The sequence below is a fragment of the Pseudomonas sp. 8 R 14 genome (assembly GCF_900005955.1).
In the GTDB taxonomy this organism is placed as follows: Bacteria; Pseudomonadota; Gammaproteobacteria; order Pseudomonadales; family Pseudomonadaceae; genus Aquipseudomonas; species Aquipseudomonas marginalis.
Genome location: NZ_CVTH01000087.1, coordinates 1 through 56,542, shown reverse-complemented (window position 1 = coordinate 56,542; position 56,542 = coordinate 1). Strand labels below are relative to the sequence as shown.

The window sequence follows — 56,542 nt, the reverse complement described above, 5'->3', positions numbered from 1 at the left end:
GTTCTCGCCCATTGAATCAAAAGAAATTTTATTTATGACGCTTTTTCGCACAAGGCAGCTTAGTGCCTGACCTTTTAACCCTTTTATAACTTCCAACTGACTTGCACTCGGCAAGCTATATATATTTAATCTAACAGAGGACCTGAGATAGATGACACTGATTAAAAGCCGTCCAGCAGATTTTACTGAATCGATTTTCGACCGCAGACAGCAGCCTGGAGCGTAGATGGTAGACAAAGGTCGCGAAAACCACAGGCCGCAGATAGCGCGATAGAGGCCGGCGAAACCCGCTCGAAAGACTTAAACCATAGAATGAGTGATCGGAATGTACTTTTGCGCAGAATTAAGTCATTTAGGGACCTACCTGGCTCAGCCCTCAGCACTTTAAAGTACGCCAATCATTCAACTATCGGCGTCTGTATGAATCTCTGGTTTCGACTTCTCCTCATGCTGCTTCGCCGACCTTGGCGCAAACCGGCAAAAGCGCTGGATTCGACCGTTATCCGAATGCGCGTCTGGCCACTGGACCTCGACTTCAATCGACATGTCACCAACGGCCGATATTTCACCCTGGCCGATGTCGGACGCATGGATTTCGTTTTGCGCAGTGGCGCCTATCGAGTAGCTATTAGAGCAAAGGCGCTGCCCATCGTCGGAGATACTTGGGGTAAATTTCGTCGCGAGCTTAGACTGTTTGAAGCGTTTGAAATCCACACAAGGATGCTTGGCTGGGACGACAAGTGGAGCTTCATGGAGCATCGATTTGTGAGTAAAGGCAGAGTGATCGGCGTTGTCGTAATGCGAGGTCTATTCCGTTCAGCGAAAGGTATTGTTCCGCCAAGCGAGTTTGTTCGAGAACTGGGACTGCCCAAACGGTCGCCAGAGATGCCGGAATGGCTGACCTCGTGGGCGCAGAGCTGCGATGCCATGAGTCGGCAACTCAGGGATGAAGAAAGCACCAATGATTGACTTGACGTGCAGTCAGCCCATGACCAGTGCGCTATTGGGACCGTTGATTGCTCCGCCGTTGGCGTGTGCGGCGTAACTTCGCCAGCCCGTGTAATTCGTCAATAACGGGCTGTATGTGCTTTTCTCCGAGCAGGTGCTGGTATACCTCGAAGTGGCCCTATCGCCAAGCGCACTTGCTTCTTTATTTCCTCTATGGCCAGGCACGCCTCATGCACGAAGCGTTCGTCGAATACGCCATGCAACTCAAGCTCCATCCCACTTTTGTCATGGTGTATTTGCACATGGCAGTATCGACCACCATATTGGCCGCTGCTGCAAAATAACACCAGATTAAAACCATGACCGAGGAGCTTACGTAATTGATCCTGAAGACTGTCTTGGTGCAAGCCAGATATTTCCAGCTGCCGAGACGCACACGGGCCATTGGCGAATTGTTTACTCAACATAACCATCTCCACTTTTATCGGTTACGCAGTGCCAGCACTACTGCGCACTATCACGAACAAGCTTACGACGTAGCCAGCCTGAAAAATGTCAGAAGTCGGTAAGGTAATGGTAAATACCACGAGCACTCCGAGTTACTTCCCACTCTGTTATTTACCCACCTTAACCATAAATTAACGCTACCAAACAGAGCAACCTATTAAGCTTGGCTGATGCGCCTCTCCTGCCCCCGGCCACTCATGAGGTGATGGCGCACCATCAAGCCTGCCGGCCCAGTCGAAAACGACGCACTACCGATATATCATTCTGGAGTGTTTGACTAATGCCTGACGACAACGCTCATTCGGCAAAACATGCCTCGTACAGTATCGCCCTGGTTAATTATAAAACGCTGCACATGACACGCCTTTGCTTAGGATTGCTACGCGACTACGCTATATACCATCAAGTTCCGGTCTGGGTAGTGGATAACGGTTCCGCCGATGAAAGCACCCACTACCTGCGGACACTTGACTGGATCAACTTGGTAGAGCGGATTCCCCACCCTCGAGAGGCCGGATACATCGCGCATGGTAAAGCCCTTGATCTGATTTTGGGATACGTTGAAACTCCGTACTTATTCCTGCTTCATACGGACACATTTGTATTTGATACCGATGTGTTCAGCATGATGATGAGCCAAAGTACTGCAACGCCGCGTACAGTGGCAGTCGGTTGTACAGAACAGATCAATCGCGGTTTTTTAAGAACTGCCTGGCGGTTCGGTACTCGACTGATGAAGTACCACTACCGAACGCTCATGCGTTACGTGGGGCTACCCTCTAAAAACCCCAAGCCTTTCAGAGAAACCCACTTGAAAAGTTTTTGCACCTTATGGAACTGCGATGTAATTAAACAACATAACTTGCGCTTCATGATGGATAACCGGGTACCGGGATACGCTCTACAAGACAAGATGGTCAAGCTGGGTTATGCGATCAGCTTTCTGTCAGCACGAAGATTGTTCAGTTATCTGGACCATATTCAAGCCGGCACTGTCGCCGCTAACGGCGGCTATGACACGGACCATCGTCGAAGAAAAACGTATCACGATACCCTGCTGCGCTTTCAAAAAGAGGCGTCAAATGACGCGAAAACGACCAGCACGGAAAAATGACGGTTGCTGATAAGACCGGCCCCCGAGATTCGAACTGAGTGGGAGCGCACAGCTGGCTTGAAAATCGAACCTGATAGGGCTTTATCCACGGCCCAGCCCATAGGGCGCTTGTTCGATACTCATCGCTTACTCTGCTGCGCATCAAGAGGGATCTCGAGGATGAAGGTTGCGCCCTGCCCTTCCCCGTCGCTGTGCACGGTCAAGCTGCCACCCATTTCCTGTGCAGCGAGCGCGCAGCTGTGCAGGCCGAAACCGTGACCGTCTTTGCGAGTCGTGAAGCCATGGGAAAAGATACGCGTCAGGTGCTCTGGCGTAATCCCGTTGCCATTGTCGGCCACCGTGATACGCAAGACTGCTCCGTCACCGATAAGGGAGGCGCTGAACGTGATGCACGGGCTGCGATCGACCACGCCGTCCAACGCCTGCCTGGCGTTTTTGATCAGGTTTACCAGAATCAGCAGCACCCGGTGCCGGTCCAGCGACAGCAGGGGCAAGTCGGCAATGTCCTTGACCACCGTCACCTCCTGATTCATCCGTGAGCCGGCACTCATGCGCCAGGCATCATCGATTAATTCCGAGACCGGTATTGTCTCGACGACACTGACGGCAACGGCATAGGACTGCTGGGCAGCGACAATGGTCTTGATGTGGTCAATGCCTTTGGTGAGTTGCTCGAGCTCTTCGATGATGCCCTGCTGCTCTGCCGCCACCGCCTGCGCCAGCTTGAGCAGGTAGTCGGGCAGCATCTTTCCCCTCTGGTCCTGGGTGAGAAAATCGCTCAGCTCATGGATGTGTTCGTTCATCATCTGCGCCACCTTGCCCAGGCCCTGGGCCTTGGAGGTGCGCATCTGGCTGCTGACCAACTCGGCCGAAACGTTCACGCTGTTGAGGACGTTGCCGACATTGTGCAGCACCGTCGTGGCGATCTCGGCCATGCCCGCCTGACGGGATTTCGCATTCAGTTCGGATTGCACCTGGCTCATGCGTAGCGCCGCGCGTACGCGAGCCTTGAGCTCCAATGGCGAGAAAGGTTTGGCGATATAGTCATCGGCGCCACTCTCCAGCCCGGAGATGCAAGCCTCGCTGCCGCCGCGGGCGGTCAACAGGATGACGGGCAGATGGGCAAAACCGGCGCTCGCCTTGATTCTGGCGGTCAGGCCAAAGCCGTCAAGCTCCGGCATCATCACATCCGAGAGAACGACATTGATCGGTTGACGCTGCAGCATGGCCCAGGCCTGCTCTCCATCAGCGGCGGTGACGACGCTGTAGTCGTCGCGCAAAAGCTCGCTGAGGTAGCCAAGCATTTCCGGGCTGTCATCGACCACCAGGACCCTGGACTGCGAGGTGCGTTCCGGGTGCTGCTCGTTGTCTGCATCGCCCATGGACGCCTGGTCGTTGCTACTGCCACGGCGGCCGTCGTCGAACAGCAAGTGGCGCTGCTCGGTTGTGATCATTGCGGTGGATGACGATCCCTCATGCAGATGACCGGCTTCGGTCGGCACCGTGTTTTGCTCGGTTCCTCGAGGAAATCGAACAAGGAAGCACGACCCCTTTCCAGGCTCACTGTTGACGCTGACTTCGCCCCCCATCAGTTCGACCAGATCCTTGACCAGGGCCAGGCCGATGCCTGTACCGCTGTAATGCCGCGTGGCGGAATTGTCGATCTGGGAAAAACGCTGGAACAGCAGGGGTAATTTGTCAGGCGCGATGCCAATGCCCGAGTCTTGCACCGCGAGCTCAAATCGGTCGTCATCAAGCGCAGTGACTGCCAGATGCACCGTACCGCCAGCAGAGGTGAACTTGATGGCATTACTCACCAGGTTGAGCAGAATCTTCTCAAAGTGTCGGGGGTCCAGGAACACGGTGCCGAGGGCAGGATCGATGCTGCAGGTCAACGTGCAGCCTTTGCCCTTGGCCACCATGGCGGCGTCCTCGGCCAGCACACCCACCGCCTTGTTCAAATCAACGGGCGCCGGACACAGCTCAAACTTGCCTGCTTCGGCCTTGGAGAAGTCAAGGATATCGTTCACGCGGTTCATCAGGCGCAGTGCGTTTCGTTGTGCGCGCTCGATTTGCACGCGCCAGTCCGCCGGCGGCGTGATCGCCACCGAGAGCTGCTCCAACGGGGCGAGAATAAGGGTCAAAGGGGTGCGCAGTTCGTGGCTGACCGTGGCGACGAAATCACTCTTTGCCTGGTTGGCCGTCTCGGCCTGGTTGCGCGCCTGAATAAGTGCAACCGCCTGCGCCTCCAGCACCTCGGTCTGTCGGTGAAGCGTGTCGGTCCGCTCGGCGACCATTCTCTCCAGAGAGGCCTGTACCTGCTGTCTTTCGGCTTCGGCCTCGGCCTCCAGCACCCGGATGCGCAAGGCATTCTCCTGGAACACCCGGACGGCGCGAGTCATGATCCCAATCTCATCGCCGCGTCCAGCACTGGCGATTTCGGCGGTCAAGTCACCGGCAGCCAGCCGGCGCATGACCGAAGCCAGGGCGACGATGGGCTGCGCGACAAACCGCGAGGTGCTCCAGGCGATGGCTCCGGCCAGCAGGATGGCGACGGCGCCAGCGACTATTGTCGCCAGCATGCCGCGATCCTTGTGGACCAAGGCGTCTGAACGCGCTTCGCCTGCGAAGCGCGCAACCAACAGGCCAGCGCTGCGTGCCTCGATACGAACCTGGTCGCGCGCGTCGCCCAAGGCGTTGCTCGCCTGATGGAACCCGGCAAATGCCGCCCGGTAGCCAGCAATCTGATCGCTGACCGTCAGGGGCGTAGCGCTGGCCTGCTGCCCCACAGACGAAGGCAGAACCCGGGCGAGACGGGAGAGTTCATCGAGGATGACGCCTACAGAACTGGCGACCTCGGCCGACGGCGCCAGGCGAAACGACAAGGTCTGCGCCTCCAGGGTGGCAACACGTTCGGCGAAACGCTTGGACAACGCGGCGGCGTTTTGCAGCAAACCGATGGCGGCCTGAATGTCACTGGCGTCATGGGCAATGTGCTCGTCCACTTCAGCCAACATGACTTCAAGGCGCTCTGCCACGCCTCCAACAGCCCCCAGATGCCGCAAAGCCTCGCCGCCCCGGAGCCTGGGAGACTCGCCAAGCTGCTCGAGCGCCAGGCTGGCTGCTGCCACCGCCGTCGCCAACTGTTCCAGGGTCTCCACCTGTTGCGGCGCCCCCATTAACTCACGCAATTGCTCGACCACAGGCGGCAGCGCCGCACAGGCGTTGCGCGCCGCAGTGGCGGCCGCACCATCACCCGTCACCAGCACCTGGGCCACATTGGCGGTAATGATACGTTCGCCGTTGCGCAGGATATCCAGGATGCGATGGGCGCTCTGGGCGTTGCTCACCCGCGCCTGGTGGTCGGCGGCGCGGGAGTCCAGGCCCTTCAGCCCAGCGGCGATGCCCTGTTCAACGAGGGCCGTCGCCTCTCGCATCCGAGCGTAATGGGCGGTCATATTCTCGGTTTCGCCATCCATGGTCAGCGTCGCCACCCGCAAGGACGCGATCGCCGCAGCGAGCCTATCCAGGCTGCCCTTGAGCGATTGCGCCTCTGCCGCCGGGATGGCGTTAAGGCCGTTGATAGCCGTCGCGACCAAGCCTTCGGCCTGGGACACGCTGTCCTGGTCGCGGGTGGCAATGAAGTTTTCCACCCGCCCGGTAGCCCCGTTGACCGAGGCCAGAATTTCCGCGGAATGGCTGGCGGAATCCACCGCACGAACCATGCCTCGCAGGCCGTAGAGGTTCACGAGCGATACCGCCAGCATCAGCAACACCAGTGCGGCAACCGCCAGGCCGATCCTGACGGCAATAGGCCTGGCCGTGGCTGATTTGAATGTCAACATGGGGCCTCGCCTCCTAGCCCGCCGCTACTGTTTCGTCACCTCCGGCAAAGGCGCCGGCGGCGCCGTATGGTTGATGGCCGCATCGATCATCGCCGCAACGGAAGCCTGGCCGTAGAACGGATTGGCGGCACCGCCCACCGGCATAGTGGCAAGCCAGGCGTCCAGGTCTTTGGCATCAATACGTACCAGCGGCACTTCGACGAACTTCGGCACCTGCTTGCCCGCCAGTATCTGCTGGGCCACCCAGAACCCCATCTGGGAGACGCTCGGGGAGGCAGAGACAGAGACGGTCTCGTAGCCATTGGCATCGCGTTCCTGTTTCCACAGGGCAAGTTCGTCCTGACGGTTCCCCATCACGATGATCGGTAAAGGGCGACCCGCCGCCTTGAACGCCATGGCCGCACCATATCCGTCGCCACCCTGGGTAGCCACGGCATCAATGGTGGGCAGCGACGGCAGCGCCAGCGTGACTTCCCTGCGGGCGACAGAAGCCGTCCAGTTCCCGTATACGGTCTTGACGAATTTCAGGCCCGGATAGTCGCTGGCGGCCTTGCGAATGCCATCGCTGATGTTTTTATCCGTGGCATCGCCAGCGATGCCGCGGATCTCCAGTAATGTCCCGTTGCCCTTCAGGCGCTCGGCGATGTAGTCCATTTCCACACGGCCCATGGCGGACCAGTTGTAATCCACGGTATAGACACAGGGCTCGGTGACCAGGCTGGCCATGACGACCACCACGATGCCGGCGTTGCAGGCATCGCGGATCACCCCGTTGAGGGCCGTGTCGGAGGCAGCGAGGATCACGATGGCATCGACGCCCTTGACGATCATGTCCTGGATATGAGCCGCCTGTTCCGAAGCCGAGTTATTGGCGCTGACGACGGGAGCCTCACGGATCAAGCCCTCCTTTTGCGCCTGGAGCGCAATTTCCTGCCAGTTGCGCACCATCACCTTGCGAAAATCGCTACCTGCGTAGGAATTGCTGAAGGCAATGCTGTAGCTCGCGGTAGGGCCGCTGGCGATGCCGTCGGCGGCAGCCTGGGCCGGATTGGCGGCAACTATCGCCAGCCCCGCCACGCAGCCGGCGAAGCGCCCCAAGGTCTTGTGGATCGACTGGGTGTTCATGCTGTTCTCCATCGTGCTTGGCATTTACCAACAGTCATCCACCCGTACCGGCTTACAGCCTGGATCGACGGCGTGTTCTGGTTGGAGCCGTTGGCCCCTACATTGGAGATTTTCGAGCAGGTGAGGTTTGAGGCAGGCATTGAACGTTTCCCTGTATGCCGCGTGCGGGTTGTTGCGTGAGCCGTTGAAAACGCCTGAAGCCCGCCCACCGGCTGTCTTGCCGATACAAGGCTGCTGGCCAACGTCAATGATTTTGCCAGGGTCGGTGCCCTTGGCGGCCGAACATTGAAACCCGTAGATGGCTCGCATTGGCAATGAGCATAGTATCAAAGTGCCCGCTTTGCTCGCGGTCTGTGAACGGATGCGGCGTTCCGAGCCATAGTTTTGTGTTTGACTGCCGCCCCACTCAACCCTGCCTGCTGTTCTACGCTTGTTGCTCGACCCACTTATCGGAGACCCGACATGAACCCACACACCACCGCCCTGGTCCTGATCGAATACCAGAACGATTTCACCACCCAAGGCGGCGTGTTCCATGACGCCGTCAAAGACGTCATGCACACGTCCAATATGCTCGCGAACACCGCCACCACGGTTGAACAGGCGCGCGCGCTCGGCGTGAAGATCATCCACCTGCCGATCCAGTTCGCCGAGGGCTACCCGGAGCTGACCACCCGCGACTACGGGATTCTCAAGGGCGTTGCCGATGGCAGCGCCTTTCGCACCGGCAGTTGGGGTGCCGACATCAGCGAGGCGATTACCCGGGAAGACGGCGACATCCTCGTGGAGGGCAAGCGCGGGCTGGACGGTTTCGCCACCACGGGCCTGGACCTGGTGCTGCGCAACAACGGCATCCAGACCCTGGTGGTGGCGGGCTTCCTGACCAATTGCTGTGTCGAAGGCACGGTACGATCAGGTTATGAGAAGGGCTATAACGTGGTGACCCTGATCGATTGCACCGCGACCTTCACCGACGAACAACAACAGGCCGCAGAACGCTTCACGCTGCCGATGTTTTCCAGGACGTTGCAACACACCGAGTTTCTCGACGGGCTGAACGCCCGGTAGCCATCGCCCAGAAGGCGGCTTTACAGCCGCCTTCGGATTCCCAGCCACCTGCGACACCCCGGCCGGGTTCGTTGATCTGAAACACCTCAGTTGTCAGGGTGCTCGCTCGCCACTGAATCGGCAGCGTCCACATCAGACATATCCTCCTCAAGGGGTGCATCGTCGTCCGGCGGCAGCGGGATCTTATCCTCATCACGCTTCGGGTCGTGCCCTGTCTCGTTGTCCGTGCCGCGCGTAACAGCCTGCTGTGAAATGTTGCCCGGGGCATTCTCATTGATTTCCATGCTGGCTCTCCGTTCTTGGGCTCGGGATATCCGTGCTTAAGGTTGAGAAACACCATGCCCCCCAGAGTGCCGGGCAACAGACGAATGGACGCGCCCAAACTGGCACAAGGTGACACTGCCGGTGCGTGTTTCGATCCATTCGACGCCGTGGGTATTTGCTGGATGGCGCTGACGGCGGGGCGATTATCGATGCGATTGAAAGGTGATAGTGCTCGGAGGTGCTTCGTTCATTTGTCCAGATTCATTGGTTCATGCATACGTTCGCCTATTATTGCGCGCAGCCATGCGGCATGAAATTCCATGTCTTCCAGAGAAGTCCCCTCAGCCAATCGATATTCGAACTCCTTGCCCCTCGGCCCTTGATACACGACGCTGAAATGTCCATGGCGGTCATAACTGGCGAGCAGGTAAGGGCTGATACAAATGATATCGCTAAAGGGCACCTGCACTTCGGCGGGTTTACGGCCGCGACGGGTGACGGTGAGAGTAAGCAGTTGCCGGTTTTCGTCAAAGGTGAAGGCCAGCACTCTGGACGCAGAGAACATCCACGCGAAAACCAGCCCCATGAGCACAACAAAACCAAGCATGAACAGGATGAGAGGCGACGTGGTGAGACTCGCCCCATCGCTGGACGATGCGCCTTGCATCGCTTCTAGGCCGAAAAAGATCAGCACCATCACCCCTATGACCAGCAGGAACATAAGCAGCACAACGCAGAAACCCAAAATGGCCGCCCCAGTGCTGCCGAGGGTGGGTAAGTCCGGATTGCCATGCCACATAGGTGGGTGAACGCGCGGTTTTTCAGTGCTTGACCCGGCTGCAGGCGTTGCGATGGGGTGAACTGAAGTTTGATGAGTCATCCAGCAGGCTCCGGGGGTGCTGCGTAGACAGTAGCACTATCGCCAGACAGTCTGGTCCGGTACCCACCGATAAACGTCACATGGCTCGCACTGCCGGCCGGCAGACTGGGGAAAGCCCTCCCGCAAATGCTCAAATCGCTGCCCGCAACTCACGGGGTGACAGGCCATAGTGTGAGCGAAAGCGCACGGCAAAACGTGAGGCCGAGGCGTAGCCGCAGGCGCCGGCAATTTCACCGATCGGGCGAGACGTTGTTTGCAGCCGTTGTAATGCTGTCGCCAGTCGAACGCCCTCCAGAATATTCCTGAAACTATTCCCTTCGTTCGCCAGTTGGCGACGCAAGGTCGACTCCCCCAGGTTCATGTGCTGTGCGATGCTCGCAACCGTCCAGTCTCTCTCCGGGCTGGCCATTACCAGCTGCTGCACCCGCTCGCACAATGGATCGTTGCGCCCCATCAGCAGAGGTCCGGCCTGGCCGCCAAGGCTTAGGCTCAGCAGCACCGCTTCCCCATAATGTGTGCAGAGTGCCTGCGGGGCGTTTGCATGGATGGCGACCAGCAACTGCTCCCATGCCTGGGTGGTGTGCCTGTCCAGGGGAACGCATAGATCGCTCTTCAGTGCACCGCGACCACTCTTGATCTGCTGGCTATATCGGCTGCTGAATTGACGCAATGTCGAGACGGGAAAGGTCACCGCATCGGCGATGTAGTGACCCTGAGGGCCGGGTAAGTTTGAGATACCCAGCTCGCGCCCGGCCGGCATCAGAATCAGATGCCGAGGCCCTGCGCGCATTTCCCGGTCATCCCATTGCAACAGTTTTTCCCCCTGCCGCACTCGACACAAGGTGGTCACGAACACCGGCACCCTGGGCAAGGTAAGGGCATGTCGCGCCCGTATGACACAGGCATCGATAATATTTTCCCGGTGCTGTATGCCGTCACAAGGGCGCATGCTTCTTAACGTCCGTAAGTTGAAGTAATGGTCGCTTTGGCCAGGACGTTGGCGTTGAGCATGTAACCGACCAAGGCTCCGCTGGCCTGGTTGTCGAGCGGTAGCTTATCGACTTTCAAGGCCCACACGGTGAATTGATAGCGATGGGGTTTATCGCCGACAGGAGGGCAAGCGCCACCGAACCCCGGCTGGCCATAATCGGTTCGCCCTTGTACTGCACCCGCAGGCAGGTTCGCCCCCACGCCGCTGGGCAAACTATGGGTGGAGGCTGGCAGGTTGACCACCGTCCAATGCCACCAACCGCTGCCGGTGGGGGCATCGGGATCGTAAACGGTGATCGCGTAGCTTTTAGTCCCTGCGGGGGCGTTTTTCCACGAAAGCTCAGGAGACGTGTTGCCACCTTCGCAACCGAAGCCCTGGAACACTTCGCGACGGGTCAGCGGGCGGTTGTCAGCAATATCCCGGCTGGTCAGTGAGAAATCCGCAGCGTAGCCACTGAGTGTGACGGCCATGGAGAGTGCAGGCAGGATTAATCTGATGTTCATTGCGGCTCCAGCTGAGTCTTGAAGTGAAGCTCGAGTCTAGGTTGAACAAAACCGGGAGACTGTGCCGAAATGCTCGATAACAGTGCCGAAATGCTCGATTGTCCGGACGAACGATGGTTCTCGACGTGCCCGACAGCCTTCAGATGCTCAAGAGCTCGCTGACGGGGAGTCGATGAGTGGTCTTCATCTCTCGCAGGGAGAGGTTCGAGCGAATACTTGAAACCCCAGGGAGCTTCCTCAGCACTGTTTCGACAAAGCGGCTATAGCTGTCCAGGTCCCGTGCAACCACCTCAAGTAGAAAGTCCGCCTCCCCCGTTGTGTTATGGCAACTCAATACCTGCGGGGCCGCCTGGATAATCTTTTCAAACGTTGCCGTGGCTTCTTCGCTGTGATCCGTGCAGGAGATCTGGACAAACGCCTTCAGGCCCAGCCCGAGTTTCTTTCGATTGAGAATGGCTTGGTATCCCTCGATCACCCCGCATTCTTCCAGCCGTCTTTGCTTGCGCCAACAGGACGCTTCGCTGAGGGACAGCTGCTCGGCCAGCTTGACATTCGACAGCTTGCCGTCCCGCTGCAAACGCTCCGATATTGCAATGTCCGCTTTATCGAGCTGCTCAACCATGAAATAACCCCTCAAATTCAGGCTTAAAAATGAAGGTTAATTTCAATTCTTGCGCTCGGTCAATTGCAACTTGAAAGGTAATTTCAAGGCGCTCATTCATAATGGCAATGCCTGAATCGCCCCTCCAAGCCGAGGTAATTTGAATGAAAGCAGTCGTCTACGAAGCCTTTTCCAAACCGCCGCGCCTGATGAACGTGGCCGATCCATCCCCGGAACGTCATGGCGTGGTGATCCAGGTGCTTGGCACCGGGGTGTGCCGCAGCGACTGGCATGGCTGGAAAGGTCATGACCCCGACATTGAACTGCCCCATGTACCGGGTCATGAGCTGGCGGGCATCGTGGCCGAGGTGGGCCACGACGTCACGCGGTGGAAGGTCGGCGACCGGGTGACCGTGCCGTTCGTGGGTGGCTGTGGTGCCTGTGCGCAGTGCAACAGCGGCAATCAGCAGGTGTGCCACACGCAATTCCAGCCGGGCTTCACTCATTGGGGGTCTTTTGCCGAGTACGTCGGCATCCACCAGGCCGATCTGAACCTGGTCGCGCTGCCTGAGAGCATGGACTTCGCTACCGCCGCAAGCCTGGGTTGTCGCTTCGCCACCTCGTTCCGTGCAGTCGTCGACCAAGGCAACGTCAGCGCCGGTCAGTGGGTCGCGGTTCACGGCTGCGGAGGTGTAGGCCTGTCTGCGGTGATGATCGCCCAGGCCATTGGCGCGAACGTGATCGCCATCGATATTTCCCAGGAAAAACTCGATCTGGCGCGCGCCCTCGGCGCTGTCGCCACCATTAATGCCCAGTACGTCGCAGACGTCACCGAAGCCGTGCTGGAAATCACCCAGGGCGGTGCCCACGTCTCGCTGGACGCCTTGGGCCACCCAACCACCTGTTTCAACTCCATCAACAACCTGCGCCGTCGCGGCAAGCACGTCCAGGTCGGGCTGATGCTCGCTGATCACGCCACGCCGGCCATCCCCATGAGCAAGGTTATCGCCCATGAACTTGAGATCTACGGTAGCCACGGCATGCAGGCGCATCGCTATGGCGCCATGATCGAGATGATCACCTCAGGCAAGCTGGCGCCTGAAAAACTCGTGGGTAAAACCATCAGCCTGGAACAGTCCATCGACGCGTTGACGAACATGGACCGCTTCGAGACGGCAGGGGTAACCGTCATAACCGAGTTTTGACCCATGACGCCACCCTGAGCCGCACTGAACAATAGTTTAGAAATCTCTGAACTATCTATTTGCACTTCCCTATTCTTTCCGCCAAGCGCCCCTCCCTACTATTGGCGGCAACAAAGGAGCCTTTCCACAGAGATGGGGCCCGAAGATTGCCTTTTCTGATTGTCACTGCCGTTTTTTGTGCGTTTCGGTCCACGCCGAAACGCCGCTGTGTCAATCATGCGAAGGCACCTTTGGAGCAGATCGATGAAATTGGAAGTATTCCGAACGTTGTGGGGCTACACCGCAAGCAAGGCACAAGCGCTCGAAGAGTTGCTTGAGGCCGGGTTCGATGGCATGGAAGCCCGCCTGCCCATGACCGCCAGCGAACGCGCCGAGTTCGCAGCCTTTCTACGCGCCAACCATGTCAGCTATATCAGTACCGTCTTCAGCGCCTACGATGTTCTGCCGCAACAATCGGCGAGCGTCGACGAACACCTTCTGGACCTCGATAAAAAACTCGCTTGGGCGGCTGAGTTGTCGCCGCGCTTCATCAACCTGCTGGCTGGCAACGACCGCTGGCCACTGGCACAGCAAGTCGACTTCTTTGGCCGCGCGATGGACGTCGCGCGCAAGCACGGCCAGGTGTGCGCCTTTGAAACCCATCGTGCGCGCTCGTTGTTCAACCCCTGGGTCACCCTCGAGCTGATCCGTCAACTGCCGGACCTGCGCTTCACCAGCGACATCAGTCATTGGGTCGTCACCTGCGAGCGTCTGCTCAACGATCCGGAAGATGACCTCAGCGCTTTCGTCGAGCGCGTTCACCACATTCAAGCCCGGGTCGGTTATGACCAAGGGCCCCAGGTTCCCCACCCCGCCGCTCCCGAGTACACCCAAGCGCTGGCCTTCCATCAGCAGCATTGGGAGGCCATCTGGCGATCCCAGGAAAGTCGCGGCTATCAGGTCAGCACGCTGACACCGGAGTTCGGTGCCGACGGCTACCTGCATCACCTGCCCTTCACCAATGTGCCGGTGGCCGACCTGTGGTCGCTGAATGTGTGGATGGCAAATACCGAGCGCGAGCATTTCCGGCGTTTCAGCGGCGCCTCAACCCGATAAGGAGCGTTACTTCATGCCTGACCAAACGCCAAAGGCCGCCAACTTCAATCGCATTCCGCTGGTGGACATCGCCGGGCTGTACAGCGACGACATCACACAGCGCCAGGCAGTGGCCGAAGAACTCGGTAACGCCGCCCGCGCAGTGGGTTTTCTGTACATCAAGAACCACGGCATCGAGTCGTCGTTGATCGACGGCGTGCGTCACGCGGCGAAGGACCTGTTTGCGCAATCCCTTGCGTACAAGATGCAGCATTACATCGGCACCTCCCGCAGCCACAAGGGGTTTGTGCCTGAAGGCGAAGAGGTCTATGCCAAAGGCAAGCCGGACCACAAGGAGGCGTTCGATATCGGTTTTGAAGTGGGCGAAGACGATCCGCTGGTCAGGGCCGGGACCCCCTTGATCGGGGCCAATGAATGGCCGGACCTGCCGGGTTTCCGTCCCGCCGTCGAAGCGTACTACGCTGCGGTGTTTGCGCTGGGGCGTCGCCTGTTCAAGGGCTTCGCGCTCGCATTAGGCCTGGAAGAGGACTATTTCGAGGCACTGGTTACCCGCCCACCGTCGAAACTGCGCCTGATTCACTACCCCTTTGACCTGGCCGCCCAAGACGCACCCGGCATTGGTGCGCATACCGACTACGAGTGCTTCACCATTTTGCTTGCAGACAAGCCAGGTCTCGAGGTGATGAACGATCAAGGGCAATGGATTGATGCGCCACCCGTGGACGGTGCCTTTGTGGTCAACATCGGCGACATGCTGGAGGTCATGACCGCGGGTACGTTCGTCGCTACGGCTCACCGAGTGCGAACCGTCAGCGAAGAGCGCTACGCCTTCCCACTCTTCTACGCGTGCGACTTTCATACGCAGATCAAGCCACTGCCACAGTTTCTTGAAGGCGCTTTTCTTGAAGGCGCTAGGGATTACCAGGAAATCACCATCGGTGAGCACATGTTCGGCCAAGCGTTGCAGACCTATCAGTACCTGCGCCGCAAAGTCGAACAGGGCGAACTCACGCTGTACGAGAAAGCGCGCAAGCCATCGAGTTTCGGTCACTTGAAGAGCCAGGCGCAGGACGCGTCCTGATGCAACCCTCAGCCTGGTCACACCGCCCTGTTTAACCACCCGCCCAACCCTACTTTACCGACGTGGAGTCATCGATGATGCGCAATCCAATCAATCATGCTGTCCGCTTGACCCTGCTGGCCGTCGCACTCCTTGGTGCGGCCGGCGCCCATGCAGCAACGACGGTGACGCCCGGCGTACTCAAGATCGGCATGGAAATCACCTATCCGCCCTTTGAGTCATACGACGAACATAAAAACGTCGTCGGTTCCGACCCCGAGCTGGCACACCTGCTCGCCAAACACCTGGACCTCAAGGCCGACTTCGTCGACACCAAGTTTTCCAACCTGATCCTCAGCCTGAACGCCGGCCACTACGACGCGATCATCTCCGGCATGTACATCACGCCCCAGCGGCAGACGCAAGCGCAAACCATCCCCTACGCCAAGACCGGCGCAGCGATCATGGTGCTGAAGGACAACCCGCTGAAACCGAAAGTACCGGAAGACCTCTGCGGCCTGAAAGTCGGCCTGGAAAAAGGCACCACGTGGGTGACGCAGTTCAACACGCTCTCGACCGACTACTGCACCCCGAATAACAAGGGCGCGATTATGGTCAGCGAGTTCCCGTCCGCACCGGAGGTAACCCAGGCGCTGCTCTCCGGCAATGTGCAGGCTCAGGTTGAGATCGACGGCGCCGCCGGCATGATCGCAGAACGCACCAAGGGCCGCGTCGTGGTGAGCACCGAGCACTCGATCTATCAGCAGACGCTGGGTATTTACGTCAAGAAAGGCAACGACGCGCTCTATCAGGCACTGCTCAAGGCCTTTGAGGCGAGCAAGGTTTCCGGTGAATACACCGCCCTGTTGAAGAAATACAACCTCGAAGAACCGACTAACTGACCCGGTGCAGCCCTGTGGGAGCGCTGCCGCTCCCACAGTCGGCGGCTTTCGCTTGACTGCCCGGCCCAGGTAAAGCCTGTGTCGACGCCAGCAGTTGGAGAGACACATGCAATTTGAATGGCCTTACTTTTTTTCTCTGTTTTCGCTCTCGGACTTCTGGAAAGCCTGCATTACGGTGGTGGAGCTCAGCACGCTGGCCTGGTTCATCGGCATGCTGCTGGGCTTCCTGCTGGCTTCGGCCAAGCTTTCGGCCGCGCGCTGGATCAGCGTGCCGGCGTCGATTTATATCTGGTTCTTTCGCAGCGTGCCGCTGCTGGTATTGGTGGTGTTCGTCTATAACCTGCCGCAGATGTTCCCGGTCACCCGTGGCGTCCTGTCCAACCCGTTCTATTCCGGCCTGTTGGCCCTGGTGGTCACCGAAGCGGCCTATATGGCGGAAATCCACCGTGGTGGCTTGATATCCGTGGCCAAAGGTCAAAAAGAGGCCGGCCGCGCGCTGGGCATCGGCCTGATCGGTTTGCAGCGCCTGATCGTGATCCCCCAGGCGTTCCGCATTTCCCTGCCGACGCTGATCAACGAATACATCACCGTGGTGAAACTGACCTCGCTGGTCTCGGTGATTTCCTTGACCGAACTGTTGACCGTGGGCCAGCGCCTTTACGCGCAAAACTTCCTGGTGATGGAAACCCTCTCGGCTGTGGCGGTGTATTACGTGCTGATCGTGACCGTGCTCGGCTGGTTGTTTCATTGGCTGGAGCACCACCTGGAACTCAACAACCGCATACCCCAGACGCTGGATGACACCAGCATGGGGCGCCTACGCGCATCACAACCCGCCCCTCCTTCGGCAAGCGCTCGGAAAACCTCCGGGCCTGGCTCGGCACCCGCCCTGCAACTGGTCGACATTCACAAGCGCTACGGCCAGCACGCTGTGCTCAAGGGCATCAACCTTGATGTAAATGTGGGTCAGGTGATTTCCATCATCGGCCCGTCGGGCTCGGGAAAAACCTCGCTGATCCGCACCGTCAACGCCCTGGAAAGCATCGACCAAGGCGAGATCATTCTGTTCGGAGAAAGCTATATCCACGCCGGTGATAACACCAACACGCAACAAGTACGCCGTGGGGTACAGCACATCGGCATGGTGTTCCAGGGCTTCAACCTGTTTCCCCATCGCACCATTCTCGACAACGTCACCCTCGCGCCGCGCTATCACGGCCGCGACAAGCTCATCAGCGAGCAGCGCGCCTACGCCCTGCTGGACAAGGTCGGACTGCTGGCTCACGCGCACAAGTATCCGCATCAGTTGTCTGGGGGGCAGCAACAACGCGTGGCAATCGCCCGCGCATTGGCCATGGATCCACATATCATGCTGTTTGATGAGCCGACGTCAGCCCTTGACCCGGAACTGGTGGGCGACGTGCTCAAGGTCATCGGCGACCTGGCCAAAGAAGGCATGACCATGCTGATCGTGACTCACGAGATGGACTTCGCCCTGTCCATTTCCGACCGGGTGATTTTCATGGAGGACGGCCTGGTTGCGCTGGATGCGGCGCCTGGGATGATTCGTGCCGATCAGTGCGGCGAGAGAATCAAGGCGTTCATGCGGGTTTGAAGCCAGCGTGAGTGGGGCCTGAAATTCGAAACGCAAGCGTCGCTGATCAGCGCCACTCACCTTACTCTCAGCGCCTGGCCTTGAGCCGGACACTGGCAAAGGTAGATTCCCCCCGCGCCTGCTCCAGGGCACTCATTGGCATCGTCACCGGTACGGCGCGAATCATCGGCCTCAACATGCCGGCTTGCTCGCCCGCCGTCACCAGGCGCTCGTCGCTGGGCGGCACGCCAAAGTACTCGCGGTAGCATTTGGAGAAGTGCGGCGTGGACACAAACCCGCAGAGCAAGGCCAACTCCACGATCGAAATGGGGGTTTGCTTGAGCAACTGGCGCGCGCGGATCAGCCGCAACCGCAGGTAGTAGCGCGAGGGCGAACAGTGCAGGTACTTCTGGAACATGCGCTCAAGCTGCCGGCGTGACAGGGCCACGTACTTGGCCAATTCATCCAGGTCGATCGGTTCTTCCAGGTTGGCCTCCATCAGCGCGACGATTTCCTGCAGCTTCGGTTGCTGGGTGCCGAGCATATGCTTGAGCGGCACGCGCTGATGGTCCTGCTCGTTGCGCATGCGCTCGTACACGAACATGTCCGAAATCGCCGCCGACAACTCATGCCCATGCTCACGGCCGATCAGGTGCAGCATCATGTCCATGGGCGCGGTGCCGCCCGAGCTGGTCAGGCGATCGCGGTCGAGGGTGAACACGCTGGCGCTGAGGCTCACCCGTGGAAAGGCTTCCTGCATAGCCGCCAGCCACTCCCAATGCACGCTGCATTCAAACCCGTCGAGCAGCCCCGCCCGGGCCAATACCCAACTGCCGGTACAAATACCACCCAGGCGCTTGGAATAACGCGCCTGGGTCCGCAGCCACTTCATCAGCTCGTCGCTCAGGGTGTGTTGAATACCCGTGCCGCCGCACACCACGACGATATCCGCAGAGGGCGCAGCGGCTATGGAACAGTCCGGCGTGATGGGCATGCCGTCGCTGGCCCACACAGGATGACCGTCGACACTGGCGGTGTGCCAACGATACAACTCCTGGCCTGCCAGTTGGTTGGCCATGCGCAGCGGCTCTACCGCCGACGCCAACGAGATCAGGGTGAACTGATCCAGCAGCACGAATACCAAACCGGTGACCGGCCGGGGGTTCATGGGCGCGAAGCCAGGGGGATCGATTTTTGGGTGCGGTCGGGCTGCCGCGCCGTGATCACGCCGACCAGGGAAATCAGCAGGGCCAGGCCGATGGTCGACGACACCTCGAAACGGTGCTCGGGCGTCAGCAGCATCACCGCCAATGCGCAACAGATGAAGACGATGACCACCCAGGTCAGCCAGGGAAACAGCCACATCTTGAACGTCAGGGTGACATTGCGGCGTTGCAGGACCTTGCGCATGCGCAGTTGCGACACGGCGATCACCAGGTACACCAGCAAGGCGATGGCGCCCGAGCTGGCCAGCAGAAACTGGAACAATCCGGCCGGCATGAAGTAACTGAGCAAGGTCACGCCAGCCCCGAGGATCGTGCTGGCGATCACGGCGGCCCTCGGCACACTCGCGGCGGAGGTCTTTTTCATCAGCGAGGGTGCATCCCCGCGCTTGCCCAGGGAATACAGCATGCGTGAAGCAATGTAGATGGACGAGTTCATGCAGCTCGCCACGGCAATCAACACCACCACGTCCACCAGTAACTTGGCATGGGGAATGTTCATCAGCTCCAGGGCGCGCTGATAAGAGCCTACCGATGCCAACAGCGGGTCATTCCACGGCACCACGGAAATCACCACGAAGATCGACAACACGTAGAACACGCCGATGCGCCACATCACCGAGCGCGTGGCCCGGGCGATATTTTGCGCCGGGTTATTGGACTCGGCAGCCGCGATGGTGACGGCTTCCGTGCCGATAAAGCTGAACATGATGGTGATGAATGCCCCGACCACCGCCGACAGGCCGTTAGGCGCGAAACCACCGTGTTCTTCCATCAGGCGACTCAAGCCGCTGGCCTCCCGCTCGGGAATCCAGCCCATCAGCACCGCGCCTCCCAGGCCGATAAAGCCGATGATCGCCACCACCTTGGCCATGGCAAACCAGAACTCGAATTCACCGTACTTGGAGACGCTGAACAAATTGGTGACCACCAACAAAAAGATCGACAACAAGGCGAACAGCCAAGCGTCGATCTGCGGGAACCACTGGTTGAGGATATGCCCGGCGGCCAGGGCTTCGATGGGAATCACCAGCACCCAGAACCACCAGTACAGCCAGCCGATCGTAAACCCGGCCCAGCGGCCGATGGCCTGGTCGGCGTAGGTCGAGAATGAGCCGGTGTCGGGGTTGGCCACCGCCATCTCCCCCAGCATGCGCATGACCAGCACCACCAACAGGCCGGAAAACAGATACGCCAGCATCACGGCCGGCCCCGCCGCCGCGATAGCGTGCCCGGAGCCGACAAACAGCCCCGCGCCGATAATGCCTGCAATGGAGAGCATGGTGACATGACGCGGCTTGAAGCCCTGCGCCAGCTGGCCGTTGGAATCCGTGGAAATCAGGCTATTCATCGTTGTTTTTTATTCTCTGTGATCGACGTTAAGACGTACTGACTGGAAGGTCAGGCGATCATCATTTCTTAATGACGGGTCACAGTACGCGGCCTGCGCGCCGCAAAAATAGCCTCATAGCGGCACGCCGGTGCCTGATATCGACATTGGCGGGCAGCCGCCGCTCATTGCCTCGGCGGGTCAAGGTTCGCCAGAAAGCCTGCAATCAGCGCGTTGAACACCGCGCCCTGATCGTCGTGCACATAGTGGCTCGCGTCGGCGACCTCCACCGTCCGCACATGGGGGTTGCTGGCCCTCATCGCCTGCAGCGTCGTCGGCGGCAGGAAGTCCGAGCGACCACCGCGAATGAACAGGCTGGGGCAATCCAGCGCACGCACCGCTGGCCACAGGTCCGTCGGCTCGATACTCAGGCGGGCCTGGGCAATCCCCTGCTGATCATGGCGCCAGCCAATCACACCGTCGCGTTCCTGCATCGAATGCGCCAGCCTCGACGCCAGGCCCTGCTCCGACAACCCCGGGCGCGAAGCCCTCCAGAACCCACGGGCTGCGTCCCAATTGTCGAACTGCAACGGCGTCTGGCCCATCTCGCGGCGGATACGTGCGGCGCCATCGCCCTGGGTTGAAGAGCCGGGGCCGATGTCCTCGATCAGCAACCCCAGCAAGCGTCCCGGATGTTGCCGCGCATACTCGAGGGCGTTGGCGCCGCCCAATGAATGCCCGAGCAGGACAAAACGCTGCAGGCCGACATGGGCGATCAGATCCTCAAGGTCCTCGACATAGGATTGGGTGTGATACGTGGAGGGCTCGGCCCAGTCGCTCAACCCACGACCACGCTGGTCGAGGGCATAGATGCAGTAGCCCTCCCCCAGGGATTGCACCAGCGACTCCCAGGTCTGGGCATAGGCGCGCAGGCCGTGCAACAGCACCAGGGGCACGCCACTCGATGCGCCCCAGCGCAAATAGTGCAGGCGCAGGCCCGAACGGTTGGTGAAGAAACAGCTGTCTGCAGGCATGGGCTTGCTCCTTTAGAAACGGTCGAAGCGATAAGGGCTTGGGTCAATGATCGGCGCATGCCCACTGACCAGGTCCGCGGCGAGATGACCCGCCGCCGGCGATGTACCGAAGCCGTGCCCCGAGAAACCGGTGGCCACGGTCAGCCCCGGAATCTGCGCGACCGGGCCGATGACCGGGTTGGAATCGGGTGTCACGTCGATAGTGCCGGCCCAGGCCTGGGCGATCCGTGCCTGTTCAAACACCGGCCAGGCCGCCATCAGGTTGTTCATCGCGTCGCTATTGAGGCGCGGGTTGGCCGCCGGATCCTGCACCCTGACGCGCTCGAACGGGCTGACGCTGTCGGCGCGCCAACGCCGCGCCAGGGCCAGGTCATTGATGAACGGCTTGCCCAGCGACACGTTCAGCACACTGCGTTGCGCACGGAACTGCGGCATGTATTGCTTGGCGAGCAGCAGATGGTCGAGGGTCAGGAACGCATCCAACTTACCCCGTTGGGTAATGATGAAACCGCCGTCCTGGTGCTTGCGAAACGAAAAGTCCGGCGCACCGACCGCGATCTGCGTCGGCCCCTCCATGGGGTGGGTACGCAGCACCGAGCAGGTCAGGGGCAAGGTCGGCAACGCCACACCGAGGTTGCCCAGAAAGCGCCTTGACCACATGCCCCCCGCCAGCAGCACATGATCACAACGGATTTCGCCCTTTTCCGTGACCACACCGCTGACCGTGCCGCCGGACATCTGCAGCGTACGCACCGCGCACTGCTCGATGATCACCACGCCCCTGTCCATGGCGGCCCTGGCAATCGCGCTGCTGGCCAGCGTCGGTTCGGCACGCGCATCGGAAGGGGTAAAGATGCCACCGGCCCAGTCACCCGTGCCGCCTGGCACCAGCGCGTCGATCTCACGCTTGCTGAGCAGGCGTGAATCCAGCGACAAATGCTCCACCGACTTGAGCCAGCCCTCGTGCATTGCCATTTGCGCCGGGGTGCGCCCGACAAACATGATGCCTTCCTGGCGATACCCCACATCCGCCCCTACCCGCTCGGGCATCTGCGCCCACAAGCGGTCGGCGGCCAGGGCCAGCGGGATGTCGGCCGCGTGGCGGCTGGTCTTGCGCACCCAACCCAGGTTGCGGGACGACTGTTCGGCGGCGATCCGGCCTTTTTCCAGGACCACCACGGCGATATTGCGCTCAGCCAAGGTCAGCGCAGCCGTGAGGCCGATGATCCCGCCGCCAATGATGACGACGGCGGTCGCGCTGGGAAACACGGTGGAGGTTGTCACGGGCGCTATTGTCGGTGCCATGGTCAGGACTCGGTAAACGAATAAGGGCGGCCAGGCCTGTGCATGGCCGCGTGACGATTATTGCGACAGGCGAATGAGGTCGACCTGCGCCTTCGACGCGTTGCGATACGCCGTCACTTCCAGCTCTACCTTGTAGACCGTCGAGCCCAGTGGCGGGCAGGTCACGGTGCTGGCCGGGTCGACGCCGCGAAACTTCTCGCCGATCAGGCCCATCACCGCCGGCACGTCCTTGGGGTCCTGGATGAACACCCGCGAACACACCACGTCGGCCAGGCTCGAATCGACAGCCTTGAGGGCCGATTCGATGTTGGCGAACACCTGGTGCGCCTGTTCCAGGACATCCTCCGGGATCAGCTTGGTCTGGGGGTTGCGGCCGGCGGTGTTGGACACGTAGATCCAGTTGTCCACGCACACCAGACGCGAATAGCTGGCCTGGTCTTCGAACGGTGAACCGGTCTTGAGCTTGGTGATTTTTGTCATGTCGAATGCCTCGTCAAAGTGAATGAAGCTACGGCTCAGCGCAGCTCCGGGGTTTCCCACAGGTTCAAGGTCACGCCGATGCCGTGCTTGACGGCGTTGCGGTACACCACCGTGCCCCAGGCCACGTCTTCGACGGGCATGCCGCCCACCGACATGATGATGATTTCCTCATCGTTCCTGCGGCCAGGCGCGGCCCCGGCGATGATCTTGCCGATGTCTTCGACGTCATCGAGCTGCATCTTGCCTTCGGCAATCATGTCCATGAAGCGCACGCCAATGACCGGCACGTTGTGATGCGCAGGCTTGGGCAACTCCTCGAACCAGGCCTGGTACAGACCGGTGTTGTCGAGCACCTTGCGTACGTCGGGCTGCTCCATTCCCGCGTCGAGGGAGCAAGACGCCGGCATCGCGAGGAAGGCACCTGGCTTGACCCACTCACGCCGCACAATTGGGTAGATCGAGGGGTCGCCCGTGGCACCGGAGCTACAATAAGTAACAAGGTCCGAGTCGCGGACCACCGCTTCGAGGGTGTCGACCACGTCTATCGTGGTGATCTGCGGATACGTCTGTTCGACCCACGCGATAAAGTTGTCGAGGCTCTGCTGGCCACGGCCCTTGATCTTCAGGGTGTCGATATGCGGGCACACCGCGATGAAGGCCGCCAGGGTGGTCTTGCCCATCACGCCAGGGCCAAGCAGGCCGACGACTTTCGAGTCCTTGCGCGCCAGGTGGCGTGCGCCCACGCCGGGGATCGCACCGGTGCGGTACGCCGACAGCAGGTTGGCCGACATATGGGCCAACGGCGCGCCGGTGTCGGGGTCGTTCAGGGTGAACATCAGGATCGAACGCGGCAGGCCTTTTTCGCGGTTGGCGATATTGGAGCCGTACCATTTCACCCCGGCGGTGCAGAAGCTGCCGCCCAGGTAGGCCGGCATGGCCATCATGCGCCGATCCGCCGTGGGCTTGGGCATGTTCGGGAACGGCGAATCCTGCGGGAAAATCACCATCGCGCCATGGGAATCATTGTTCGGGCCGGCCATGCGGTAGTCACCGGCATACAGCAGGCCGAACATTTCCTCCATGGTGTTCACGCAGGCCAGCATGTCGGTCACACCCGCGCGGATCATGTCCTGCTCGGAGAGGTAGATAAAATCGATTTTTGTAGTTGTAGACATAGTTATTCTCGGGCTGAAGGTGATATCGCTGCGGTAGGCGCAGCTCCACACTGTCGAGATCGAGTATCGGGCGGGGGATGGCGGCGGTATTGTAAATTTCGGACATGCCGCCCAGTCGGGTATGACGATAGTTGGCGCGATTAATGCGTTGATTTTCCCCTGACGCTGCCTGCCCAAGGAGCAACCATGATCAAACCGAGTGTGCCGACTCCCCGGCTCCACACCGCGAACGAACAACCCTGGTTCGTGCTCAACTCTTCACGCTATTCAGTGATGCCGTCCGCGCACCCGGCGATCTCGCATTTCTATGCCTTCGATGTGGCGCAATCGACCAACCTGCTGGCCGTGCCGGATGGCTGCGTGGATATCCTGTTCGACTGTGATGCGACGCGGCCGACTGCGCGCATCTGCGGCACCCCGCTGGTGGCCCAGGCGGTCGAGCTGCACCAGCACCACCACTATTTCGGCGTGCGCTTTTCGCCGGGTGTGATCCCCGGCTTCGTCAATGTACTGGCCGAAGAGTTGACCGAGCGGGAGCTCGATCTGCTGGAAGTCTCCGAGTTCGCCCAACGCCTCTTCGAAAGCATCGTCCAGGCACCGCTGCTGGGCGACCAGATGCGGCTGTTCAACGACTACCTGACCCCGCGCCTGATGGGCAAGACGTCACGACTCACCGCCATGATCATCCAGCAGGCGCTGCACCATCGCGGCGATATCCGCATCCAGCAACTCGAAGACCTCAGCGGCTACACCAGCCGGACCCTGCACCGCCAGTTCAACCAGGATACCGGCATGTCACCCAAGGCGTTTTGCCGGATCATCCGCTGCCAGGCGGCCCTGGACACCCTCAATACCCAGCACGATGTATCGTTTTCGCAGTTGGCCCTCGACCTGGGGTTTTCCGACCAATCCCACTTCCTGCGCGACTTCAAGAAACTGGTCAGCACCACCCCCTGCGACTACCAGCGCACCATGACGCAAAACGCCTACAGCGACAGGATCAGCTACGCCTGATCACGCTGTTTGCGAATAAACCCGCGTCTCCATCGTTTCTCCATAAAACCTCCCATGAAAGCGCATGCTCGTGGTGCACAGTAGCCTTCGTCGCCCCATGGTAATTCGCCATACTGCGATGACCGAACAGCACGACCGAGCCGACCATGACTGAATCACACCCTGTATCGACACCGACGGACCTCGCGGCCCCACGCCAGGCGTTGGTACTGATCGCCGAAGACGAGCCGGAAATCGCCGACATCCTCGCGGCCTATCTCAAGCGCAGCGGCTTCCAGACCGCCCATGCCCTGGATGGGCGCCGCGCCCTTGAACTGCATCAATCGCTCAAGCCCGACCTGGTACTGCTGGACGTGCTGATGCCGAAGCTGGATGGCTGGATGGTCCTGGCCGAGATCCGCCACCGAGGCACCACACCGGTGATCATGCTGACCGCCCAGGACCAGGACATGGACAAACTCATGGGCCTGCGCATCGGTGCCGACGACTACATCGTCAAGCCGTTCAACCCCGCCGAGGTCGTCGCCAGGACCCAGGCGGTGCTGCGTCGCTCCCTCGATCATGGCTACGGCGCCCACCAGCGCGTGCTGCGGGTGAATGCCTTTGAAATCGACATCGACAGCCATGAAGTCAGCGTGCAGGTCGGTGCCCACACGCACAGGCTCAACCTGACGGTGACCGAGTTCAGATTGTTGGCGCAACTGGCCAAGGCCCCCAAGCGCGTATTCAGTCGCGCCGAGTTGCTGGCCCTGTGTTCGCCCGAGAGCGACAGCCTGGAGCGCACCGTCGACAGCCATATCAGCAAGTTGCGGCGCAAAATCGAAGACCTCGGCCTCCAGGGCGTACCGGCCAGCATCCGTGGGGTCGGCTACCGGTTCGGGAGCCAGCCATGAAGACCGCCAACAGTTTGAGCCGGCAGATCATCGTGTCGATGTCCGCCGTGGTGCTCTGCGTGATAGCCCTGGCCGTGGTCGGCTCCTACGTGTTTTATGCGTTGCTCTGGACGTTCTGGCCGCCGTCGGATCTGGACGTGGACGAATGGCTGCCCACCGGCATGGAGTGGGCCTGGATGGCGCTGATCACCTGCATCAGCCTGGCGGTGGGCGCCGTGGTGGCGATCAAACTGTCCCGGCGCATTCTGATGCCCTTGAACTCGGTCGCGGCCAGCCTTCGCCGGCTCGCCGATGGTGACCTCGATGCCCGGGCGACGGCGTCCGACCGCTCACTGGCAGAGGCCACCTTGCTGGTGGATGACTTCAACAGCATGGCCCAACGCTTGAAACGCATGGCGCAAGAGCAGTCGTTCTGGAACGCCGCGATTGCACATGAACTGCGCACCCCGCTGACCATCCTGCGCGGCCGCCTGCAAGGGTTGGCGGAAGGCGTGTTCACCCCGGACCAGGCGCAGTTCTACAGCCTGCTGAGCCAGGTGGAAGGCCTGACGCGCCTGATCGAGGACCTGCGGGTCGTAGGCCTGGCGGACAACGGCTACCTCGAAGTGCAGATCCAGAGTGCCGACCTGGCCGAGGAGATCAAGGCCGACGCCTGCCTGTTCGAACCGGGCCTGCAGGCCTGCGGGTTCGTGCTGCACCTGGACCTGCTCGAACGGCCTGTGCAGTGTGATCCGGCGCGGATTCGCCAAGCCTTGCTGGCCATGCTCGACAACCTGAAACGCCATGCAACCCCCGGCAACGTCACGGTGCGCCTGGGCAACCAGGATGGCCTGAATACCTTGAGTGTCGCGGACGAAGGCCCGGGGATCGCAGAAGCGTTTGCAACGCACATCTTTGAGCCGTTCCAGCGTGGCGAAAGCTCGCGCTCCCGCGCCCAGGGCGGCAGCGGCCTGGGGCTCGCCGTCGTACGCGCGATTGCCCTGTCCCATGGAGGTCGCGCGACCTGCCGGAACCTCGACAACGGCGGCACCTTATTCGAGCTGAGCTGGCCCGACCAGTTGGTCGCCATCTAACCCCCCCCAGGTGAAGGCATGCGCCTCTGTATTTTCAGGGTCAATCGGTACCGCCACTTTGCCTTGCTCGACGCACAAGGACGTTGCATTGCTTTCAAGAGCTGCGAAGGGATTCCACAGAACGGCGAATGGGTGCAAGTCAACGAAGTCAACCTGGCCTGGTTGAATCGCGCGCTGCCTGCGCGCGCCCTGACCAGGCCACACACCCGCCTCTTGTAGTCAGCCTGGAATTGCCTGTATGCCTTTCAACTATCGTGATCGAAACGTGATTGACGTGGCGCTGCTTGAAGACTCGGTAAGGCTCTATAGCGCCAAGCTCAAGCGGTTGCAGCGCTTCTGGATTCCCCTGCAGAAACAGGCGCCACGCCTGGTGTTGTCACTGTGGGTCCTTGGGGTTGTCGCATCGCTGTTCAGCCAGTCCTATTACCACTGGTTATTTACCGCGCCGGCGATTTGCCTGCTGATCACCCTGGAAATCGTGATCGAAGAAGTGCAGATCGACTTGTTACTGATGACCGAGGAAACGCGCTATCTGCTCGACATCACCCGCGGTCTTTATACCGGGACCCTGAGTTCCCGCCCCCCTACTTTGCGTAAACCAGGCGGCCCATGCCCTCCGTCACACCTCCACTACTGATCGAGCAGAGCCGCAAAATCGGTCAACAATCCGCCAGCCAGACACTCAAGGCGATCGCCAAGGCCTACCCCGGCAAATTGTCCGCCACCCTGTCGCTGGTGGCGCTGGAAAACGCGCTGCTGCTGGCCTACCCGTTGTTTGCGGGGTTTGCCGTCGACGCGATTATCCGTGGCGACACCGGCAATGCCCTGCTCTACGCCGCCGTGGTCCTCGGGTTCTGGGTGGTGGGCGCCGCCCGACGGGCCCTGGACACCCGCACCTTTACGCGTATCTACGCCGACCTTGCCGTGCCGGTGATTCTTAACCAGCGCCTGCAACGCCACAGCACCTCAACGTCCGCCGCGCGGGTGGTACTGGCACGGGAGTTCGTCGATTTCTTCGAAAAACACGTGCCCACCATTGCGACGGCGCTGGTCTCGATCATCGGCGCGGCGGCCATGTTGCTGGTGATCGAACCCTGGGTCGGCCTGGCGTGCCTGGTGGCGTTGGGCCTGTGCCTGGTGGTGGTGCCTGGCTTTGCACGGCGCAACCAGCGCTTGCATGAGCGGCTGAACAACCGCCTGGAAAAGGAAATCAGCCTGGTGGAAAAGGTCGGCGCCCCCACGCTGCGCCGCCACTATCAGGTGCTGTCGCGGCTGCGTATCGGGCTGTCGGACCGTGAGGCGGTTGCCTTCCTCACCATCGGCATCCTTGCGGCCCTGCTGTTCGTGGTCGCCATCAGCCAGTTGGCCCTGGCGCCCGCAGTGAAGGCCGGCCATATCTATGCGGTGATGACGTACCTGTGGACGTTCGTCAGTTGCCTGGATGAAGCCCCCAGCGTGGTCGACCAATTGGCCCGGCTCAAGGACATCGGCAAACGCGTGGACCCGGGACTGGATGACACGGCGGCCTGACCCTTCGTCTATTCAGCCGATCGCCCGCTGGGTGTGCGAAGGCGATTCGCCAAACAACTCGCGGTAATGGGCGGCAAAGTGGCTCAGGTGGAAAAAGCCCATCGCCACCGCCACATCACCGACGTTCTGGCTGCAGGCCGGCGTTGCGATCAGGCGTCGACGCACCGCATTCAGGCGCAGGTTGCGCAGGTACTCCAGCGGACGCATGCCGGTCACCGCCTGGAAACTGTTCTGCAGGGTCCGTCGGCTGACCCGCAGGTGTTCGCACAGGTCGAGAATGCTCAGCGGAGTCTCGCCGCTGGCATCGATCAACTCCTGGCAACGCTTGACCAGGTAGGCACTCACGGCGAAGTTGCCGCGCCGGCAACGCACTTCGTCGGTGGCATTGCTGAACAGGTCGAGAAAGGCATTGAGCAACTCGTCTTCGAGCATGTTCTCGGCGGTTGCACTGATGGCCTCGGGTTGTTGCAAAAGGTGACGAAACAGCGGGTAGATACGCTGGCGTATCCGCAGCCGTAACGCGTCATCCACGCACAGCTGGGAGCGGGTGCTCAAGCGCTTGAGCTGGTCGCCGGACAACTCGAAGGCGGCGAGTTTGGCGAAACGCACCGTGTCGACGTTGAAAGCGAAGAAGTGCGTGCCTTCCGGCGCATGCAGCACAAACTCCTCGCAAGCGCGCAACAGCACCACACTGTGGGTGCCCACCTGCTGGCCCTGCACAACGGGCTCGCCGCCCAATGACATGGCCGCGCACAGTCGTCCCTTGGGCGCATGGCCGCGCTGCACCACGCGTTTGTCCAATACTTCCTGGAAGATCTGAAAGCGCTCGGCCGACAACTGGCGCAGCTCACTGGTCAGGCTGCCACGCCCCAGTTGGTCATACACCTGCTGCCAGCCCTGGATGGAACCGGCGTGCAGTTGAGGGTCATTGAAGGTTCGAACTTCGGCAAGCATGGTGGTCGTTCCTCGGGGGCCCCGTTGTTGTCATCGGCCTGAAGGGGACTGGAGTCATCCTTGACGGCAGCTAGGGCTCACACTGCGGCAGTGTCCGCAGTGAAAAGCAAAGCCAGTTCCGTGCCAAACATCTGCAGGCGGTAGGTGGCGGGCTGGATATCCATGGGCGCCAACAACGCACCGGACAGCACCACCTGCCCGGCCTCCACCGGTTGACCATCGGCCAGCAGCCGGCGTATCAGCCAGCACAGATTGGCCAGCGGTGGATCTTCCCGGCCCTGGGTCTCCCCTTCGCCGCAGATCGCGCCTGCGCATTCCAGGCGGAACGTCACGTTGGCATGTTCAACAGGGTCGAAAACGGTTCTGGGTCCCAGGCAATACAAGCCCGCTGCCGCGTTGTCGGCCAGAAAGGCCCCTACCCCGAACGTCCACTCCTGCCAACGGCAGTCGGCAATCTCGAACGCGGGTGCCACCTCGGCAATTGCGGCCAGGATCTCCTCATCGCTGTAGTCACCTGGCGCCAGGCTGCGACCCAGCACAATCGCCACTTCGACTTCCAGCTTGGGCTGGATCAACCGTGAAAGCGCCACCGCCGTGTTCGACGGCACGCGCATCTGATCGGTCAGGCCGCCATACACCGGTTCGTCAATGCCGAAGCGCCGTTGCGCGGCGCTGCCGGCGAAGGCGATTTTCCAACCGCTGAACTGTTCGCCCGCCGCCAGGCGCGCATCCAGCGCCTGGCGTTGCAGTGCGTAGCCGCCGCGCAGGTCCAACGCCTCGGGGGCCAGTGGCGCAATCGCTTGCACCGTACGCGTGGCCTGGTCTAACTGGCTCAATACGCCCGTATCGATGCTCATGACAGTTGCCCCGCTAACTTGCGTAATACCGCGTCAAGCCGCTCCGGCGTGGTGATGGCGGCAACAAACCGGTCAGGACGCACCACGACGATGCAATCGCGCACCCTGGAGAACCATTCGCCGAGGCGGTTATCCACATCCTCCACGCTGATGGCGTTCGTCGCCGTCAAGGGCTGGTGGCGGCCCAGGCCGCTGCGCGAGCGATTGACCTGGATAAAGCGCGTGTCCCAGCGCGCCCAGAACCTTGCCATGTCTTCGCTCAGTGGCTCAAGGGGATTGACCCGGTAACCCAGCACCGCATAGGAATTGCCCAGCACGTCATCCAGGCGCCGACGCTGGCCCTGGGCGTCTTCGATAAACGGCTGCACAAACAGCTGGCCCACCAGGTCGTCTTCACGCAGTTCGGCACGTTCGTGATAGACCAGCCCTTTGGTGAGGGTGGCCTTGGGTTTGAACTTGAACTCCAGCAGGTGCGAACGCAGGTTATCGACGCTGTTCACCGCCTGGAACAACCAGTCACGCACGCCGGCCATCAACGGGTTGGTCAGCCCCAGTACCGTGCCCATATTGTCGGCCAGGGCCACCAGTTCGGTGGCGTGTCCGCGACGTTCCTGGTCGTAGCTGGCAAGGATCCCATGGGCCGCACGCCCCTGGATGATCGCGGCCAGTTTCCAGGCCACGTTGGCCACGTCGCGCAACCCGGAATTAAGGCCCTGCCCGGCCCAGGGTGGCGATATATGCGCGGCATCGCCGACCAGTGCCACACGCCCCTGGACAAACCGCGCCGCCACGCGCGAATGGTGGGTGTAGGCGCGGATACGGATGATATTCAGCGCGTCCACGGCGTCGCCGATATGCCCACGGATCAGGTCGCGAATGGTGTTCTCGTCACACATCTTCGCCTCGTCCTCGCCCTCCATCAGCATGAACTCCCAGCGCCGCTGCTGGTACGGCAGGTAAATGCACACGAAGGGCCGCTGCGGGTCGGCGTGGAGGGCGGTGTAAGGCGCATCCAGGGTGTCATTGGCGGTATCGACCACCACCCATTTGCGCGCATGGGTCAACCCCAGCAGTTCGACGCCCAGCTTTTTGCGTACGGTGGAGCGCCCGCCGTCGGCGCCGATCACGTAATCGGCGCTCAGCTGATACACCTCGCCCTGGGCATCGCGGACCTGCAAGGTCACGCCCTCCCCATCCTGTTCCAGCTCCAGCATTTCATGCCCCTGGCGCAACACCACAGTGCTGCGCTGCCCCAGGGTTTCGCGCAGCGTGCCTTCGAGCAACTGCTGCATGAAGATGTTGCGCATCGGCCAGCCGTACTGCGCGGCACTTGGCTTGACCTCGGCAAAACACACGCCCCGCGCGTTGTAATAACGCAGTGGAACATCGCAGATCATGTCACGCACTGCCAATTCGGCGATGCCGATCGCCTGCAACACGCGTAGCGCTTCATCATCCATGCCCACCGCGCGTGGGTAAGGCAGTATGCAGTCGGCAAGCTCAAGGACGACGCAGTCGATACCGTACATCCCCATATAGTGCGCGGCCGTGATCCCATTGGGCCCGCCCCCGACAATCACAACCTGGGTCTTCTCCTGCTTCATCGCTGTTCACCGCTTTCTTGTTGTGGTTTTAAACCGGCGTTGCCAAGGCCGCACGCGTGTCATCAGTGCAGCCCGTCAACGCCCTGGATGTCTTCGGCACGCAGGCCACCCAGCCGTGCGTGCAGGCGCCCGCGCGTGGCGAAGGCCCAGATCACGATGACTTCGTCCGGCGCGGGGCCGTCGCCGAACATCAGCGACATGCTGTCGTAGTGGGAACGTACGTAGAGCGCATCCTTGTGCGCCAGGGGGACGTCAATGGTCGAACCCGGGCCGCCGCGCTTGCCGGTGGAAGGCACCCACGACTTGCCACCGCCCAGCGCGACGCGAATCGGATCGGCGGCCGGGTTGGTCAGGAACGCGTTGCCGTGCTCGTATTCGCCCGCGCTGCCGACCAGGATCGCCTTACCATAGCTGACAATCTCATGGGCACCGGCCAGTGCCTGTATGCGCCGGCCAAACTCTTCGCCCAGCAACGGCGATGGGTCGACCAGTTCGGCGAGCGACTCGCTGTAGCGACCGGCATAGGGGTTGGCGATCACGGCGGCGATCGCGTACTTGAACAGGGGCTCGCCATCGGCCAGCTGGCCGGTTTCGTTGGCCAGGGTTTCTTCGACAAAGCTGTACCATTTGCGGATGTGATACGTAGCAAAATTCGCGGTTTTCATCAGGGTTGCCTCAAAGTGGGTCGAGTGGATCCAGGTTGAAATGTCGGCTCGGCGCGCCGGCGGCCTTGAACCGGGCCTTGCCGCGCGCATCGTCGTGTTCGGTCTCGAGGAAGAACTCCATGCGATTGCCGTCGGGGTCGTTGAAATACACGCCATGGCCGATCTCGTGATCGGTGATCTTCACCACCTCGACGCCCTTGCCCAGCAACATGCCGTAGAGCTGGCGCAGGGTGGTCATGTCCCCGGCGATTTCCAGGCCGTAGTGCTGCAGGCCCAACCCGCCTTGATGGGCGCCGGGGTCGGCGCGAATCAGGGCGATGTCGTGGTGCTTGCCGCCAAATGCCATCATGACCCAGCTCTCGCCCCGGGCACTTTCGTGCATGCCCAGGATGTCGGCGTACCAGCGTGCCGACACGTCAGGGTCACTGACCCACAGCGATAAGTGAGTCCGCAGGATCTCGATCTTCATGGCGTTATCCCTCAGTGCTTTTTGACGATGGATTGATGCCCGGACTTGATCTGCGCAACCGCAGGCGTCCAGAGCACATCAGCGATCTCGCTGAATTCCCGCCAATGCTTCTGCCAGCCGTCACCGCCATTGTCGGAGGTGAACAAATGCCCGTACTTGGTGCCCGCCACGATCTGTCGCGGGTTGGCCGGGTTGAAGGCAATCGCCCAGACACAGGAGTTGGGCTGCTGTGGCAGCGGCAGCACGTTCCAAGTGAGTGCGGCATCACGGGACACCAGGATCTTGCTGGTGGTGCCGGGGGTGCCATCGGAAATACTCAGGTACAGCTCGTTCTGCGTGCCCAACGGCGCGTTCATGGCGCGGATGTAGTACAGGCCGAAGGCTTCGCGACCGATGATGCCGGTCCAGGTCAGCCCCTCGTCCAGGCTGCGGTACACCGCATTGACGCAGACCACCACAATGACTTTCTCGCCGTGGTTGGGCAGCACCAGGATGTTGTGGACGTCGGAGTTGTAGTCCCACAGCAGCCGGTCGTCGACGCGGGTCCAACTGTCGCCGCCGTCACGGGAATGGAACAGCCCGCCCTCTTCCAGGCCGAACCACAACTGGTTGCGGTCAGTGGGGTCATAGGCGAAGGCCAGCAGGCGTGGGCGGCTGACACCATCGCAGAACTCGGGGATTTCCACCGGCGCGCGATCCCAGCTCAGGCCGGCGTCGAGGCTGCGCCACAACACGGCGCGTGACGGTGCACCGGTGCCGACGAAGATCCGTTTGGCGTCCTGGGGGTCGACGGCGACTTTCCACACCGTCTCGCCGTTGAACGGCGAATCGACCCGCCGCCAATGGCCGCCGGTGTCGTGGCTGACGCACAAGCCCACGTCCGTGCCGGCGTAGATCACCTCGGGCGCGTCGGGGTGCAGGCTCAACGACCGGGTAATGGCATCGAACTCAAGGTCTTGCCCCAGGCCCAGGCGATGCCAGGTACGGCCATCGTCGGCACTGCGGATCACCGCTTGCCCGACGGTGGCGACCAAAAGGGTTCCGTTACTCATCACAGATGCTCCTCAGATATAGATGCCACGGGTCAAGCCACCGTCGATGCCGATGGATTCGCCCGTCACTGCGCCGGCTTTTGGCGATGCCAGGAAGCCGATCAGCCAGCCCATTTCAATCGGTGCGAGGGTGCGGCGAATCGGTGTCGCGTCGATGTAGGCCTGCTCGACCTGCTGCGCGGTCTTGCCTTGCTTGACGGCTTCGCGGTCGTACAGCTCCTGGATATGCGGGGTGTCCACCACGCCCGGGTGGATCAGGTTGACCGTGATCCCCGACGGGCCGAGCTGGTCGGACAGGGTCTTGGTCATGTGTGCGATCGCCAGGTTGCGCATGCCCGAAAGCACCTTGCTGCTGCGCCCGGTGAGGCCGCCTATGTTGATGATGCGTCCGAAGCCGGCCGCCTTCATGTGCGGGGTCACGGCCTTGGCGCAGCGGAAGTAGCCGATTACCTTGGTGTTGAGGTCCGACAGCAGCTCATCGTCGCCGGCGTGTTCGATGTCATTGCGCACCACACCGGACGGCGCCGCAGCACCGTTGACCAGGATGTCGATGCGGCCGAAATGCTTGTGCGCCGCCTCGACCATCTCCGACACGGCCTTCATGTCATTGGTGTCGCAGAACAGCGGCAGCACTTCATTGCCGGTCTGTGCACTGATCTCTTCGGCCGCCAGCTGCAGGAACGCCATGCGCCGTGCGCAGATCACTACCTTGCAGCCTTCCTCGGAGAGAAAACGTGCGACTTCCTTGCCGATGCCCATACCGCCACCGGTGACAATGGCCACGCGGCCTTTCAATTCCAGATCCATAGCAATTACCTCGTGTGATTATTCAGTTCAGGCCAGATCGACAAACACGCTTTTGGTCTCGGTGTAGGCATCGATCACGTTCTTGCCCATTTCCCGGCCCCAGCCGGATTGTTTGTAGCCACCGAACGGTGAAGAGGGATCGACCACGTTCCAACAGTTGATCCATACCGAGCCGGCCTTGAGCTGTGCCGCCACGCGGTGCGCCGAGCGCAGGTCGCGGGTCCACAGGCCGGCTGCGAGGCCATACGGCGAATCGTTGGCGCGCAGCACCAGGTCGTCGATGTCGGTCCAGCTCATGACGGTCAGTACCGGGCCGAAGATTTCTTCGCGGGCCACGCAGGCGCGCTCGGCACGGTCGAGAAACACGCTCGGTTGAATGAAGTGCCCATGCTCCAGGTGTTCGGGACGGCCGCCGCCGCAGATCAGTTCGGCGCCCTCTTCCTGGCCCCGCTGCAGGTAACCCTTGACGGTGTTCAACTGCCGCGCGGACACCAGCGGCCCCATGCTGTTGGCCGGGTCCAGGCCATTACCCAGCACATAGGCGGCGGCATGGCGCTGCAATTCTTCGAGCACCTGGTCGAGCACACTGGCGTGCACATACAGGCGCGAGCCAGCCGTGCACACCTGGCCCTGGTTGTAGAAAATCCCATCGGCAGCCCCCTTGGCGGCGCGCACGATGTCGGCGTCGGGCAGGATGATGTTCGGCGACTTGCCGCCCAGTTCCAGCGAGACCTTTTTCATGTTGCCGGTGGCCGCCTGGGCGATCAGCCGCCCAACCTGGGTCGAGCCGGTAAAGGCGATCTTGTCCACGTCGGGGTGCTGTGCCAGCGGTGCACCCGTGTCGGCACCCAGGCCGGTGATCAGGTTGACGACGCCGGCGGGGAAACCTGCGGCCTCGATCAGTTGCACCAGGCGGATCGCGACCAGCGGGGTCTGCTCGGCGGGCTTGAGCACCGCCACGCAACCGGTGGCCAACGCCGGGCCGAGCTTCCACACGCACATGGTCAACGGGAAGTTCCACGGCACGATCAGCGCGCAGACCCCCACCGGTTCGCGCAACGTGTAGTTGAGCATTGGCGCGCCGCTGGCCGGGGATACGGGCAGCGTGCTGCCTTCGATCTTGGTGGGCCAGCCGGCGAAGTAGCGAATGATGTTTGCCGCGCTGGCCGCTTCACCGCGCGCGTTGGCGATAGGCTTGCCGTTCTCCAGGGTGATCAGCTGCGCCAGCTCCTCGCGGTGCTGGTCCAACAGATCGGCCAGGCGAAACAGCAACAGGCCGCGCTGCGCCGGTGACTGCAAGGCCCACGTGCCGGTAAAGGCTGCGCGGGCGGCCGCGACGGCCGCATTCACATCGCGTTCATCGCCTTGGGCGACTTCGGTCAGGGTCTGTTCAGTGGCCGGGTTTTCCACGGCGAAACGGCGACCGCTGGCGGCGTCCTGCCAGATACCGCCGATGAACAGACGACCGGGCTGCGCCAGGAACGCCTGGACGGCAGGTAATAATTCGAGCGGATGCATAGTCGACTCCTTCACAGCGCCATTTCGATCAGGCAAGGGCCACGGTCGGCCTTGGCATTGGCCAGGGCCCGTTGCAGTTCGGCATTGGTCTGGACCGTGCAGGCCGGTACTCCGTAGCCTTTGGCCAGGGCCTTCCAGTCGATACGCGGGTTGTCGAGCACGGTCAGGCGCAGGGCCTGGGGGTCCATTTCGGTCATGCCGAAACGGCGCAGTTCGTTCTGCAAAATCGCGTAACGATGGTTGGCGGCAATCAGGATCACCACCGGCAACTGCTCGCGGGCGATGCTCCACAGGGTCTGGATGGTGTACTGGGCACTGCCGTCGGATTGCAGGCAAAACACGCTATTGCCGCGTTCCGCCAAAGCGGCGCCGAAGCCCACCGGAATCCCCTGGCCGATCGCGCCACCGGTATTGGTCAATACCCGATGCCGCGCGGCGTTGGCGGAGGCGGTAAAGAAGGGGTAGCCGCAGGTGCCGCCCTCGACCGAGACAATGCTGTCGTGGGGCAGTGACGCGGCCAGCACTTGGCCAATGGACTGCGGTGTCAGTTCGGCATGGCCGGGCGGCAGTTCGATGCCCTCCGGCGTCGGCACGTAGGCCGGTGCAGCCAGGGCATCGGCCAGCGCCGTCAACGCGCCGGCGACATCGTCACCGACCTCGGCCAGGCTCAGCAGGCGCTCACGCTCGGCGAGGCGCGACGGGATGCCTTCGTAGCCAAAATAACTGATGGGCTCCGGCACGCCCGCACAGATGACCAGGTCGTACTGCTCAAGGATTTCAATCGCCACTTCAGGGAAATACGGCAGGCGATCCAGGTCGGGCAAGCCACCGCCACGGTAGCTCAGGCGCGGAAAGGTCTCGGCAAACAGGCGCACACCGGGCAGTTGCGCCAGGCGTCCCGCCGCTTCCAGGCCGGCGACCGACAAGCCCTCATCGCCGACGATAAACACCAGCCGCTTGCCGTCACGCAATGCCTGCGCCACGGTTTCGACCCGGTCACCGGCAAACCGACGAACCGGCGCGCGCAGAGGTGCGAATACACCGTTATGGGTCACTGCGTGGGCCTGCAGGTCCATGGGCAGGATCAGGCTGGCGATCTGGCCTTTGGCCTGCCAGGCCGCACGCACGGCTTCCTGCAGATCCTCACCGATACCGGCAGCGGTGCGCGAGGTGCGCACCCAGCCAGAGACGGTGCCGGCCAGGGCCTGGATGTCGCTGGCCAAGGGCGGATCGTAGTTGACATGCCAGGAGGCGTGATCGCCGATGACGTTGACGATCGGCGTATTGGCCCGACGCGCGTTGTGCAGGTTGGCGATGCCATTGGCAAAGCCCGGCCCCAGGTGGGTCAGGGTCATGGCCGGCTTGCCGGCGATCCGGCCATAGCCGTCCGCAGCCCCCGTGCAGACCCCTTCGAACAGCGACAACACCGGCTTGAGAGCAGGTGCGCTGGCCATGGCAGCCACCAGGGGAATCTCGGTGGTCCCGGGGTTGGCGAAGCAGTACTCGATACCGCTTGCCGCTGCCGCATTCACTATCAGTTGCGCACCATTCATTTTCAGCCCTCTTGCTTGAGCATTTGCAGTGCTGAGATTTATCACATACAAATCCGCAACCAACAAGCATTTTATTAGTGTTTTTCTCATTTAATGAGATTAATGAGATTTTAATAGCCTCAAAAGCTAACCCGCGATTGCGTTTTTCTCTCACTGCGGTAGTGTTGCGCCAGCGCTTGGGCAACCGGCTCCCCGTGGGGCCGCCACAAGCGCCCTTCCCTTTCTTTTAGGAACACAATGAGCAGCCTGAGCAAATTGCTGAGCATCCTCGACCTGTTCGGTCCGCAAATGCTGAAGATCGACCCCGACACCATTGCCGAGCGCATGGGCCTGTCACGGGCGACCGTGTACCGCTACGTCAAGGATTTGTGTGACGCCGGCCTGCTGACCCGCGTGGACGCCGGCAGCTACGGCCTGGGCCCGCGGGTCATCGAGCTGGACTGGATGATGCGCCAGTACGACCCGATCCTTCTCGCCGGGCGCGAGCTGATGCACGAGCTGTCGGCGCAAACGGGCCTGGCGGTGTTCGCCAGCGTGTTTTACGACGGTCGCATCATCAACACCTACATCGCCGAACCCACCGACACCTATCACTTCGCGTTCGGGCGCGGGCAACCGTTGCCGTTTTTCCGCGGGGCACAATCGAAGGTCTTGATCGCCTTCCAGAAAGGACGCCGCCTGCAACGCCTGTTCGACGAGCACATGGCCAACGACCCGGACAGCCCGTATGACTGGGCGGGCTTCTCCAGGGCCGCGAAAAAAATCCGCAAGGACGGCTACTGCCTGACCCACGACGAACTCAACCTGGGCCTGACCGGTATCGCTGCGCCGATCATCCAGGCGGACCTCGACGAGGTGGTCGGCAGCCTGTCGGCCGTCGGCACCACCCAGAACTTCAAGCTGCTGCGCCAGGAAACCGTGATCGAAATGGTCATGGACACCACCCGGCGGATTGCCGAAAACATGCGCAACCCGCCGAGCCACGCCGCCCCCTAGGCGTCATGCTCAGAACGGCACGGCCACCGTCAACTGGCTGTACAGGTTGGTGCCGTTGCCGCCGACCTGGTTGCCCCCGGTGGTCGCGTCCTGCCTGGGTGTGTACAGCCCCACCAGCGGGGTGATGATCAAGTGCGGGTTGACCGCCCACTCGGCATACACATCCAACTCACGGCCATCGAGGTTCAACGCGTTGCTTTTGCGCACGGTGGCGTAGTCGAAATACAGCGCGCCCAGGCTCAGGTTTTCCAGTGGGGTTGCCTTCAGCCCGACATGGTGGATGCGGGTATTGGTGTTGAACGGCCCGGCGTAGTTGCCGGCCACTTCGCCCTGGAACCAGGTGCCGTAGCCCGTGCTCTGGCCGGTGAACAGTGCGTCCCAGTTCTGCGAATAGCGGGTGTAGCGATACGTCACCTTGGGCGCCCAGGCGATATCGGCGAAGGTGTAGCCCGCTTCGCCGTACCAGGCTTTTTCTGGCCCCGCGTCCTTGTCCTGCCAGGCGTACTCGAAGGCCAGGCTGACGTTGGGGATGCCCGCATCGCCCTCACCGCGCACGCTGTAGACATTCATGCCCTTGCGCTGGCGTTGAAAGTCGCTGGCCCATTGATCGTTCACGTCCAGGCCGTGCACCCAGGTCAAGCCGAGCGTCCCCGGCCGGGCGGTGTAGTCCAGGGTCGCGGCGGCCAGTACGGTTTCGGCCTGGATACGGTTATCGGACTTGAGCCACAGCACACTGCCGTGCAGGCCATCCTGCCCCCCCAGGCGCACCACCGCGGTTTGGTCGAACGCGTGCCGGGCCGCCAGGTAGTAGGCGCCCCCACGGTTCAAGGTGCCATCCGCCGGGCCCTTGCCCGGGTTCAGCCCATCGTCGTTGATCAGGAACCCTCGGCCGACCTTGACCACCTGGCGCCCGCCGGAAATATCCACGCCGTCTTGACCGAGCGCCGGGAACAGATCGCCGGAGCGCCAGCCCAGGTAGGCGTCTTCAATCTTCGTGGTGCGCTCGGTGCCGAGGCTGTTGCCACCCGGATCGCCATCGCCCCACGTGGCGGAGCTGACCAGGGCAAATGCCCCGTAGGCGCGGCCAATGCCGCCGAGTGCCTGGTCGCCACTCAAGCCATACTTGATAAAGCCTTCACGCCAACTGGAGCCGCCCGGCGTGCCATCGTAGTTCTTGCGACTGTTGAACTGACCGAACACCGCGGTCATGTCGGCGTTGAGGTGACGGCTCTCATCGCTGTACAGCTCATAAGCGTGCACCTGACTGATAGCGCCGAGCGCCAGGGTGCACACAAGCGTGCAACCGAATACGGGATGACGGGATAGATAACGCATGGCTCAAACTCCTTCTTCGACAGCCTGCTTGCGCACAAACAACAGTTGCTGCCCCGTGAACTCCAGCAGCCCCTCCAGACCGAACTCGACACCGAACCCCGACATCTTACTGCCGCCAAACGGCGTGTTCGGCTGGATCTGAGCGTGGCAGTTGACCCACGCCACACCACTCTCCAGGCGACTGGCCAAGGCCTGGGCCTGCTCGACATCCGGCCCCCAGACCGAGCCGCCGAGGCCCATGTCACCGGCATTGGCGCGCTTCAGGACATCCTCGACATCCCGGTAGGCAATCAACGGCAACACCGGGCCGAACTGTTCTTCGTCCACCAGGCGATGGCCGTCGGTCACGTCCGCCACCAGGGTGGGCGGATAGAAGAACCCGGGGTGGTCCAGACGCGCACCGCCGCACAACACCCGCGCACCGTTGGCACGTGCGTCATCGACCAGGGCTTCCACCAGTTCCAGTTGCTCAAGGTTCTGCACCGGCCCGAAGGTGACACCGGCGTCCAGGCCGTCGCCCACGACCTGGCGCGCCGCAATATGCGTCAGCGCGTCGGCAAAAGCCTCGTACTGCGACTCATGGATATACAGGCGCTTGAGCGCAGCACAGGTCTGGCCCATGTTGAGAAAGGCCGCCTGGAAGATCGCCTCGGCCACCGCCTCCACCGGCGTGCCGGGCAACACGATGGCGGCGTCGTTACCGCCCAGTTCCAGGGTCAGGCGCTTGAGGTTGCTGGCGGCACCGCGCATCACGCTTTGCCCGGTGGCGGTGGAACCGGTGAACACGATCTTCTGGATCCCCGGGTGCGAGGTGATCGCACTGCCGAAGCCCTGCTCGCCGGTCACGCAGTTGATCACGCCACGGGGCACATGCCGGGCAATGATGTCGGCCAGGCCCAGGGTGCTCAGCGGCGTCAGGCTCGACGGTTTGCTGATCACGCAGTTGCCGGCACGCAGCGCCGGCATGATGTGCCAGACGGCGATCATGAACGGCCAGTTCCAGGGGGTGATCGACGCCACCACGCCCAAGGGTTTGCGGTGCAGCTCAATGCGCTGGGTGGGCGTTTCTTCCACCCGTTCCACCGCAATTTCCTGCCCGGCCGCGTAGCGGGTCCAGGCGGCGGCGCCCATGACCTCGGAAAAGGCCAGCTCCAGCGGCTTGCCCTGTTCCAGCACAATCAGCCGGGCCAGTGATGGGGCCTCCTGCTCGATATCGGCGGCAATCGCCAACAAACGTTCACAGCGATCAGGGTGGCTGCTGTGGCGCCAGCTCTTGAAGGCCAACTGCGCGGCGTTCACCGCCTGGTCGAGTTGCCCCAGGGAACCGGCCGGGCACTGGGCGAACACGGCCCCGGTGGCCGGGTTGATCACATCGAACCGGCCTTCTTCACCGGCCACCTGGATCCCATCGATGAGCATTTTATAGTTGTGCATTTGAAACCTTCCTTTCACACGCTGGCGCGCCATGCCGAGCAACGGCAGGCTGCGATTGTCTGGTTAGTCGAGCGATAAAAACGCGAGGGCCTTAAAGCTTGTGGCTGCCCAAGGCCAGGAAGCGTTGCGGCGAGCTGTTGCGCAGTCGCGCGGCGAGCACGATGCCGATGATCAAGGCCGCCGGAATAATCGCGCAGAGGCTGTAGGACAGCAGTTGGCTGGCACCGGTCAGCACATCGAAATGCACCACCGCCAACACCAGCACCATCACCAGCGCCAGGCACGAAATACCGGGCAGGATCCGTCCACGCAACAGCCCGACCTTCAGCTCGGGATGCCGATGGAAGTAGACGCACACCGACACCGAGGTCAGCGCCATCAACAGGATCACGCACAACGTGGCCAGGTTGGACAGCCAGGCAAACAGTTGCAGGATCGGATCGGCATCCATCGCGGCAAATATCAGCACCACGACCGCAGCGATCAAACTCTGCAACGCCGAGCCCATATGCGGGCTCTGGTGCACGCGATGGGTGGTGCCCAGCAGGCTGTGCAACAGACCGTCGCGGCCGATGGCGTAGAAGTAACGCGCGGCGGCGTTGTGAAAGGCCAACAGCCCGGCATAGATACTGACCATGAACAGCACGCGGATAATCTGGGTGAGTTGCGGGCCGACAAAGTGGTCGGACATGCCATAGATAAACGTGGTTGGGTCCTGCAAGGACTGCAGCAGCGGCACGATCTTGTCCGACCCCACCCCCACCACCATCGACCATACCGACAGCGCGTAGAAACCACCGATCAGCAACACCGAACAGTAGGTCGCAATCGGAATACTGCGCTTGGGATTCCTGGCCTCTTCACCGTAGATGGTCGTTGCCTCGAAGCCGATAAAGGCGGCGAAACAGAACAGCAAGCCGATTGACGGCGTACCACTGAACACATGACGGCTGCTGAACGAGTCCAGGTTGATGCCGCTGTCGCCGCCGGACTTGAGGATGGCGAAGTCCAGGACCAGGATCGCCAGGTACTCGGCGATCACCACCACCGACAGCACCCGTGCCGACAGGTCAATCTTGCGATAGCCCAGGATCGCGATGCTCACCATCGCCATCAGCGAGTAGGCCCACCAGGGCAGCACCAGGCCAAAGGCGGCTTCCATGGTGCCACTGACCACGCCACCGAACATCCCGTACAAGCCGACCTGCAGGATGTTATAGGCGAACATCGCCAGCACCCCGGCGGCACCGCCCGCCAGGCCACCCAGGCCACGGGACGTGAACGCGTAAAAGCCACCGGCATTGGTCACGTGGCGCGACATGGTGGTGTAGCCCACCGAGAACGCCAGCAGCACCAGCAAGGCCAGGATCAGCAAAGCCGGGGTACCGGCACCGTTGCCCAGCATGATGCCGATCGGGAAACCGCCGGCGATCACACTGAGCGGGCTTGCCGCCGATATCACGAAGAAGATGATGAAGCCCACACCCAGGGCACCGCGCTTGAGCTCCGTAGAGCTGTTGACCGGGATAGATACACTCATGTTGTTGACCTTATTGTATGAGGCAGTCGCTTTAGGGTTGGCCCGACCACACCGCATCGGCACCGGTTAGCGTTTTGTTTTAGTTGCGCGCTGAATTTGATCCTATGCCCGCCCTGGAACGGCTCGCTATCCCAAATCGGTAGCATCCAAAGCCCCGCCCCAAAACAGGTCGGGGCCGCCCGATCCCTCCTCGCGCTGTTGCCGATTTGGGATAGCCGCCCGGCCTGTCATGCCCGCACCCTAGCCTCACCCGTGCTATGCGCGGATGCCGCAACAAGAATAAGAACGCGCCCATCACAGCCAACGCCCCCCGTAGGAAGCCCCAGCCATGCGTCCAACCCATCTCACCCTCCAATGGCGTATCACCCTGCTGAGCGGACTTTGCCTGCTGGCAGTCGTGGGCGCGCTGATTGGCGCCAGCGCCTACCAGAATCAAACCAGTGCAAAGCTGCTTAAGGAGCAGAGCAGCGCTTTGCTGACACAGGCCGCGCTGGAACGCTTGCAGGCCCAGGCCGTGGCTCATGGCCAACAGGTGGAGCGTTTTTTCAATGAAACCGCGCTGTATGGCGAAGGGTTCGCCCAGCAGGTTCTGCAACTGCGCGAGCAAACCCTCAATGGACGCCTGACGGTCGTGCAATTGCGTCAAGCCCTGGTCGGCATCGCCCGAGAAGCCCTCAGGCAGCGCGAAAAAGTCCTCGGCCTGTACGTGATCATGCTGCCCGATGCCCTGGCCGGCAGCGACGCCGACTGGCGCGACCAACGCGCCCTGGCCGGCAATGAAACCGGGCGCTTTGCGCTGTACTGGTCCCAGAGCCAGCCGGGGCAACTGGTGCAGGAGGTGTTGAGCGAGACACAAATCGCCGCCAACACTGCGCCCCCCGGCAGCGCACCGGCAAACGCCTGGTACGCCTGCCCTCAGGCGCAACGACAGGTGTGTGTGGTCGAGCCGTACACCATCGAAGTGGAAGGCCACAAAGCCCTGATGAGCAGCATTTCCATCCCCCTGATCGTCGACGGCAACGTGCTCGGCGTGGTGGGCATGGACATCAGCCTCGACACCTTGCAGAAACTGGCCGCCAACCTCAGCCAGGACCTCTACCAGGGCGACAGCCAGGTCACCCTGGTGTCGGCTTCGGGTCAAGTGGCGGGACGCAGCGGCGATGTCGCGGGGGAAACCCTGGACATCCGCCAATCCGTGCAAACGGCAGCGGGCACCCCAGCCTGGCAACTGCAGATCAAGGTCCCGCAGTCGCGGGTGCAGGCGTCCGCCCGGCAGATGCAGAGCGAACTGGACGACAAAAGCCGTGAGTCCAATTGGCTCAACCTTGGCCTGGGCATCCTGGCCAGCAGCCTTGGGATGCTGCTGATCTGGCTGGCGGCCTACGGCGTGACTCGCCCATTGCTGAAGATGGCCGAGCTGCTCGATGCCATTGTCGAAGGCGACGGGGACCTGACCCAGCGCCTGCCCGTCGGGCGACGCGACGAGCTGGGCCGCCTGGCCAATGGTTTCAACCGTTTCCTCGACACCTTGCAGCCGATTATTCGCGCCATCCAGACCGCGTCCCTGGACACCCGCGACAGCGCCGACACCTCGTCCGGCATTGCCCGCGAAGTCAGCGCCGGCATGCAGCGCCAATACCGCGAAGTGGAGCTGGCCGCCACCGCGCTGCACGAAATGAGCGCCAGTGCCCAGGAAGTCGCCCGTCACTCCCACAGCGCCGCCGACGCCGCCACCGCCGCCGAAAACGCGAGCCGCTCAGGCCAGGCGGTGTTCTCCACCGCCGAACGCAGCATCGAGGCCCTCGACCAACGCCTGGAAACCACCCTCCAGCAAGTCAACGCCCTGGCCGACAGCAGCAACCAGATCGGTCAGGTACTGGACGTGATCAGCGCCATCGCGCAACAGACCAACCTGCTGGCGTTGAATGCGGCCATCGAAGCGGCCCGTGCCGGCGAGCAGGGTCGCGGTTTTGCGGTGGTGGCCGATGAAGTCAGGCACCTGGCCAGCAACACCCAGAGTTCGGTCGAACAGGTGCGCACGGTGATCGAAACGTTGCAACAGTTGAGCCAGGCGGTGGTGCACAGTACCCAACTGAGCCGCGAGCAAGCCGGCGGCAGCGTGCTCCAGGTGCAACAGACCCGGGTGGCGCTGGGGCATATTTCCCAGGCCGTGGATGTGATCGAACAGATGAATCAGCAGATCGCCAGTGCGGCCCTGGAGCAGAGCAGCGTGGTGGACGATATCAGCCATCGCGTCAGCGACATCCGCGGTATCAGCGAAACACTCGCCGGGCGCATGCACGAGGCGTCGCAGGCCAGTGACGCATTGCATCAGATGGCCAATCACCAACAACAGCTGGTCGGGCATTTCCGCGTGTAATGGCGTGCCGCCTGACTGAGCTGCGGTGGCCGCCTTTCAACTCTCCAACATTGAGTTCCCCCATGATTTATCCACGCCGCTGGCTGATCCTCGGGATTATTTCCAGCGGGGCCTACTCGGCAGGCGTGGTCATTCCAGCCTGGTTGACCCTTCGACAGCCTTGACCACGCGCTGCTGGTCAGGCTGAGCAGGCAGGCACCACCGCCCACGCCTTAAAGCTTGTGGCTGCCCAAGGCCAGGAACCGCTGTGGCGACGCCTTGCGCAGCCGCGCCGCGAGGAATACACCGCCCAGCAACGCCAGGGGAATGATCGCGCAGAGGCCGTAGGACAGCAGTTGGCTGGCACCGGTCAGCACATCGAAATGCACCACCGCCAGCACCAGCACGGCCACGAGCGCCAGGCACGAGAAACCGGGGAGGATCTGCCCACGCCAGAGCCCGACCTTGAGCTGCGGATGGCGCCGGAAGAACACCAGCACCGCGGCCGAGGTCAGCGCCATCAGCAGTATCACGCACAGTGTGGCCAGGTTGGACAGCCAGGCAAACAGCTGCAGGATCGGATCGGCATCCAGCGCCGCGAAAATCAACACCACCACGGCCGAGATCAGGCTCTGCAAGGCCGAGCCCATATGCGGGCTCTGGTGCACGCGATGGGTGGTGCCCAACTGGCTGTGCAACAAGCCGTCACGGCCGATGGCGTAGAAGTAACGCGCGGCGGCGTTGTGAAAGGCCAGCAGGCCGGCATAGATGCTGACCATAAACAGCACCCGGATAACCTGGGTCAGTTGCGGGCCGACAAAGTGGTCGGACATGCCATAGATAAACGTAGTCGGGTCCTGCAAGGCCTGCAGCATCGGCACGATCTTGTCCGCGCCCACGCCCACCACCATCGACCACACCGACAACGCGTAGAAACCGCCGATCAGCAACACCGAGCAGTAGGTCGCAATCGGAATGGTGCGCTGCGGGTCCCGGGCTTCTTCACCGTAGATGGTGGTGGCCTCGAAGCCGATAAAGGCGGCGAAGCAAAACAGCAGGCCGATTGACGGCGTGCCGCTGAACACATGGCGGCTGCTGAACGAATCCAGGTTGATGCCGCTGTCGCCACCGGACTTGAGAATGGCGAAATCCAGGACCAGGATCGCCAGGTACTCGGCGATCACCATCACCGACAATACCCGCGCGGACAGGTCGATCTTGCGATACCCCAGGATCGCGATACTTGCCATCGCCATCAGCGAATAGGACCACCACGGCAGCACCAGGCCGAAGGCGGCTTCCATGGTGCCGCTGACTACCCCGCCGAACATGCCGTACAAGCCGACCTGCAGGATGTTATAGGCAAACATCGCCAGCACCCCGGCCGCGCCACCGGCCAGGCCGCCCAGCCCACGGGCGGTGAACGCGTAGAAACCGCCGGCATTGGTCAGGTGGCGCGCCATGGTGGTGTAGCCCACCGAGAACGCCAGCAGCACCAGCAAGGCCAGGATCAGCAACGTCGGGGTGCCCGCGCCGTTACCCAGCATGATGCCGATGGGGAAGCCGCCGGCGATCACACTCAGCGGGCTTGCCGCCGATACCACGAAGAAGATGATAAAGCCCACACCCAGGGCGCCACGCTTGAGCTCCGTGGAGCTGTTGATCGAGTTGGATACACTCATGCTGTTGACCTTATTGTATGAGGCAGTCGCTGTAGGATCGGTGCAGCCGGCTGTCGACCGGTACCGAATAGCTTGTCGTTGTTGTTGCACGCTGGCATCGATCCTATGCCTGCCCGACAGCGTGCCGGTATCCCAAATCGGTAACGCAAGCGCCCACGGCGAAACACCTGCACATCCCGAGCGGACGACGCAGGCTGATTCCGATCTTGCTAAAGGCTTGGGTTCAGGCTCGCACGTTGCCGGTAATGGCGGCGCGGGTCGTGTGGGACGGCAACTGCGCGAACAGCTCCTGGTACTCCGCGGCAAAATGGCTCAGGTGATAGAAGCCCCACTGGGCGGCGGCATCCCCAATCGACAGCTCGGATGCCCGGGTAGACATCAAGGTTCGGCGTACGCCGTTGAGCCTCACTGAGCGCAGGTAATTCAGCGGTGTGGTCTCGGCGACCGAGCGGAAGCTGTTCTGCACCGTGCGCCGACTCACCTGGAGACGCTGGCACAAATCGATCACGCTGGGCACGTTGATCATTTCGGTCGTGGCCAGGCGATGACATTTCTCGACGATAAAGCTGCGCGTGGAACTGGGGCTGCGCTGCTGCTTGTCACAGGCCGGGTCGGTCATCAGTTGCAGCAGCTCGCCGAGCATGGCTTGTTCCAGCGCCGACTCACGCTCGCGCGTGTAGTCGAGGTCATCGTTTACCAGGGCCTCGGAGAACAATGCCAGCAATCGACGCCGGGCCTGGGCGAAACGCTGGGGCGACACCTTTATCACCGGTTGGCGCAGCAACCGATTGAGTTCTTTCGCCGACGCCGTCTGTTCCAGCGCCTCTTCGAACAATTCACGCTCAAAGGTAATGGACAAAAGCTCCATGCCCATCGGCATATGGAACATGAACTCCTCGCCACCGTGGAGGAAGAACAGGCTGCTGTCATCCACCTCGCGGCCCTGCATGCGAACCGAGCCGGGCACATTGATCGGCACCGCAAAGCACATCTTGTCGCGAGGCGCCACGCCGTTCTGCACCACACGCTGGTTGATCTGCTCGAGGAACAGGTGGCAACCGGTCGTCGTCAGTTGCATCAGCGAACTCTCGGCCGAACCGGCGGTGAGCTGGCTGTAGTCCTGGCTCCACTGTTGGATGGTGGCTGCGTGGACGTGGATATCGCGGAAATGGCTGATCGTCTGGTTTTTCATTGGGGGGTGTGCCTCTACCAACATTCTTGTTTTTAGATCGCCGATGCCTTTGATACTCGCACATCGGTCACATCCTGCAAATTGTTTATGCGCTGGAATGCCCGCGTCTCATGTGCCGATTCGGGCTACCGGCCGGGAACCCGCGGCGGAGATGATCGGCACACTTAAATCGACATTCCAGAGAGACCGTCATGAGTGAAGCCAACTTTCAAGCCCTGCACTTCGCGGATGCCCCGCACATTGTCTCCGGCACACTGCCCGGCCCCAAGACCCGCGAGGCCCTGGCGCTGTCGGCGCGCACCGAGTCGATGGCACGCGGCGGCGGCCGCATGCCGGTGGCCATGGACCGCGCCTTCGGTGCGACCTTCAAAGACCCCGACGGCAACACCTACATTGACCTGTCCGCCGGCGTCGGTGTCAGCAGCGTCGGCCGCTGCCACCCCAAAGTGGTGCAGGCGATTCGCGAACAGTCCGAAGTGCTGATGCACGCCCTGGAAATCAACAGCACGCGGCGCACCGAATTGGCGGCCAAGCTCTCCGAGATCGCCCCCGATGGCTTGCGTGGCGACTGCGTGACCTTTTTCACCCAGAGCGGCAGCGATGCGCTGGAGGCCGCGATCAAGTTTGCCCGGCGCATTACCGGACGCCACCAGATCATCGCCTTCCATGGCGGCTACCACGGCGTGTGGCATGCCTCGGGCGCGCTGACCACCGGCACCGCCTACCGCAAGGGCTTCGGTGCCCAGATGGGGGGCGTGATCCACGCGCCCTACCCGTACGCCTACCGTTTCCCCTTCGACACCACCCACAAAAGCGCCGAGCAGATCGCCGGCGAGTACATCGACTACCTGTTGAACACCCCCTACACCGCCGCCGATGACGTGGCGGCCGTGATCGTGGAGCCGGTGCAGGGCGAAGGCGGCTACGTGCCACCCTCGCCGGAATTCCTGCAATTGCTGCGCCAGGCCTGCGACCGCAGCGGCACATTGCTGATTGTCGATGAAGTGCAATCCGGCGCAGGACGCACCGGCAAGATGTGGGCGGTCGAACATTCCGGCGTGAAGCCCGACATGCTCACCTTCGGCAAGGGCATCGGCAGCGACCTGCCCATGGCCGGGCTGATCATGCGTTCGGACCTGGCGGCCAAGATTCCCGACGGCTCGATGCCCAACACCTTTGCCGCCAACTCGTTGTCGGCGGCCGTGGCGTTGACCAACATCAGCATCCTGCAGGATCCACAACTCGACCTGCTCAACCGCGCCCACACGTTGGGGCTGGAAGCCCAGGCGCATATTCGCGGCTTCAACAGCCCGCTGGTCGGCGAAGTGCGCGGGCGCGGCCTGATGATCGGTATCGAACTGGTCGAGGATCCGCTCACCAAGGCGCCCCTGGCGGGCGAAAAGATCGGCCAGTTGATGGGCTACCTGCTCAACCATGGCGTGCTGATGATCCCCTGCGGCCGCTACAGCAACGTGATGCGCGTGATGCCCTCGCTGACCATCTCCCGCGAACTGTTCTTCAAGGCCCTGGACATCTTCGGCGACGCCCTGGCGTCCCTCAAGGCGTGAGCCTGCCCACTACTCGAGGACCGCAACATGACTGAGCACTTGAATCATTTCATCGAAGGTACGCCCTGCGAAGCCTTTGACCGTCGCCGTTTCGACCTGGTCAACCCCGTGACCGAGCAGGTGTATGGCAGCTCCGCCCGTGGCACCCGCGAAGACGTGGAACGTGCCGTGGCGGCGGCACGCCACCAACTGGAAAGGGGCGACTGGAGCCAACTCGGCGGCGCCCAGCGTGGCCGACTGTTGGCGAAACTGGCCGACCTGGTCGAGCGCGACAGCGAACGGCTGGCCGATCTGGACGCCAATGCCATCGGCCGCTCGCCCGTCGAACCGCGCCGGATGGACCTGCCCAACGCGATCGCCAACCTGCGCGCCGCCGCCGGCTGGGCCAACCAGCTCGAAGGTCGCACCATTCCCACCGGCGGTTACTTCGGCACCAAAACCCTGTCGTACACGGTGCGCGAGCCCGTCGGCGTAGTCGGTGCCATCGTGCCCTGGAACTCGCCGCTGATGATCACCGTGTGGAAGCTCGCCGCGTTGCTGGCGGCGGGCTGTACCGTGGTGGTCAAGCCTTCGGAGGAAACCCCGCAGTCGGCCCTGCACCTGGCGCTGATGGCGCAGGAAGCCGGCTTCCCGGACGGTGTGATCAACGTGGTCACCGGCTACGGCAACGAAGTCGGTCGCGCCCTGTGCGAGCACCCGGATGTGGCCAAGATCAGCTTCACCGGCAGCCCCGAGGCCGGGCGTGAAATCCAGCGCACGGCCGGCGTGCTGTTCAAGCGCGTGGCCCTGGAACTGGGCGGCAAGAGCCCGCAGATTGTGTTCGACGATGCGTCCTTCGACGATGCCCTGCGCGGCTGTGCACTCGGCCTGTTCGCCAACCAGGGCCAGGTGTGTGCCGCCGGCTCGCGGATCCTGGTGCAGCGCAGCCTCGCCGAGCGTTTCGGCGCCGCGCTGGCCGAGGCCGCACACGCAGTGAACGTCGGCGACCCGCGCGAGCCCGGGGTACAGATGGGCCCGGTGGCCAAGAAAGCCCAGTTCGATCGCGTCAACCGTTACATCCAGCGGGGCATCGACCAGGGGGCAACCCTGCTGGCCGGCGGCGTCTCGACGCCCGAGCAAGGCTGGTTCGTGCGCCCGACGATCTTCGCCAACGCCCGCAACGACATGGACATCGCCCGGGACGAGATTTTCGGGCCGGTCGGCACGCTGATCACGTTCGACAGCGAAGACGAAGCGATCGCCCTCGCCAACGACAGCACCTACGGCCTGGCGGCCACGGTCTGGACCGGCGACCTGGCCAGGGCGCACCGTGTGGCGGCGGCGGTAAAGGCTGGCGCCGTCGGTATCAACTGCTGGAGCCCGCTGGACGCCAACCTGCCTTGGGGCGGCGTCAAGACCAGCGGTATCGGGCGTGAAGGCGGGTTCAGCGGCGCGCTGGCCTACACCGAGGAGAAAGTCATCACCGTGCTGCTGCCGGCCTGAGCACACGCGCTGTCCTGACCGAGCCACCCTCCAACGTCGAGGGTGGCCATTCCACCGTGCATCGCTCCCTGGAGAGCTTGATATGAACCCAATGGATCAACCGACAATCGATCGCTACCCGACGTCCCTGCGCCTGTTGCACTGGCTGCGGGCCGTACTGGTGCTGGGCCTGCTCTGGGCAGGCTGGCATATGACCGGCATGAATGATGAGGTGGCGAGCAAATTCGAGCTCTATTACCCGTGGCACAAGTCCTTCGGGGTGTTGACGTTCCTGGTGGTGCTGACTCAGCTCGCCGTGCGCTTTCGTACCCCCAGGCTGCCGCAGCCGCTGGAAACCCTGGCCGGGTATGAACGCTTCCTGTCACGCCTGACGCAGCGCGTCATGTATGTCCTGCTGGTGATCGTGCCGCTGATGGGTTACTCCATGTCGAGCACCTTTACGATGAGCGACGGGGTGTTCTTTTTCGGGGTCAACCTGCCGGAGCTGTTGCCGAAGAATGACGATTGGTTCGCGGTGTTCCAGTGGCTGCACAAAGTCCTCGCCTACACGCTGCTGGTGCTGATCGTGCTGCATGTCGCAGGCGCCCTCAAGCACCGCTTCTACGACCGCGATCCGCGCAACGACGTGCTGCGCCGGATGCTCTGAATGAATCAGGCGTTGACGCGACACGTCAACGCCTGCGGGACCTGCAACAACCGTCAATGACGACTCAGAACGTCACCCACACAATGAACTGCAGGTACGCGTTGGTCGACGCGCTGCCGCTCTGCCCGCCACCGTTACCGAACCATTTCTCAGGCTTATAGAGGCCGATCAACGGTGACAACGTGACGTTATCCGTGACCATCCAATCCAGGAACAGGTCAACCTCCCGCGCCGCGAAATCCCGCTCATTGCGACGGGACAGCTGGTGGTAGTCGAAAGCCATCGCGTTCAGGGTCAATTTCTCGGTGGGCCGGACAGAGAGCAGCACATCGTTGATCTGCATGTTCGACGTCACCGAGCCGGCGTAGTTGGCTGCGATTTCACCCTGGTAGCGTTTGCGAAAGCCGCCCTGGAACAGGAAATCCCAGCCTTCGGAATAGCGCGAGTAGCGATAACTGACGGTCGGTTGCCATTGCACATCGGCAAAGGTGTAGCCGGCGTCGAAGAACATTGCCCGCTGCGAACCGGAACGTTTTTCCTGGCGAGCCACCTCGAATGCAAAGTCGGCGTTTTCAATCCCGGCGTTGCCCTGCCCGCGAATGCTGTAGACGTTCATGCCCTTGCGTTCGAGCCGATCCGCGAAGGCGTATTTCTCATCCACATCCAGGCCGTGAATATAGGTCGAACCGATCGAGCCAATGGGTGTGGTGTAATCGACAGTGCCTACCGCCAGCTCGGTCTTGGACTGGCCGGGGTTCTCGGATTTCAGCCATATCAGGCTGCCGTGCAGCCCCTCCTTGCCGCCCAGTTTCAGCACCGCCGTGTTGCCGAACGCCAGGCGCTGCCCAAGGTAAAAGGCGCCTCCACGGTCGAACCGACCATCGCGCACGCCCTCGATGGGGCTGAATGCCTTGCCGGGGTTGAAGCCATCGTCGGTGATCAGGAAACCGTCCACCGTGACCAGTTGGCGCCCAAACGAGAAATCCACGCCGTCCGGGCCCAGGGCCGGCAGCAGGTCGCCGGACCTCCAGCCCAGGAAAGCATCTTCCACCGCAGTTCTGCGCTCATTGCCCGCCGTGATCGCCCCCGGGTCCCCGTCCCCCCATGTACCGCTGCTGAGCAGGGCGAAGCCGCCGTATACGGAACCGGCGGTGATCTTGTCGGTGGTGCCGTTGAGGCCATATTTGGCGTAGCCCTCCTGCCAGCGCATGCTGCCGGGCCGTTTCTGCGGGTCGCCGATGTAGTTGCGGGTGCTGCCGAACCAGCCGAAGCCGGCGCCCAGGTCAGCGTTCAAAACGGTTGCACCGTCATCTTCGCTGTAGACCGTATAGGCCTGTGCCTGGGAGCCGGCGGCACAGAGTGCAACCAGCGACAGTAATGGCGCGTAGGGGGGAATGCGCATGACGTCTCTCCTGTTTTTATAGTTGTGAGGCGAGGCAGGAGTGTTCCGGCCAGGGCCGGGCATGCGGTAACCCAAATCAGCATGTGCGCGGGCCGGGGCGCCCACTCGTCGTTGCACACGGTCTCCACCGCACAAAACCGTCCGAGTGCCTTCAATGGTTGCCGTTTTGGGCTACGGCCTCGGAACGCACGCGCCCTATGCTGGGCCCATAAGAACCATAAAAACCCGAGGCACCGTCATGACCCTTTTGTCCCCCTTCCCGCTGCTCCGTCAGGGGCTTTGTCTTCTGACCCTCATCACCTGCAGCGCCTTGCCGCCTGTTGCCAGCGCCCACCATTCATTCGCGCTGTTCGACCAGACCCAGACGCTCACGATCAAGGGTGTGGTCGAGCGCTTCGCCTGGACCAACCCGCACATCACGATCTACGTCGACGTTCCCGGCCCGCCGGCCCAGCGCTTCAAGATCGAGACCGGCAGCGTCAACGCGCTGCAGCGCACGGGCTGGACGGCGGAGTCGATCAAGGCCGGCGAGAACGCCGAGGTGTCCTACAAGCCGTTGAAAAACGGTGAGCCGGGCGGGCTGCTGGTGGAGATCAAGATCGGCGACGTGGTGCTCACGGGCGGCGGCTGAACGCATCCCTCCCCGAGTGCGATAACAACAGAACTGGGCAAACCAGCAACGCGGAGATATTTCAATGAAACCAGCACGCACCGCCAACGCCGCCATGCTCGTCCTGAGTGTGGTCCTCGTGACATTCGCCGGGCTGAGCAACGCCGCCACGGCAGCGAAAACCCAGGCCGACAAGCACAGCGCCGCTACCCGGCCGGACATCAGTGGCACCTGGGAAAGAACCCCGGATGACTGGTTCGGCGAGAACCCCGATGACCCGGTTCACCCCGGCGGGCCGATGGACCTCAAGGCGCCCTACGCCGCCGAGTACGTCGAGCTCAAGAAGAAAGAAGCCGTGGCCGACGCAGCCGGCACGCCAATTGCCACCACCAGTTCCAGGTGCCTGCCCGAGGGCATGCCGACGATGATGGCGGCGCTCTTCCCGATCCAGATCATTCGCGATGACAAGCAAGTGATCATCCTCGGCGAGTATCTCCAGCAAGTGCGGCGGATTCTCCTGGACCAGGCCATGCCGCCAAGCGAAAAGCTCGACCCGTTGTACCAGGGCCATTCCCGCGGCCACTGGGAAGGCGACACGCTCGTAGTCGAAACCCAGCGCGTGCGAACGGACGTGCGTTTCTACGACGTGCCCCACGGGCCGGCGATGAAGATCACCGAACGCATCCGGCTGCGCGGGCCGGATCACCTGGAAAACCAGGTCCTGATCGAAGACCCGCAGGTACTCAATACCCCGTATCGCTTTACGTTTGAGTACAAGCGCTCCAACTACGCCATTCAAGAATACGTGTGCGAGAACAACCAGATCGTGATCGACAGCGAGGGCAAGGCATCTCTGAGCCTTGAGTGACGCCACCCATCCACCCCTGCTGGAGCTTTACCCATGGAACGCCTGATCCCCATCAGTATCAGCGTCGTGCTGTCGCTGCTGATCGCCTCCAACACCTTCGCCGAAGTGCCGCGCATGCCCACGGCCATCGCCGTGCCGCCCTCCGGCAAACCGCCGCTGTCCTCGGCAAAACGCCCGGGCACCGAATACAGCGACCTCGACCGGTACGGCTACGTCGAAGAGGAGTACTACCTGCAAGGCGTTGCCCCGGCCATCAACGCCGCCGGCCAAACCCTGCTGGAAGCGCCTTACACCACGCGTATCCTGATACGCAAACCGGCCGACCCGGCGCGCTTCAATGGCACGGTGGTCATCGAACCGTTCAGTTGGTTCGGCGAGCGTGGCGCGGGCTGGATCCTGACCCGCGACTATCTGCTGCGGCGCGGCTACGCGTACGTCGGCTACACGCTGAATGTGAACGCGCCGGCGGTGGATCCCAAGTTCATCGCCGATACCCCGGCAGCCGAAGCCGAGCAGATCGCCCAGTACGGAAGGATCGTCAACTTCGAGTTCATGCGCCGCTTCGACTTTGCCCGCTATGCGCCCCTGGGCACTTATTACGACCCGGCACACTTCACCCGCGGCGCAGCGCCCGATCCGTTTGCGCCCCAGTCCCAGGGCATCGGCGCACAACTGGCGTTGCTGCTAAAAACCAACGGCGCCCAGAGCCCGCTGGCAGGCCTCGATGTGCAGCGCGTGTATGTGAATAGCTGGGCCGTCACCGCGCAGGTCTGGATGGACTATCTCGACCAGGGCCGCCACCAGCAATGGCGCATGCCCGACGACACCCCGCTGATCGACGCCTATATGACCGGCCGCATGGCCTACGGCGAAGTGGGCGGCGACGTGATCCGAGTGCCACGGCAGATGCCCGAAGGCGTGCCCTTCGTGACGGTCTACAGCCAGTCCGAACTGATGCACGACGTGATCGAAGGCATCCCCCTTCCCCCGGACACCGACACCCCGCAGCTTCGCTACTACGAAGTGACCGGCATGCCCCACCTGCGCCTGGCCGACCTCGGCACCGAGCACACCGAACACCTCGCTGCCGACGTCGGCAAGGGCGACGACCCGCGCTGCCGGACGCTGTATGACGAACCGGTCGAGCTGGTGGTCGCGGCGCTGCTGGATGGCATGGACCAATGGGTACG

Annotated in this window: 50 protein-coding genes and 4 pseudogenes; 23 read left to right on the top strand and 31 right to left on the bottom strand. The window is 61.9% G+C overall.

What is annotated here, in order from left to right; genetic code table 11:
• Positions 1–420: 420 nt before the first annotated feature.
• A complete protein-coding gene (locus tag BFQ01_RS25825) occupies positions 421–969 on the top strand; it encodes a thioesterase family protein (protein WP_065927462.1) in 549 nt (182 codons plus the stop codon).
• Between the two features lie 98 nt (positions 970–1,067).
• Here the strand turns inward: BFQ01_RS25825 and BFQ01_RS32495 are convergent, their stop codons facing one another.
• Positions 1,068–1,415, bottom strand: a complete 348-nt coding sequence (locus tag BFQ01_RS32495; RefSeq protein ID WP_137212286.1) for a hypothetical protein — start codon at positions 1,413–1,415, stop codon at positions 1,068–1,070.
• 320 nt (positions 1,416–1,735) lie between these two features.
• Here BFQ01_RS32495 and BFQ01_RS25820 point away from each other — a divergent pair, with 320 nt between their 5' ends.
• The gene (locus BFQ01_RS25820; protein WP_065927461.1) at positions 1,736–2,569 is read left to right on the top strand and encodes a glycosyltransferase family 2 protein; all 834 of its coding nucleotides are present in this window, start codon (positions 1,736–1,738) and stop codon (positions 2,567–2,569) included.
• Positions 2,570–2,688: 119 nt separating this feature from the next.
• Here the strand turns inward: BFQ01_RS25820 and BFQ01_RS33485 are convergent.
• From BFQ01_RS33485 to BFQ01_RS25810, 4 genes and pseudogenes are all read right to left on the bottom strand, one after another.
• Positions 2,689–3,033 (bottom strand): annotated as a pseudogene (locus BFQ01_RS33485) (ATP-binding protein); the annotation flags it as partial.
• 519 nt (positions 3,034–3,552) lie between these two features.
• A pseudogene (locus BFQ01_RS33480) lies at positions 3,553–3,888 on the bottom strand (response regulator transcription factor); the annotation flags it as partial.
• Between the two features lie 213 nt (positions 3,889–4,101).
• A pseudogene (locus BFQ01_RS33475) lies at positions 4,102–5,151 on the bottom strand (sensor histidine kinase); the annotation flags it as partial.
• 1,287 nt (positions 5,152–6,438) lie between these two features.
• Complete coding sequence (locus tag BFQ01_RS25810) at positions 6,439–7,539, bottom strand: ABC transporter substrate-binding protein (protein ID WP_141691311.1); 1,101 nt, start codon at positions 7,537–7,539, stop codon at positions 6,439–6,441.
• A gap of 462 nt (positions 7,540–8,001) precedes the next feature.
• On the opposite strand from BFQ01_RS25810, the gene BFQ01_RS25805 reads away from it, so the two are divergent.
• Positions 8,002–8,607, top strand: a complete 606-nt coding sequence (locus BFQ01_RS25805; protein ID WP_065927458.1) for a cysteine hydrolase — start codon at positions 8,002–8,004, stop codon at positions 8,605–8,607.
• A gap of 86 nt (positions 8,608–8,693) precedes the next feature.
• Here the strand turns inward: BFQ01_RS25805 and BFQ01_RS25800 are convergent, their stop codons facing one another.
• The 5 genes from BFQ01_RS25800 to BFQ01_RS25780 form a co-directional block, all read right to left on the bottom strand.
• Complete coding sequence (locus tag BFQ01_RS25800) at positions 8,694–8,891, bottom strand: hypothetical protein (protein ID WP_027606646.1); 198 nt, start codon at positions 8,889–8,891, stop codon at positions 8,694–8,696.
• A 227-nt stretch (positions 8,892–9,118) separates the two neighbouring features.
• Positions 9,119–9,751, bottom strand: coding sequence for a hypothetical protein (locus BFQ01_RS25795; protein WP_065927457.1), 633 nt, complete (start codon positions 9,749–9,751; stop codon positions 9,119–9,121).
• A 130-nt stretch (positions 9,752–9,881) separates the two neighbouring features.
• On the bottom strand, positions 9,882–10,700 hold the full coding sequence (locus tag BFQ01_RS25790) for a helix-turn-helix transcriptional regulator (protein ID WP_065927456.1): 819 nt from the start codon (positions 10,698–10,700) through the stop codon (positions 9,882–9,884).
• A gap of 5 nt (positions 10,701–10,705) precedes the next feature.
• The gene (locus tag BFQ01_RS25785; RefSeq protein ID WP_065927455.1) at positions 10,706–11,245 is read right to left on the bottom strand and encodes a kinase inhibitor; all 540 of its coding nucleotides are present in this window, start codon (positions 11,243–11,245) and stop codon (positions 10,706–10,708) included.
• A 139-nt stretch (positions 11,246–11,384) separates the two neighbouring features.
• Entirely contained in the window at positions 11,385–11,867 is a 483-nt protein-coding gene (locus tag BFQ01_RS25780) for an Lrp/AsnC family transcriptional regulator (protein WP_065927454.1), read from the bottom strand.
• Between the two features lie 143 nt (positions 11,868–12,010).
• On the opposite strand from BFQ01_RS25780, the gene BFQ01_RS25775 reads away from it, so the two are divergent.
• From BFQ01_RS25775 to BFQ01_RS25755, 5 genes are all read left to right on the top strand, one after another.
• Positions 12,011–13,051: a zinc-dependent alcohol dehydrogenase family protein gene (locus tag BFQ01_RS25775; protein WP_065927453.1), complete on the top strand. Its 1,041-nt coding sequence runs from the start codon at positions 12,011–12,013 to the stop codon at positions 13,049–13,051.
• 243 nt (positions 13,052–13,294) lie between these two features.
• Positions 13,295–14,146, top strand: coding sequence for a sugar phosphate isomerase/epimerase family protein (locus BFQ01_RS25770; RefSeq protein WP_065927452.1), 852 nt, complete (start codon positions 13,295–13,297; stop codon positions 14,144–14,146).
• A 13-nt stretch (positions 14,147–14,159) separates the two neighbouring features.
• On the top strand, positions 14,160–15,227 hold the full coding sequence (locus BFQ01_RS25765) for an isopenicillin N synthase family dioxygenase (protein WP_065927451.1): 1,068 nt from the start codon (positions 14,160–14,162) through the stop codon (positions 15,225–15,227).
• 77 nt (positions 15,228–15,304) lie between these two features.
• Complete coding sequence (locus tag BFQ01_RS25760; protein ID WP_065927784.1) at positions 15,305–16,108, top strand: ABC transporter substrate-binding protein; 804 nt, start codon at positions 15,305–15,307, stop codon at positions 16,106–16,108.
• A 106-nt stretch (positions 16,109–16,214) separates the two neighbouring features.
• The gene (locus BFQ01_RS25755; protein ID WP_065927450.1) at positions 16,215–17,723 is read left to right on the top strand and encodes an amino acid ABC transporter permease/ATP-binding protein; all 1,509 of its coding nucleotides are present in this window, start codon (positions 16,215–16,217) and stop codon (positions 17,721–17,723) included.
• Between the two features lie 67 nt (positions 17,724–17,790).
• On the opposite strand, the gene BFQ01_RS25750 is transcribed toward BFQ01_RS25755, so the two are convergent.
• The 6 genes from BFQ01_RS25750 to BFQ01_RS25725 form a co-directional block, all read right to left on the bottom strand.
• Positions 17,791–18,870, bottom strand: a complete 1,080-nt coding sequence (locus tag BFQ01_RS25750; RefSeq protein ID WP_065927449.1) for a choline metabolism transcriptional regulator GbdR — start codon at positions 18,868–18,870, stop codon at positions 17,791–17,793.
• Positions 18,867–20,276, bottom strand: a complete 1,410-nt coding sequence (gene gabP / locus BFQ01_RS25745) for a GABA permease (RefSeq protein WP_065927448.1) — start codon at positions 20,274–20,276, stop codon at positions 18,867–18,869. Before gabP ends, BFQ01_RS25750 begins: the two co-directional genes overlap by 4 nt.
• Positions 20,277–20,440: 164 nt before the next feature.
• Entirely contained in the window at positions 20,441–21,289 is an 849-nt protein-coding gene (locus tag BFQ01_RS25740) for an alpha/beta fold hydrolase (RefSeq protein ID WP_065927447.1), read from the bottom strand.
• A gap of 12 nt (positions 21,290–21,301) precedes the next feature.
• Positions 21,302–22,594, bottom strand: coding sequence for an NAD(P)/FAD-dependent oxidoreductase (locus BFQ01_RS25735; protein WP_065927446.1), 1,293 nt, complete (start codon positions 22,592–22,594; stop codon positions 21,302–21,304).
• Positions 22,595–22,651: 57 nt separating this feature from the next.
• Positions 22,652–23,074: a RidA family protein gene (locus BFQ01_RS25730; RefSeq protein ID WP_027606668.1), complete on the bottom strand. Its 423-nt coding sequence runs from the start codon at positions 23,072–23,074 to the stop codon at positions 22,652–22,654.
• Between the two features lie 35 nt (positions 23,075–23,109).
• The gene (locus tag BFQ01_RS25725) at positions 23,110–24,249 is read right to left on the bottom strand and encodes a tyramine oxidase subunit B (protein WP_065927445.1); all 1,140 of its coding nucleotides are present in this window, start codon (positions 24,247–24,249) and stop codon (positions 23,110–23,112) included.
• Positions 24,250–24,435: 186 nt separating this feature from the next.
• Here BFQ01_RS25725 and BFQ01_RS25720 point away from each other — a divergent pair, with 186 nt between their 5' ends.
• The 6 genes from BFQ01_RS25720 (at position 24,436) to BFQ01_RS25695 (ending at position 28,759) form a co-directional block, all read left to right on the top strand.
• Positions 24,436–25,263 (top strand): AraC family transcriptional regulator, encoded by an 828-nt coding sequence (locus BFQ01_RS25720; RefSeq protein ID WP_065927444.1) that lies wholly within the window; start codon positions 24,436–24,438, stop codon positions 25,261–25,263.
• A gap of 146 nt (positions 25,264–25,409) precedes the next feature.
• Positions 25,410–26,156 (top strand): response regulator, encoded by a 747-nt coding sequence (locus tag BFQ01_RS25715; RefSeq protein WP_065927443.1) that lies wholly within the window; start codon positions 25,410–25,412, stop codon positions 26,154–26,156.
• Positions 26,153–27,229 (top strand): ATP-binding protein, encoded by a 1,077-nt coding sequence (locus BFQ01_RS25710; protein WP_065927442.1) that lies wholly within the window; start codon positions 26,153–26,155, stop codon positions 27,227–27,229. The genes BFQ01_RS25715 and BFQ01_RS25710 overlap by 4 nt, the downstream gene beginning before the upstream one ends.
• An 18-nt stretch (positions 27,230–27,247) precedes the next feature.
• Positions 27,248–27,448, top strand: coding sequence for a hypothetical protein (locus BFQ01_RS25705; RefSeq protein WP_065927441.1), 201 nt, complete (start codon positions 27,248–27,250; stop codon positions 27,446–27,448).
• Between the two features lie 19 nt (positions 27,449–27,467).
• Positions 27,468–27,866, top strand: a complete 399-nt coding sequence (locus BFQ01_RS25700) for a hypothetical protein (RefSeq protein WP_065927440.1) — start codon at positions 27,468–27,470, stop codon at positions 27,864–27,866.
• Positions 27,839–28,759: an ABC transporter six-transmembrane domain-containing protein gene (locus BFQ01_RS25695; RefSeq protein WP_065927439.1), complete on the top strand. Its 921-nt coding sequence runs from the start codon at positions 27,839–27,841 to the stop codon at positions 28,757–28,759. The genes BFQ01_RS25700 and BFQ01_RS25695 overlap by 28 nt, the downstream gene beginning before the upstream one ends.
• A gap of 12 nt (positions 28,760–28,771) precedes the next feature.
• Here the strand turns inward: BFQ01_RS25695 and BFQ01_RS25690 are convergent, their stop codons facing one another.
• The 9 genes from BFQ01_RS25690 to BFQ01_RS25650 all read right to left on the bottom strand — a co-directional run bounded on the left by BFQ01_RS25690 (position 28,772) and on the right by BFQ01_RS25650 (position 38,238).
• Complete coding sequence (locus BFQ01_RS25690; protein WP_065927438.1) at positions 28,772–29,713, bottom strand: helix-turn-helix domain-containing protein; 942 nt, start codon at positions 29,711–29,713, stop codon at positions 28,772–28,774.
• Between the two features lie 77 nt (positions 29,714–29,790).
• Positions 29,791–30,570 carry a 2-keto-4-pentenoate hydratase gene (locus BFQ01_RS25685; RefSeq protein ID WP_065927437.1) on the bottom strand — a complete coding sequence of 260 codons (780 nt, stop codon included), beginning with the start codon at positions 30,568–30,570 and terminating at the stop codon, positions 29,791–29,793.
• Complete coding sequence (locus BFQ01_RS25680; protein WP_065927436.1) at positions 30,567–32,174, bottom strand: bifunctional 3-(3-hydroxy-phenyl)propionate/3-hydroxycinnamic acid hydroxylase; 1,608 nt, start codon at positions 32,172–32,174, stop codon at positions 30,567–30,569. The genes BFQ01_RS25685 and BFQ01_RS25680 overlap by 4 nt, the downstream gene beginning before the upstream one ends.
• 62 nt (positions 32,175–32,236) lie before the next feature.
• The gene (locus BFQ01_RS25675) at positions 32,237–32,839 is read right to left on the bottom strand and encodes an amino acid synthesis family protein (RefSeq protein WP_027606677.1); all 603 of its coding nucleotides are present in this window, start codon (positions 32,837–32,839) and stop codon (positions 32,237–32,239) included.
• A 10-nt stretch (positions 32,840–32,849) separates the two neighbouring features.
• Positions 32,850–33,308, bottom strand: a complete 459-nt coding sequence (locus BFQ01_RS25670; RefSeq protein WP_012724261.1) for a VOC family protein — start codon at positions 33,306–33,308, stop codon at positions 32,850–32,852.
• Between the two features lie 11 nt (positions 33,309–33,319).
• Positions 33,320–34,360, bottom strand: coding sequence for a WD40/YVTN/BNR-like repeat-containing protein (locus BFQ01_RS25665; protein ID WP_065927435.1), 1,041 nt, complete (start codon positions 34,358–34,360; stop codon positions 33,320–33,322).
• A gap of 12 nt (positions 34,361–34,372) precedes the next feature.
• The gene (locus tag BFQ01_RS25660) at positions 34,373–35,167 is read right to left on the bottom strand and encodes an SDR family NAD(P)-dependent oxidoreductase (protein ID WP_027606679.1); all 795 of its coding nucleotides are present in this window, start codon (positions 35,165–35,167) and stop codon (positions 34,373–34,375) included.
• 27 nt (positions 35,168–35,194) lie between these two features.
• Entirely contained in the window at positions 35,195–36,685 is a 1,491-nt protein-coding gene (locus BFQ01_RS25655; RefSeq protein ID WP_065927434.1) for an aldehyde dehydrogenase family protein, read from the bottom strand.
• An 11-nt stretch (positions 36,686–36,696) separates the two neighbouring features.
• A complete protein-coding gene (locus BFQ01_RS25650) occupies positions 36,697–38,238 on the bottom strand; it encodes an acetolactate synthase large subunit (RefSeq protein ID WP_065927433.1) in 1,542 nt (513 codons plus the stop codon).
• A gap of 237 nt (positions 38,239–38,475) precedes the next feature.
• On the opposite strand from BFQ01_RS25650, the gene BFQ01_RS25645 reads away from it, so the two are divergent.
• Positions 38,476–39,234, top strand: coding sequence for an IclR family transcriptional regulator (locus BFQ01_RS25645; protein WP_065927432.1), 759 nt, complete (start codon positions 38,476–38,478; stop codon positions 39,232–39,234).
• A 9-nt stretch (positions 39,235–39,243) separates the two neighbouring features.
• Here BFQ01_RS25645 and BFQ01_RS25640 read toward each other — a convergent pair whose 3' ends face one another.
• From BFQ01_RS25640 to BFQ01_RS25630, 3 genes are all read right to left on the bottom strand, one after another.
• Positions 39,244–40,569: a hypothetical protein gene (locus BFQ01_RS25640; RefSeq protein WP_176718765.1), complete on the bottom strand. Its 1,326-nt coding sequence runs from the start codon at positions 40,567–40,569 to the stop codon at positions 39,244–39,246.
• A 3-nt stretch (positions 40,570–40,572) separates the two neighbouring features.
• Positions 40,573–42,003, bottom strand: a complete 1,431-nt coding sequence (locus BFQ01_RS25635) for an aldehyde dehydrogenase family protein (RefSeq protein ID WP_065927431.1) — start codon at positions 42,001–42,003, stop codon at positions 40,573–40,575.
• Positions 42,004–42,094: 91 nt separating this feature from the next.
• Positions 42,095–43,543, bottom strand: coding sequence for an APC family permease (locus tag BFQ01_RS25630; protein WP_065927430.1), 1,449 nt, complete (start codon positions 43,541–43,543; stop codon positions 42,095–42,097).
• Positions 43,544–43,871: 328 nt separating this feature from the next.
• Here BFQ01_RS25630 and BFQ01_RS33470 point away from each other — a divergent pair.
• Both BFQ01_RS33470 and BFQ01_RS33465 read left to right on the top strand, forming a co-directional pair.
• Positions 43,872–45,065: pseudogene (locus BFQ01_RS33470) on the top strand (HAMP domain-containing protein); the annotation flags it as partial.
• A gap of 102 nt (positions 45,066–45,167) precedes the next feature.
• Positions 45,168–45,923 (top strand): methyl-accepting chemotaxis protein, encoded by a 756-nt coding sequence (locus BFQ01_RS33465; protein ID WP_370671276.1) that lies wholly within the window; start codon positions 45,168–45,170, stop codon positions 45,921–45,923.
• A 212-nt stretch (positions 45,924–46,135) separates the two neighbouring features.
• Here BFQ01_RS33465 and BFQ01_RS25620 read toward each other — a convergent pair whose 3' ends face one another.
• Both BFQ01_RS25620 and BFQ01_RS25615 read right to left on the bottom strand, forming a co-directional pair.
• Positions 46,136–47,584: an APC family permease gene (locus tag BFQ01_RS25620; RefSeq protein ID WP_065927428.1), complete on the bottom strand. Its 1,449-nt coding sequence runs from the start codon at positions 47,582–47,584 to the stop codon at positions 46,136–46,138.
• 223 nt (positions 47,585–47,807) lie between these two features.
• On the bottom strand, positions 47,808–48,776 hold the full coding sequence (locus tag BFQ01_RS25615; protein ID WP_065927427.1) for a helix-turn-helix domain-containing protein: 969 nt from the start codon (positions 48,774–48,776) through the stop codon (positions 47,808–47,810).
• A 191-nt stretch (positions 48,777–48,967) separates the two neighbouring features.
• Between BFQ01_RS25615 and BFQ01_RS25610 the strand changes: the two genes are divergently transcribed.
• From BFQ01_RS25610 to BFQ01_RS25600, 3 genes are all read left to right on the top strand, one after another.
• Complete coding sequence (locus tag BFQ01_RS25610) at positions 48,968–50,344, top strand: aspartate aminotransferase family protein (protein ID WP_065927426.1); 1,377 nt, start codon at positions 48,968–48,970, stop codon at positions 50,342–50,344.
• Between the two features lie 27 nt (positions 50,345–50,371).
• Entirely contained in the window at positions 50,372–51,826 is a 1,455-nt protein-coding gene (locus tag BFQ01_RS25605; protein ID WP_065927425.1) for an aldehyde dehydrogenase family protein, read from the top strand.
• Positions 51,827–51,908: 82 nt separating this feature from the next.
• Positions 51,909–52,472: a cytochrome b gene (locus BFQ01_RS25600; protein ID WP_027606691.1), complete on the top strand. Its 564-nt coding sequence runs from the start codon at positions 51,909–51,911 to the stop codon at positions 52,470–52,472.
• Between the two features lie 64 nt (positions 52,473–52,536).
• On the opposite strand, the gene BFQ01_RS25595 is transcribed toward BFQ01_RS25600, so the two are convergent.
• Positions 52,537–53,874, bottom strand: coding sequence for a hypothetical protein (locus BFQ01_RS25595; RefSeq protein ID WP_065927424.1), 1,338 nt, complete (start codon positions 53,872–53,874; stop codon positions 52,537–52,539).
• A 238-nt stretch (positions 53,875–54,112) separates the two neighbouring features.
• Between BFQ01_RS25595 and BFQ01_RS25590 the strand changes: the two genes are divergently transcribed.
• From BFQ01_RS25590 to BFQ01_RS25580, 3 genes are all read left to right on the top strand, one after another.
• The gene (locus tag BFQ01_RS25590) at positions 54,113–54,505 is read left to right on the top strand and encodes a DUF6152 family protein (RefSeq protein WP_065927423.1); all 393 of its coding nucleotides are present in this window, start codon (positions 54,113–54,115) and stop codon (positions 54,503–54,505) included.
• Positions 54,506–54,569: 64 nt separating this feature from the next.
• Positions 54,570–55,352, top strand: a complete 783-nt coding sequence (locus BFQ01_RS25585) for a hypothetical protein (RefSeq protein ID WP_065927422.1) — start codon at positions 54,570–54,572, stop codon at positions 55,350–55,352.
• Between the two features lie 33 nt (positions 55,353–55,385).
• On the top strand, positions 55,386–56,542 hold a 1,157-nt coding region (locus BFQ01_RS25580), incomplete at its 3' end, for an alpha/beta hydrolase domain-containing protein (protein ID WP_065927421.1).

What these genes read in the sequence shown, in the direction of transcription:
- BFQ01_RS25765 (WP_065927451.1), top strand. Translation starts at nt 14,160, where the DNA reads ATGCCTGACCAAACGCCAAAGGCCGCCAACTTCAATCGCATTCCGCTG.
- BFQ01_RS25670 (WP_012724261.1), bottom strand. Translation starts at nt 33,308, where the DNA reads ATGAAGATCGAGATCCTGCGGACTCACTTATCGCTGTGGGTCAGTGAC.
- BFQ01_RS25700 (WP_065927440.1), top strand. Translation starts at nt 27,468, where the DNA reads ATGCCTTTCAACTATCGTGATCGAAACGTGATTGACGTGGCGCTGCTT.
- BFQ01_RS25715 (WP_065927443.1), top strand. Translation starts at nt 25,410, where the DNA reads ATGACTGAATCACACCCTGTATCGACACCGACGGACCTCGCGGCCCCA.
- BFQ01_RS25620 (WP_065927428.1), bottom strand. Translation starts at nt 47,584, where the DNA reads ATGAGTGTATCCAACTCGATCAACAGCTCCACGGAGCTCAAGCGTGGC.
- BFQ01_RS25760 (WP_065927784.1), top strand. Translation starts at nt 15,305, where the DNA reads ATGCGCAATCCAATCAATCATGCTGTCCGCTTGACCCTGCTGGCCGTC.
- BFQ01_RS25655 (WP_065927434.1), bottom strand. Translation starts at nt 36,685, where the DNA reads ATGCATCCGCTCGAATTATTACCTGCCGTCCAGGCGTTCCTGGCGCAG.
- BFQ01_RS25730 (WP_027606668.1), bottom strand. Translation starts at nt 23,074, where the DNA reads ATGACAAAAATCACCAAGCTCAAGACCGGTTCACCGTTCGAAGACCAG.
- BFQ01_RS25775 (WP_065927453.1), top strand. Translation starts at nt 12,011, where the DNA reads ATGAAAGCAGTCGTCTACGAAGCCTTTTCCAAACCGCCGCGCCTGATG.
- BFQ01_RS25720 (WP_065927444.1), top strand. Translation starts at nt 24,436, where the DNA reads ATGATCAAACCGAGTGTGCCGACTCCCCGGCTCCACACCGCGAACGAA.
- BFQ01_RS25780 (WP_065927454.1), bottom strand. Translation starts at nt 11,867, where the DNA reads ATGGTTGAGCAGCTCGATAAAGCGGACATTGCAATATCGGAGCGTTTG.
- BFQ01_RS25725 (WP_065927445.1), bottom strand. Translation starts at nt 24,249, where the DNA reads ATGTCTACAACTACAAAAATCGATTTTATCTACCTCTCCGAGCAGGAC.
- BFQ01_RS25680 (WP_065927436.1), bottom strand. Translation starts at nt 32,174, where the DNA reads ATGAAGCAGGAGAAGACCCAGGTTGTGATTGTCGGGGGCGGGCCCAAT.
- BFQ01_RS25820 (WP_065927461.1), top strand. Translation starts at nt 1,736, where the DNA reads ATGCCTGACGACAACGCTCATTCGGCAAAACATGCCTCGTACAGTATC.
- BFQ01_RS25755 (WP_065927450.1), top strand. Translation starts at nt 16,215, where the DNA reads ATGCAATTTGAATGGCCTTACTTTTTTTCTCTGTTTTCGCTCTCGGAC.
- BFQ01_RS25695 (WP_065927439.1), top strand. Translation starts at nt 27,839, where the DNA reads ATGCCCTCCGTCACACCTCCACTACTGATCGAGCAGAGCCGCAAAATC.
- BFQ01_RS25640 (WP_176718765.1), bottom strand. Translation starts at nt 40,569, where the DNA reads ATGCGTTATCTATCCCGTCATCCCGTATTCGGTTGCACGCTTGTGTGC.
- BFQ01_RS25650 (WP_065927433.1), bottom strand. Translation starts at nt 38,238, where the DNA reads ATGAATGGTGCGCAACTGATAGTGAATGCGGCAGCGGCAAGCGGTATC.
- BFQ01_RS25665 (WP_065927435.1), bottom strand. Translation starts at nt 34,360, where the DNA reads ATGAGTAACGGAACCCTTTTGGTCGCCACCGTCGGGCAAGCGGTGATC.
- BFQ01_RS25810 (WP_141691311.1), bottom strand. Translation starts at nt 7,539, where the DNA reads ATGAACACCCAGTCGATCCACAAGACCTTGGGGCGCTTCGCCGGCTGC.
- BFQ01_RS25675 (WP_027606677.1), bottom strand. Translation starts at nt 32,839, where the DNA reads ATGAAAACCGCGAATTTTGCTACGTATCACATCCGCAAATGGTACAGC.
- BFQ01_RS25710 (WP_065927442.1), top strand. Translation starts at nt 26,153, where the DNA reads ATGAAGACCGCCAACAGTTTGAGCCGGCAGATCATCGTGTCGATGTCC.
- BFQ01_RS25690 (WP_065927438.1), bottom strand. Translation starts at nt 29,713, where the DNA reads ATGCTTGCCGAAGTTCGAACCTTCAATGACCCTCAACTGCACGCCGGT.
- gabP (WP_065927448.1), bottom strand. Translation starts at nt 20,276, where the DNA reads ATGAATAGCCTGATTTCCACGGATTCCAACGGCCAGCTGGCGCAGGGC.
- BFQ01_RS25585 (WP_065927422.1), top strand. Translation starts at nt 54,570, where the DNA reads ATGAAACCAGCACGCACCGCCAACGCCGCCATGCTCGTCCTGAGTGTG.
- BFQ01_RS25635 (WP_065927431.1), bottom strand. Translation starts at nt 42,003, where the DNA reads ATGCACAACTATAAAATGCTCATCGATGGGATCCAGGTGGCCGGTGAA.
- BFQ01_RS25785 (WP_065927455.1), bottom strand. Translation starts at nt 11,245, where the DNA reads ATGAACATCAGATTAATCCTGCCTGCACTCTCCATGGCCGTCACACTC.
- BFQ01_RS33465 (WP_370671276.1), top strand. Translation starts at nt 45,168, where the DNA reads ATGCAGCGCCAATACCGCGAAGTGGAGCTGGCCGCCACCGCGCTGCAC.
- BFQ01_RS25590 (WP_065927423.1), top strand. Translation starts at nt 54,113, where the DNA reads ATGACCCTTTTGTCCCCCTTCCCGCTGCTCCGTCAGGGGCTTTGTCTT.
- BFQ01_RS25705 (WP_065927441.1), top strand. Translation starts at nt 27,248, where the DNA reads ATGCGCCTCTGTATTTTCAGGGTCAATCGGTACCGCCACTTTGCCTTG.
- BFQ01_RS25795 (WP_065927457.1), bottom strand. Translation starts at nt 9,751, where the DNA reads ATGACTCATCAAACTTCAGTTCACCCCATCGCAACGCCTGCAGCCGGG.
- BFQ01_RS25660 (WP_027606679.1), bottom strand. Translation starts at nt 35,167, where the DNA reads ATGGATCTGGAATTGAAAGGCCGCGTGGCCATTGTCACCGGTGGCGGT.
- BFQ01_RS25790 (WP_065927456.1), bottom strand. Translation starts at nt 10,700, where the DNA reads ATGCGCCCTTGTGACGGCATACAGCACCGGGAAAATATTATCGATGCC.
- BFQ01_RS25800 (WP_027606646.1), bottom strand. Translation starts at nt 8,891, where the DNA reads ATGGAAATCAATGAGAATGCCCCGGGCAACATTTCACAGCAGGCTGTT.
- BFQ01_RS25805 (WP_065927458.1), top strand. Translation starts at nt 8,002, where the DNA reads ATGAACCCACACACCACCGCCCTGGTCCTGATCGAATACCAGAACGAT.
- BFQ01_RS25740 (WP_065927447.1), bottom strand. Translation starts at nt 21,289, where the DNA reads ATGCCTGCAGACAGCTGTTTCTTCACCAACCGTTCGGGCCTGCGCCTG.
- BFQ01_RS25595 (WP_065927424.1), bottom strand. Translation starts at nt 53,874, where the DNA reads ATGCGCATTCCCCCCTACGCGCCATTACTGTCGCTGGTTGCACTCTGT.
- BFQ01_RS25735 (WP_065927446.1), bottom strand. Translation starts at nt 22,594, where the DNA reads ATGGCACCGACAATAGCGCCCGTGACAACCTCCACCGTGTTTCCCAGC.
- BFQ01_RS25605 (WP_065927425.1), top strand. Translation starts at nt 50,372, where the DNA reads ATGACTGAGCACTTGAATCATTTCATCGAAGGTACGCCCTGCGAAGCC.
- BFQ01_RS25610 (WP_065927426.1), top strand. Translation starts at nt 48,968, where the DNA reads ATGAGTGAAGCCAACTTTCAAGCCCTGCACTTCGCGGATGCCCCGCAC.
- BFQ01_RS25825 (WP_065927462.1), top strand. Translation starts at nt 421, where the DNA reads ATGAATCTCTGGTTTCGACTTCTCCTCATGCTGCTTCGCCGACCTTGG.
- BFQ01_RS25645 (WP_065927432.1), top strand. Translation starts at nt 38,476, where the DNA reads ATGAGCAGCCTGAGCAAATTGCTGAGCATCCTCGACCTGTTCGGTCCG.
- BFQ01_RS25630 (WP_065927430.1), bottom strand. Translation starts at nt 43,543, where the DNA reads ATGAGTGTATCTATCCCGGTCAACAGCTCTACGGAGCTCAAGCGCGGT.
- BFQ01_RS25600 (WP_027606691.1), top strand. Translation starts at nt 51,909, where the DNA reads ATGAACCCAATGGATCAACCGACAATCGATCGCTACCCGACGTCCCTG.
- BFQ01_RS25770 (WP_065927452.1), top strand. Translation starts at nt 13,295, where the DNA reads ATGAAATTGGAAGTATTCCGAACGTTGTGGGGCTACACCGCAAGCAAG.
- BFQ01_RS32495 (WP_137212286.1), bottom strand. Translation starts at nt 1,415, where the DNA reads ATGTTGAGTAAACAATTCGCCAATGGCCCGTGTGCGTCTCGGCAGCTG.
- BFQ01_RS25685 (WP_065927437.1), bottom strand. Translation starts at nt 30,570, where the DNA reads ATGAGCATCGATACGGGCGTATTGAGCCAGTTAGACCAGGCCACGCGT.
- BFQ01_RS25750 (WP_065927449.1), bottom strand. Translation starts at nt 18,870, where the DNA reads ATGAACCCCCGGCCGGTCACCGGTTTGGTATTCGTGCTGCTGGATCAG.
- BFQ01_RS25615 (WP_065927427.1), bottom strand. Translation starts at nt 48,776, where the DNA reads ATGAAAAACCAGACGATCAGCCATTTCCGCGATATCCACGTCCACGCA.